49 protein-coding genes (2 of these 49 running past the window's edge) are annotated in these 56115 nt (G+C 73.5%); 25 read left to right on the top strand and 24 right to left on the bottom strand.

Translation table 11 applies throughout. The annotated features are described in order from the left end of the window. Window positions 1–405: the beginning of a MerR family transcriptional regulator gene (locus ACZ6BG_RS15465; protein WP_469000925.1), read on the bottom strand. 588 nt of this gene lie to the left of the window's left edge; 405 of the gene's 993 nt are visible here — the first part of the coding sequence; it begins with the start codon at window positions 403–405; the stop codon falls past the left edge of the window. A gap of 152 nt (window positions 406–557) precedes the next feature. Between ACZ6BG_RS15465 and ACZ6BG_RS15460 the strand changes: the two genes are divergently transcribed. The 3 genes from ACZ6BG_RS15460 to ACZ6BG_RS15450 are packed head-to-tail and all read left to right on the top strand — an operon-like array spanning window position 558 to window position 3689. Further along, window positions 558–1154 (top strand): RNA polymerase sigma factor, encoded by a 597-nt coding sequence (locus tag ACZ6BG_RS15460; protein ID WP_469000922.1) that lies wholly within the window; start codon window positions 558–560, stop codon window positions 1152–1154. Then, window positions 1154–2059 (top strand): AfsA-related hotdog domain-containing protein, encoded by a 906-nt coding sequence (locus tag ACZ6BG_RS15455; RefSeq protein WP_469000918.1) that lies wholly within the window; start codon window positions 1154–1156, stop codon window positions 2057–2059. The genes ACZ6BG_RS15460 and ACZ6BG_RS15455 overlap by 1 nt, the downstream gene beginning before the upstream one ends. Window positions 2060–2117: 58 nt before the next feature. Beyond that, window positions 2118–3689: an SDR family oxidoreductase gene (locus ACZ6BG_RS15450; protein WP_469000914.1), complete on the top strand. Its 1572-nt coding sequence runs from the start codon at window positions 2118–2120 to the stop codon at window positions 3687–3689. Window positions 3690–3774: 85 nt separating this feature from the next. On the opposite strand, the gene ACZ6BG_RS15445 is transcribed toward ACZ6BG_RS15450, so the two are convergent. Both ACZ6BG_RS15445 and ACZ6BG_RS15440 read right to left on the bottom strand, forming a co-directional pair. Beyond that, window positions 3775–5190 carry an ABC transporter ATP-binding protein gene (locus ACZ6BG_RS15445; RefSeq protein WP_469000912.1) on the bottom strand — a complete coding sequence of 472 codons (1416 nt, stop codon included), beginning with the start codon at window positions 5188–5190 and terminating at the stop codon, window positions 3775–3777. A 71-nt stretch (window positions 5191–5261) separates the two neighbouring features. Then, window positions 5262–7016 (bottom strand): ABC transporter permease, encoded by a 1755-nt coding sequence (locus ACZ6BG_RS15440; RefSeq protein ID WP_469000909.1) that lies wholly within the window; start codon window positions 7014–7016, stop codon window positions 5262–5264. 449 nt (window positions 7017–7465) lie between these two features. Between ACZ6BG_RS15440 and ACZ6BG_RS15435 the strand changes: the two genes are divergently transcribed. Next, window positions 7466–8200 (top strand): MgtC/SapB family protein, encoded by a 735-nt coding sequence (locus ACZ6BG_RS15435; protein WP_469000907.1) that lies wholly within the window; start codon window positions 7466–7468, stop codon window positions 8198–8200. Window positions 8201–8231: 31 nt separating this feature from the next. On the opposite strand, the gene ACZ6BG_RS15430 is transcribed toward ACZ6BG_RS15435, so the two are convergent. Next, a complete protein-coding gene (locus ACZ6BG_RS15430) occupies window positions 8232–8690 on the bottom strand; it encodes a MarR family winged helix-turn-helix transcriptional regulator (RefSeq protein ID WP_469000905.1) in 459 nt (152 codons plus the stop codon). Window positions 8691–8792: 102 nt separating this feature from the next. On the opposite strand from ACZ6BG_RS15430, the gene ACZ6BG_RS15425 reads away from it, so the two are divergent. Beyond that, window positions 8793–9587, top strand: a complete 795-nt coding sequence (locus ACZ6BG_RS15425; RefSeq protein WP_469000903.1) for a dioxygenase family protein — start codon at window positions 8793–8795, stop codon at window positions 9585–9587. A 36-nt stretch (window positions 9588–9623) separates the two neighbouring features. On the opposite strand, the gene ACZ6BG_RS15420 is transcribed toward ACZ6BG_RS15425, so the two are convergent. Beyond that, window positions 9624–10535 (bottom strand): GNAT family N-acetyltransferase, encoded by a 912-nt coding sequence (locus tag ACZ6BG_RS15420; RefSeq protein WP_469000899.1) that lies wholly within the window; start codon window positions 10533–10535, stop codon window positions 9624–9626. Window positions 10536–10752: 217 nt separating this feature from the next. Here ACZ6BG_RS15420 and ACZ6BG_RS15415 point away from each other — a divergent pair, with 217 nt between their 5' ends. After that, window positions 10753–11781, top strand: coding sequence for a hydroxyacid dehydrogenase (locus ACZ6BG_RS15415; protein ID WP_469000897.1), 1029 nt, complete (start codon window positions 10753–10755; stop codon window positions 11779–11781). A gap of 54 nt (window positions 11782–11835) precedes the next feature. Here the strand turns inward: ACZ6BG_RS15415 and ACZ6BG_RS15410 are convergent, their stop codons facing one another. The 4 genes from ACZ6BG_RS15410 to ACZ6BG_RS15395 form a co-directional block, all read right to left on the bottom strand. Then, complete coding sequence (locus tag ACZ6BG_RS15410) at window positions 11836–12189, bottom strand: DUF1036 domain-containing protein (protein ID WP_469000894.1); 354 nt, start codon at window positions 12187–12189, stop codon at window positions 11836–11838. Between the two features lie 4 nt (window positions 12190–12193). After that, complete coding sequence (locus ACZ6BG_RS15405) at window positions 12194–12433, bottom strand: hypothetical protein (protein WP_468459297.1); 240 nt, start codon at window positions 12431–12433, stop codon at window positions 12194–12196. 95 nt (window positions 12434–12528) lie between these two features. Continuing rightward, window positions 12529–13074, bottom strand: a complete 546-nt coding sequence (locus tag ACZ6BG_RS15400) for a hypothetical protein (protein ID WP_469000891.1) — start codon at window positions 13072–13074, stop codon at window positions 12529–12531. Between the two features lie 104 nt (window positions 13075–13178). Continuing rightward, the gene (locus ACZ6BG_RS15395; protein WP_469000888.1) at window positions 13179–13832 is read right to left on the bottom strand and encodes a DJ-1/PfpI family protein; all 654 of its coding nucleotides are present in this window, start codon (window positions 13830–13832) and stop codon (window positions 13179–13181) included. 277 nt (window positions 13833–14109) lie between these two features. Here ACZ6BG_RS15395 and ACZ6BG_RS15390 point away from each other — a divergent pair, with 277 nt between their 5' ends. Next, window positions 14110–15060 (top strand): GlxA family transcriptional regulator, encoded by a 951-nt coding sequence (locus ACZ6BG_RS15390; RefSeq protein ID WP_469000884.1) that lies wholly within the window; start codon window positions 14110–14112, stop codon window positions 15058–15060. A 55-nt stretch (window positions 15061–15115) separates the two neighbouring features. On the opposite strand, the gene ACZ6BG_RS15385 is transcribed toward ACZ6BG_RS15390, so the two are convergent. After that, the gene (locus tag ACZ6BG_RS15385; RefSeq protein WP_469000880.1) at window positions 15116–15859 is read right to left on the bottom strand and encodes a class I SAM-dependent methyltransferase; all 744 of its coding nucleotides are present in this window, start codon (window positions 15857–15859) and stop codon (window positions 15116–15118) included. Window positions 15860–15993: 134 nt separating this feature from the next. Between ACZ6BG_RS15385 and ACZ6BG_RS15380 the strand changes: the two genes are divergently transcribed. Then, a complete protein-coding gene (locus ACZ6BG_RS15380; protein WP_469000878.1) occupies window positions 15994–16920 on the top strand; it encodes a slipin family protein in 927 nt (308 codons plus the stop codon). Between the two features lie 257 nt (window positions 16921–17177). Further along, window positions 17178–19637 (top strand): polysaccharide lyase 8 family protein, encoded by a 2460-nt coding sequence (locus ACZ6BG_RS15375; RefSeq protein WP_469000875.1) that lies wholly within the window; start codon window positions 17178–17180, stop codon window positions 19635–19637. A 73-nt stretch (window positions 19638–19710) separates the two neighbouring features. Here the strand turns inward: ACZ6BG_RS15375 and ACZ6BG_RS15370 are convergent, their stop codons facing one another. Next, the gene (locus ACZ6BG_RS15370; RefSeq protein WP_469000873.1) at window positions 19711–20289 is read right to left on the bottom strand and encodes a TetR/AcrR family transcriptional regulator; all 579 of its coding nucleotides are present in this window, start codon (window positions 20287–20289) and stop codon (window positions 19711–19713) included. A gap of 376 nt (window positions 20290–20665) precedes the next feature. Between ACZ6BG_RS15370 and ACZ6BG_RS15365 the strand changes: the two genes are divergently transcribed. After that, window positions 20666–21607 carry an alpha/beta hydrolase family protein gene (locus ACZ6BG_RS15365; RefSeq protein WP_469002918.1) on the top strand — a complete coding sequence of 314 codons (942 nt, stop codon included), beginning with the start codon at window positions 20666–20668 and terminating at the stop codon, window positions 21605–21607. A 43-nt stretch (window positions 21608–21650) separates the two neighbouring features. Here the strand turns inward: ACZ6BG_RS15365 and ACZ6BG_RS15360 are convergent, their stop codons facing one another. The 4 genes from ACZ6BG_RS15360 to kdpF form a co-directional block, all read right to left on the bottom strand. Continuing rightward, window positions 21651–22529 carry a trimeric intracellular cation channel family protein gene (locus tag ACZ6BG_RS15360; RefSeq protein WP_469000869.1) on the bottom strand — a complete coding sequence of 293 codons (879 nt, stop codon included), beginning with the start codon at window positions 22527–22529 and terminating at the stop codon, window positions 21651–21653. A gap of 110 nt (window positions 22530–22639) precedes the next feature. Beyond that, window positions 22640–25195, bottom strand: a complete 2556-nt coding sequence (locus ACZ6BG_RS15355) for an ATP-binding protein (RefSeq protein WP_469000866.1) — start codon at window positions 25193–25195, stop codon at window positions 22640–22642. A gap of 44 nt (window positions 25196–25239) precedes the next feature. Beyond that, window positions 25240–27783: a sensor histidine kinase gene (locus tag ACZ6BG_RS15350; RefSeq protein ID WP_469000862.1), complete on the bottom strand. Its 2544-nt coding sequence runs from the start codon at window positions 27781–27783 to the stop codon at window positions 25240–25242. A 10-nt stretch (window positions 27784–27793) separates the two neighbouring features. Continuing rightward, window positions 27794–27883: a K(+)-transporting ATPase subunit F gene (kdpF, locus tag ACZ6BG_RS15345; protein ID WP_033263837.1), complete on the bottom strand. Its 90-nt coding sequence runs from the start codon at window positions 27881–27883 to the stop codon at window positions 27794–27796. A 484-nt stretch (window positions 27884–28367) separates the two neighbouring features. Between kdpF and ACZ6BG_RS15340 the strand changes: the two genes are divergently transcribed. Then, window positions 28368–28598, top strand: coding sequence for a hypothetical protein (locus ACZ6BG_RS15340; RefSeq protein ID WP_469000857.1), 231 nt, complete (start codon window positions 28368–28370; stop codon window positions 28596–28598). A gap of 84 nt (window positions 28599–28682) precedes the next feature. Here the strand turns inward: ACZ6BG_RS15340 and ACZ6BG_RS15335 are convergent, their stop codons facing one another. Continuing rightward, on the bottom strand, window positions 28683–29585 hold the full coding sequence (locus ACZ6BG_RS15335) for an NAD(P)-dependent oxidoreductase (protein ID WP_469000855.1): 903 nt from the start codon (window positions 29583–29585) through the stop codon (window positions 28683–28685). Window positions 29586–29759: 174 nt separating this feature from the next. Between ACZ6BG_RS15335 and ACZ6BG_RS15330 the strand changes: the two genes are divergently transcribed. From ACZ6BG_RS15330 to ACZ6BG_RS15310, 5 genes are all read left to right on the top strand, one after another. Beyond that, window positions 29760–33485, top strand: a complete 3726-nt coding sequence (locus tag ACZ6BG_RS15330) for an AfsR/SARP family transcriptional regulator (RefSeq protein ID WP_469000852.1) — start codon at window positions 29760–29762, stop codon at window positions 33483–33485. Between the two features lie 390 nt (window positions 33486–33875). Further along, window positions 33876–34325 (top strand): SSI family serine proteinase inhibitor, encoded by a 450-nt coding sequence (locus ACZ6BG_RS15325; RefSeq protein WP_469000850.1) that lies wholly within the window; start codon window positions 33876–33878, stop codon window positions 34323–34325. 293 nt (window positions 34326–34618) lie between these two features. Continuing rightward, the gene (locus ACZ6BG_RS15320) at window positions 34619–35386 is read left to right on the top strand and encodes a cupin domain-containing protein (RefSeq protein ID WP_469002916.1); all 768 of its coding nucleotides are present in this window, start codon (window positions 34619–34621) and stop codon (window positions 35384–35386) included. 128 nt (window positions 35387–35514) lie between these two features. Next, entirely contained in the window at window positions 35515–35976 is a 462-nt protein-coding gene (locus ACZ6BG_RS15315; protein WP_469000847.1) for a nitroreductase family deazaflavin-dependent oxidoreductase, read from the top strand. Window positions 35977–36094: 118 nt separating this feature from the next. Beyond that, window positions 36095–36628: a GNAT family N-acetyltransferase gene (locus ACZ6BG_RS15310; RefSeq protein WP_469000843.1), complete on the top strand. Its 534-nt coding sequence runs from the start codon at window positions 36095–36097 to the stop codon at window positions 36626–36628. 45 nt (window positions 36629–36673) lie between these two features. Here the strand turns inward: ACZ6BG_RS15310 and ACZ6BG_RS15305 are convergent, their stop codons facing one another. Continuing rightward, complete coding sequence (locus tag ACZ6BG_RS15305) at window positions 36674–37549, bottom strand: TauD/TfdA dioxygenase family protein (protein ID WP_469002914.1); 876 nt, start codon at window positions 37547–37549, stop codon at window positions 36674–36676. Window positions 37550–38104: 555 nt separating this feature from the next. On the opposite strand from ACZ6BG_RS15305, the gene lpdA reads away from it, so the two are divergent. Then, on the top strand, window positions 38105–39508 hold the full coding sequence (lpdA, locus tag ACZ6BG_RS15300; protein WP_468459333.1) for a dihydrolipoyl dehydrogenase: 1404 nt from the start codon (window positions 38105–38107) through the stop codon (window positions 39506–39508). Between the two features lie 252 nt (window positions 39509–39760). Continuing rightward, window positions 39761–41968: an MMPL family transporter gene (locus tag ACZ6BG_RS15295; RefSeq protein WP_469000839.1), complete on the top strand. Its 2208-nt coding sequence runs from the start codon at window positions 39761–39763 to the stop codon at window positions 41966–41968. 131 nt (window positions 41969–42099) lie between these two features. On the opposite strand, the gene ACZ6BG_RS15290 is transcribed toward ACZ6BG_RS15295, so the two are convergent. After that, window positions 42100–43443: an MFS transporter gene (locus ACZ6BG_RS15290; protein WP_469000837.1), complete on the bottom strand. Its 1344-nt coding sequence runs from the start codon at window positions 43441–43443 to the stop codon at window positions 42100–42102. 46 nt (window positions 43444–43489) lie between these two features. Beyond that, window positions 43490–44332, bottom strand: coding sequence for an isocitrate lyase/PEP mutase family protein (locus tag ACZ6BG_RS15285; RefSeq protein WP_469000834.1), 843 nt, complete (start codon window positions 44330–44332; stop codon window positions 43490–43492). Window positions 44333–44719: 387 nt separating this feature from the next. On the opposite strand from ACZ6BG_RS15285, the gene ACZ6BG_RS15280 reads away from it, so the two are divergent. Both ACZ6BG_RS15280 and ACZ6BG_RS15275 read left to right on the top strand, forming a co-directional pair. After that, complete coding sequence (locus ACZ6BG_RS15280; RefSeq protein ID WP_469000831.1) at window positions 44720–45202, top strand: hypothetical protein; 483 nt, start codon at window positions 44720–44722, stop codon at window positions 45200–45202. A gap of 222 nt (window positions 45203–45424) precedes the next feature. Next, on the top strand, window positions 45425–46123 hold the full coding sequence (locus tag ACZ6BG_RS15275; protein WP_469000828.1) for a class F sortase: 699 nt from the start codon (window positions 45425–45427) through the stop codon (window positions 46121–46123). 61 nt (window positions 46124–46184) lie between these two features. On the opposite strand, the gene ACZ6BG_RS15270 is transcribed toward ACZ6BG_RS15275, so the two are convergent. Further along, the gene (locus ACZ6BG_RS15270; RefSeq protein ID WP_469000824.1) at window positions 46185–47006 is read right to left on the bottom strand and encodes a peptidoglycan recognition protein family protein; all 822 of its coding nucleotides are present in this window, start codon (window positions 47004–47006) and stop codon (window positions 46185–46187) included. A gap of 240 nt (window positions 47007–47246) precedes the next feature. On the opposite strand from ACZ6BG_RS15270, the gene ACZ6BG_RS15265 reads away from it, so the two are divergent. Beyond that, complete coding sequence (locus tag ACZ6BG_RS15265) at window positions 47247–47669, top strand: YciI family protein (protein ID WP_469000820.1); 423 nt, start codon at window positions 47247–47249, stop codon at window positions 47667–47669. A 73-nt stretch (window positions 47670–47742) separates the two neighbouring features. Then, on the top strand, window positions 47743–49023 hold the full coding sequence (locus ACZ6BG_RS15260; RefSeq protein ID WP_469000818.1) for an RNA polymerase sigma factor: 1281 nt from the start codon (window positions 47743–47745) through the stop codon (window positions 49021–49023). A 135-nt stretch (window positions 49024–49158) separates the two neighbouring features. On the opposite strand, the gene ACZ6BG_RS15255 is transcribed toward ACZ6BG_RS15260, so the two are convergent. Continuing rightward, window positions 49159–50043, bottom strand: a complete 885-nt coding sequence (locus tag ACZ6BG_RS15255) for a LysR family transcriptional regulator (protein WP_469000815.1) — start codon at window positions 50041–50043, stop codon at window positions 49159–49161. A gap of 350 nt (window positions 50044–50393) precedes the next feature. On the opposite strand from ACZ6BG_RS15255, the gene ACZ6BG_RS15250 reads away from it, so the two are divergent. Continuing rightward, window positions 50394–50705 carry a ribbon-helix-helix domain-containing protein gene (locus ACZ6BG_RS15250; RefSeq protein WP_469000812.1) on the top strand — a complete coding sequence of 104 codons (312 nt, stop codon included), beginning with the start codon at window positions 50394–50396 and terminating at the stop codon, window positions 50703–50705. A gap of 73 nt (window positions 50706–50778) precedes the next feature. Here ACZ6BG_RS15250 and asnB read toward each other — a convergent pair whose 3' ends face one another. Beyond that, window positions 50779–52620, bottom strand: coding sequence for an asparagine synthase (glutamine-hydrolyzing) (asnB, locus tag ACZ6BG_RS15245; protein ID WP_469000810.1), 1842 nt, complete (start codon window positions 52618–52620; stop codon window positions 50779–50781). A gap of 335 nt (window positions 52621–52955) precedes the next feature. Then, the gene (locus ACZ6BG_RS15240) at window positions 52956–53597 is read right to left on the bottom strand and encodes a TetR/AcrR family transcriptional regulator (protein WP_469000808.1); all 642 of its coding nucleotides are present in this window, start codon (window positions 53595–53597) and stop codon (window positions 52956–52958) included. 108 nt (window positions 53598–53705) lie between these two features. Between ACZ6BG_RS15240 and ACZ6BG_RS15235 the strand changes: the two genes are divergently transcribed. Beyond that, window positions 53706–54638: a DMT family transporter gene (locus ACZ6BG_RS15235; protein WP_469000805.1), complete on the top strand. Its 933-nt coding sequence runs from the start codon at window positions 53706–53708 to the stop codon at window positions 54636–54638. Here the strand turns inward: ACZ6BG_RS15235 and ACZ6BG_RS15230 are convergent. Beyond that, entirely contained in the window at window positions 54599–55192 is a 594-nt protein-coding gene (locus ACZ6BG_RS15230; RefSeq protein WP_469000803.1) for a TetR/AcrR family transcriptional regulator, read from the bottom strand. The genes ACZ6BG_RS15235 and ACZ6BG_RS15230 overlap by 40 nt on opposite strands. A gap of 617 nt (window positions 55193–55809) precedes the next feature. Between ACZ6BG_RS15230 and ACZ6BG_RS15225 the strand changes: the two genes are divergently transcribed. Beyond that, a protein-coding gene (locus ACZ6BG_RS15225; RefSeq protein WP_469000801.1) for a Gfo/Idh/MocA family protein crosses the window boundary here: on the top strand, window positions 55810–56115 show its start. It continues 639 nt past the right edge of the window; only the first 306 of its 945 coding nucleotides appear in the window; its start codon is at window positions 55810–55812; the stop codon falls past the right edge of the window.

Here is a 56115-nt window from a genome sequence, read left to right as displayed (position 1 = left end):
CAGCAGGTCGTCCACGGAGGCGGCGTCCAGCCGCAGCGATGCACGGGCGAGACCTTTGCACTCCCGGCGCGCGTTCCCCAGTTGGAGACCGCTGCCCGACCGGCTGCGGGCAGGGCTCGGCCGCGGCGGCGCGTCGGCGGCGGGCGCCGTTGCCGGGGGCCGGCCTTCGCGTGCGGCGCGCGCGGCCTCGGCCGGCGGCACCCCCGCCATGGTCAGGGCGCTCATCCGCTCCAACCGTGCGATGTCCGCGGCGGTCCAGCGGCGGTGTTTGCCGGGCGTGTGGACATCGGGCCCCAGGCCGTAGCGCTGGTCCCACGTACGCACCGTCGTGGGTGCGACGCCCAGGCGCCTGGCCACCGCACCGGTCGACAGTCCCGCGGGCTGGTCGTGCTCGCTTGAGCTCACCGCCCCATCGTACGACGCAGAACCGACGCGTGTTGCTTGCGTCGTTTCTGCGTCCAAGACTCGGAACCGGCGCAGGCGGGCGTCGACCTGTGGCTGTGCGTCCGCACGTGAACGCCTACTCCTAACTGCCGCTCTGCAGGAGGAACAAGACCATGAGTTCGATCACGCGAACCTCGGAACGTCTGTTCCCGCCCATCGAGGAAACGGCGCTGGAGGAGGACCTTGCCCGAGGGCTCGTCGATTCCGACGAGCAGGCGTTCGCCGCGATCTACCGGCGCTGGAGCTCCCTCGTCCACACCATGGCCGCCCGCTCGCTCGGCGACGCGCGGGAGGCGGAGGACGTGACCCAGCAGGTGTTCCTGGCGGCTTGGCGGGGCCGGTCCGGATTCCACCCCGAACGCGGACCGCTGGGCGCCTGGCTCGTCGGCATCACCCGGCGCAAGACCGTCGACGCGCTGGCAGCCCGCACGCGCCGCCTCCGTCTGGTCGAGGCGGCGGGCCGCGCCGCGGACGCCGCCGCACCGCACCCGCAACCCACGGTCACCGACCAGGTGTTGGACCGGGTCCTGCTCTCCGCGGAACTCTCCAGCCTGCCTCGGCGGCAGCAGGAGGTGCTGCGTCTCGCGTTCTTCGACGACCTGACCCAGGCGCAGATCTCCGAGCGCACCGGCCTGCCCCTGGGCACGGTCAAGAGTCACGCGCGCCGGGGCCTGTTCCAGCTGCGCCGCAAGATCGAGGAGGGCCGCTGATGTGCGCGCCGCACCCCGCCGGGCGGCTCGCCCAAGGCGACGGCCCGGCGGGGTGCGAACCCGGCACCCCGCTGACGTGGCGCACGCTCGGACTGGACACGATGGCGTCGCTGCTCGTCGTGTCGTTGAGGCGCCTGGGCGGCAGTGGCTATCGCGCCCAGTGCCAGTGGCCTCGCCTGCATCCGCTCAACGAGCGCGGGATCGCCGTGTCCCACCATCCGCTGATCATGGCGGAGTCCACCCGCCAGCTCGCCATCGCCTGGGAGCGCCGGCACGCACCCGCGGACGACGTCGCCCCGCTCGAACCCGTATCGGTGAACCTCGGGCTGCGTCCGGGTGTCCGGCCGACGGAACGGGGCAGTTCTACGGATGTGGCCGTCCGGGTGAGCGTGAGCGACCTCGCCACCCACGCCGGCAGACCCACCGCCTGTCGAATCACCGCGGAGTACGCACATGAGGGAACGCCGTTCGGGTCGTGCACCATGCGGTGTGCTCGTCCGGCGGACGCGGGTGCGCCTCCCGAGTCCGCTCCGCCCCTGCCGGCGTGTCTGCATCCCCCGGCGGCCGCGGTGGGAGCCGCAGCCGACAGCGACGTGATGGTGGCGCGGGCACCGCAGGGTCGCCTGGTCATCGTCCCGCGCGACCCGGGACATCCGGTCCTGCTCGCCGGCCGTCCACCCCGGCTGCCCGCCCTCGCGGTGCTGGAAGCCGCTCGGCAGGCGGTGCTGCTGACCTCCGGGATGACCGCTGGGGCCGTGGCTGGACTGCGGGTGGACCTGCGTGCACCGGTGCCGCCGAGCGGGGCCCTGGCCGAAGTGACGGCGGAGCCGGGAGGAGCCCGCGTTCTCGTCACCGCCGCCGGCCACGTCGTCGCGCTGGGGACGGTGGCGCTGCGGGGTCCGTGAACGGGCAAGGACAACGGCCGACACGTGGGTGTCCGAGCTGGCACACGGAGGAGCGATCATGGGAACGGACGGACAGCGAGCCGCACAGCCGCTGCACTGCCTGGTCACCGGCGCGTCCGGCTACATCGGCGGACGCCTGGTGCCGGAGCTTCTGGACGCGGGGCATCGCGTGCGGTGTCTGGCCCGCTCACCGGCCAAGCTCCGCGACCACCCGTGGGCGGCGGACGCCGAGGTGGCCCGGGGCGACGTCACGGACGCCGCTTCCGTCGCGGAGGCCATGCGCGGGATCGACGTCGCGTACTACCTGGTGCACGCTCTGGGCTCCGGCTCCGGTTTCGAGGAGACCGACCGCCGCGGGGCCCGGATCTTCGCCGAGCAGGCCCACGCCGCCGGTGTGCGGCGCATCGTCTATCTGGGCGGTCTCACGTCGCGGGGCGTCCCCGTGGCGCAGCTCTCCCCGCATCTGCGGTCGCGCGCCGAGGTCGGACAGATCTTCCTGGACGGACCAGTCCCGGCCACCGTGCTGCGGGCCGCCGTCGTCATCGGTTCGGGATCGGCTTCGTTCGAGATGCTGCGCTATCTGACCGAGCGGTTGCCGGTCATGGTCACCCCCAGCTGGGTGCACACGCGCACGCAACCCATCGGCGTCCGCGATGTGCTCCGCTATCTCGTCGGTTCGGCCACCATGCCGGCCGACCTCGACCGGGCGTTCGACATCGGGGGCCCGGACGTACTCACCTACAGGGAGATGATGCGGGCGTATGCGAGAGTCGCCGGGCTGCGCCAGCGGCTCATCGTGCCGGTGCCCGTGCTCACGCCGGGGCTCTCCAGCCACTGGGTCGGCCTGGTCACCCCGGTGCCCGCCGCCATCGCCCGGCCGCTGACGGAGTCGCTGCGCCACGAGGTCGTCTGCCACGAACACGACATCGCCCGGTACGTGCCCGACCTCCCGGGCCGCCCGCTGCCGTTCGACGAGGCGCTGGCCCTGGCGCTGCGCAGGGTGCGGGAGGCCCAGGTCACGACCCGCTGGTCGTCCGCCTCCGTGCCCGGGGCGCCGAGCGATCCGCTTCCCACCGACCCCGACTGGGCCGGCGGCAGCCTCTATGAGGACGAACGGCACCTGCCGGTCCAGGTGTCGCGGCAGGCCCTGTGGAAGGTGATCGAAGGCGTCGGAGGCGACAACGGCTGGTACTCCCTCCCGCTCGCCTGGGCGGTCAGGGGCTGGCTGGACCGGTTCGTCGGCGGAGTGGGCCTGCGCCGCGGACGACGCGACGCCGAACGGCTGAGGGTCGGCGACTCGCTGGACTTCTGGCGGGTCGAGGAGATCGAGCCGGGACGGCTGCTGCGGCTGCGGGCGGAGATGCGGCTGCCGGGGCTCGCCTGGCTGGAGATGCACGCCGAGACGGACGACTCGGGCCGCACCCGCTACCGGCAGCGCGCCCTGTTCCACCCGCGCGGTCTGCTCGGCCACGCCTACTGGTGGTCCGTCGCGCCGTTCCACGCTCTCGTCTTCGGCGGCATGGCCCGCAACATCGCACGGGCAGCCGCCGAAGGCACGCGTGAGAGCGGGACCGCGCCGCACCCCGAACCTGCTCGACGCCGCCGCGTCGGGCGGCGTGCGCGGCGCTGACCCGCACACCGCCGTCAGCCCGCAGTGCCCCCGGCAGCGCGCCCCGTCTTGGACCGCCGCTCGCCGATGCCGCCGACGCGCCCCGTCACCCGCGCCCCGGCTCCCCCTCCGGCCCCTCGTCGAGGCGGTACTCCCGCGCATTGGCGTCGTAGGAGTACAGCTCCGCGTACCGGCCCCAGTCGGTGGCCGTCTCCAGTTGCCGCTCCACCTGCTCGCTCGTGAAGTGGTGGGCGAGCAGGTCGCGGAAGAACCCGGCCCGGACGGCGCCGTCCGGCCGCCGGTGCAGGCTGTTGGTGATCAGCTTCACCAGCGGGATCCCGGTGGCGGCGGCTGCGAAGATCGTCTTGGACGTCTGTACGTCGGCCTCCGCGAAGGCCGTGCCCGGCTCGGTGAGGACCAGGTCGTCCCCGCTGACCGAGGCGAGGCCGAGCAGTTCGAGGGCGTCGACCTGCGGGAGCAGATCGTCGACGTCCAGGCCGAGTTCGTGGGCGAGGTCGGCGAGGTCGCAGCGGCCGCCCCGGTGGGCGACCAGCTCCGCGAGGCCGGACAGGCCGTCGACGGAGGCGGCTGGCAGCGGCGTGCCCGCGACCGTGCGCCTGTCCAGGTCGGCGGGGTCGGTGGCGTGGTCCGCGCGGCCGGAGAGCCGGGTCTCCTCGGGGCGTCCGGTCATGATGCGGTACACCCGGTCGATGAGTTCCTGGAAGGCGGGCGCGTCCCGGTCCCGGGGACGGTCGAGGCCGACCTCGACGGTCTCCCGGATGGTGCCGTAGGGGCGGGCGCCGAGCACGACGATGCGGTCGGCCATCAGGACGGCCTCCTCGATGTTGTGGGTCACCAGGACCACGGCCCGGGTGGGGAACTGCCCCGACTCCCACAGCTCCATCAGCTCGCCGCGCAGGTTCTCGGCGGTCAGTACGTCCAGCGCGGAGAACGGCTCGTCCATCATCAGGACGTCGGGCTCCACGACGAGGGCGCGCGCGAAGCCGACGCGCTGGCGCATGCCGCCCGACAGCTCCTTCGGGTACGCCGATTCGAAGCCGTCGAGGCCGATCAGGTCGATGGCCTGCCCGGCGGCGCGGGCGCGCTCGTCGGCGGGCACGCCCCGCGCCTCCAGGCCGAGTTCGACGTTCTGCCGCACGGTCAGCCAGGGCAGCAGGGCGAAGGTCTGGAAGACCATGGCCGTGCCGGGGTTGACGCCGGTCAGCGGCTGGCCGCGGTAGGCGACGGTGCCGGAGCTGGCCGGGATGAGCCCGGCGAGGCAGCGCAGCAGGGTGGACTTGCCGGAGCCGGACTTGCCGAGCAGCGCGACGATCTCCCCGGCGCGGACGGTGAGGTCGATGCCGGAGAGGACGGGCAGGTCGCCGTCGGCGCCCGTGTAGGACTTGGTCAGGCCGACGGCCTCCAGGAGGGCGTCGCCGTCGGCTGCGGGCGGCGGGGCGGCGGCCGGGCCGGTGGTGGGGGCGGAGGTGGGGCGCAGCTTGCGGAGTGCCTTGAGTGCCATGAGAGGGGCTCCAGTTCGGCGGAGGGAGAGGGAAGTCTGGGGGTGGGCCACGGCCTCGGCCCGGGCGCGGGTCACAGCGCGTACCGGGTGTCGGCGAGGCGGTAGAGGCGGCGCCACAGCAGGCGGTTGAGGCCCACGACGTACACGCTCATCACCGCGACGCCCGCGATCAGGCGTGGGAAGTCGCCGTCGGCGGTGGCCTCGGCGATGTACGCGCCGAGGCCGGTCGCGGTCAGCGTGGTGCCGCCGAACGTGACGACCTCGGAGACGATCGAGGCGTTCCAGGCGCCGCCGGACGCGGTGATGCCGCCGGTGACGTACGCGGGGAAGACACCGGGCAGGATCAGCCGCCGCCAGCGCTGCCAGCCGGTCACGCCCAGGTCGTCCATCGCCTCGCGCAGGTCCGTCGGGATCGACATGGCACCGGCGATGGCGTTGAAGAGGATGTACCACTGGGCGCCGAGCGCCATCAGGAGGATGCCGCCGACGTCGATGGACAGGCCGGTCTTCAGGAAGAACCAGACGGCGACGGGGAAGAGGAAGTTGGCGGGGAAGCTCGCGAGCACCTGGACGATCGGCTGGGCGATCCGGGTCAGGCGCGGCGAGAAACCGATCCGTACGCCGATGGGCACCCATACGACGGTGGCGACGGCGACGAGCACGACGACGCGGGCGAAGGTGACCAGGCCGAGGAGCAGCGGCTCCCCGAACACGCCGAGGCCGGTGCGGTCGTCGAGGTAGCGGCCGAGGTCGACCAGGCCCCACGCGATGAGGCCGCCCGCGACGAGCCCGAAGGCGAGGTCGCCGGTGCGCCTGCGGGCCGGGTCGACGGTCAGGGGGCGGTCGTCGGTGCCGAACACGCGGGCGGCGCGGCCGAGCGCGCGGCCCACGGGGCGCAGCAACGTACCGAGGAGGTGCGGCCAGTGGGAGCGGCGCAGGAAGTTCAGGACGACGGAGCGCTGCACCTCGTCGGCCTCGGACTGCTCGTTCTTGAAGCGTTCCGCCCAGGCCGTGAGCGGGCGCCAGAACAGGAAGTTCACGCCGATGACCATGACGGCCATGGTGAGGACGGCCCAGCCGACCTTGCCGAGGTCGCCGTCGGCGACGGCGGCTCCGGCGTAGGAGCCGACGCCGGGCAGGGCGTAGTCCTTGTTGTTGACGCTGATCGCTTCGGAGGCGACGAGGAAGAACCAGCCGCCGCCGAAGCTCATCATGCCGTTCCAGACCAGGCCGATCGTCCCGGCGGGGACCTCGACCTTCCAGAACCGCATCCACTTGGTGAAGCGGAACGAGCGTGACAGCTCGTCGAGTTCACGGGGCAGCGAGGTCAGCGAGTGGTAGAAGCCGAACGTCATGTTCCAGGCCTGGGAGGTGAAGATCGCGAAGATCGACGCGCATTCGAGGCCGAGCAGGGAGCCGGGGAACAGGGCGATGAACCCGGTCACGGCGACGGTGAGGAAGCCGAGGACCGGCACGGACTGGAGGATGTCCAGGGCCGGGATGAGGATCCGTTCGAGGCGGCGGCTCCTGGCGGCCGCGTAGGCGTACCCGAACGTGAAGGCGACCGAGGCGGCCAGGGCGACGAACATCCGCAGCAGGGAGCGGGCCGCGTCGTACGGCAGCCGCGCCGGATCGGTGTCGACCGTGACCGACTGGTCGGTGGAGAAGCGGACGGTGGTGCCCTGGCCGACCCGCAGGACGAGGTAGAGCAGGACCAGGACGGCCGCGGCGACCACGACGTCCACCCAGGACATCCGGGACAGACGGCCCCCGAACCGGGAGGAGAGCGGGGCGCGCGGCGGGGCGCCGTCGGCCTTGAACGACATCACAGGAACCTCCGACCACACTCTGGGCACAGCGGTCCCCGGCCCGCGACCGCAGCCGCGGCCGGGCAGGCGAGGGTCACACCGTGACGGGAGTGCGCACGTGAGCTGGCAAAGGGGGGAGACGGCCGCGGGCGTGGTGCCGCGCGGGCCGGGTCACGCCGGTCCCGTGCGGTGCTGACGCGGGGAGCGGCGGATCAGGGGCTGCCGGAGAGGCAGCGGCTACTGGGTGGGTCGGCGCCCATGGCTGCCTCCTTCCGTGATGCCGGTGTGCCGGGATGTGCCGGATGTGCCTCCGGAAGTGTGCGCCTCTTTGCGTCAATACGCAAATAAGGAGGCCGAGGCGCCCTCCGAGCGGGTACTATTTTTGCGTACTTGCGCAACTACGCAAGCACCGGAAAGCGAAAGAAGTACCGGCGACAGCGGTACGGGAGCCACCTGGAGGTGCCGCCATGCAGTCCCTGACCACATTCGACTTCGCCCTGCGCCTGGCCACCGGCGTCGGCTGCGGCGCCCTCATCGGCGTGGAGCGGCAGTGGCGCGCCCGCATGGCGGGGCTGCGCACCAACGCCCTGGTCGCCGCCGGGGCCACGCTGTTCGTGCTCTACAGCGAGGCGATGCACGACCCGACGAGCCCGACGCGCGTCGCCTCGTACGTCGTCTCCGGCGTCGGATTCCTCGGCGGTGGCGTCATCATGCGCGAGGGCGCCTCGATCCGGGGCCTCAACACCGCGGCCACGCTGTGGTGTTCGGCGGCGGTCGGGGTCCTCGCGGCCTCCGGGCGGCTGACCCTCGCCCTGCTCGGCGCCGCCACCGTCGTCGCCGTCCATCTGACCCTGCGGCCCACCAGCCGCCTGATCGACCGGGCCCCGCAGGGCAACTCCGACAACCCGACGCAGGTCGCCTTCCACGTCACCTGCGACCGCCGCGACGAGGCCCATGTCCGGGCGCTGCTCATCCAGTTGCTCAGCAGCTCCGATCCGCGCCTCGCGGGGCTGCGCATCCGGCGCGGCGAGGACGACGACAGCACCGCCCTGGAGGCCGCGGTCGTCCTGGACGGCGCCCCCGGCGCGGACATGGAGCAGTTGGTGACGCGCCTCTCGCTGGAGCCGGGCGTCCGCGATCTGCACTGGCACCTCGCGGACGAGGACGAGCAGGCCCGCGCCGAACGCGAGGCACTGGTCTGACCCGACCCCGCCCCGCCCCGCCCCCAGGGGCTCACCCCCCGCCCAGCCTCCGCGCGACCTCCCCGAGCCCGTCCTTCAGGGCCCGCGCCTGGTCCTCGCTGAGCACGTCGATCAGATGGGCGCGGACGACCTCGACATGGCCGGGCGCCGCCCGCTCCAGGCGGGCGCGGCCCGCGTCGGTGAGGACGGCGTAGACACCGCGCACATCCGCGGCGCACGAGCGGCGGCGTACCAGGCCCGCCTTCTCCAACTGCGTGATCTGGTACGTCAGTCCGCTCTTGGTGGTGAGCACGTCGGCGGCGAGTTCGCTCATGCGCAGCTCACCGCCCTCGGCGGCGGACAGCCGCACCAGCACCTCGTACTGGACGTGGGACAGCCCCGACTCGGCCTTCAGCTGCTCCTCGATGCGCCGGTCGAGCAGCGCCCCCGCCGTGAGGAAGGCCTGCCAGAGGGCCATCTCGTCGTCGTTCAGCCACTTCGTGTCGCCCATGGGAGCAGCGTACGCCTGTTGTTCAAATTCAAACCATCGAGTACGGTCGACCGCGTATATGTGATTCAAATTTGAACCACTCTGCTGAGGAGGCGACCGACCATGACCACCGCACCCCTGGATCACCCGGTGTCGCGGATGCCCGCGCTCTTCATGAGCCACGGTGCCCCGACCCTCGCCGAGGACGCCGTCTGGCCCGGCCAGCTCGCCCGGTGGGGCGCGGAGCTGCCGCGCCCGAAGGCGATCCTGATGGTCTCCGCGCACTGGGAGGAGGCCCCGCTCGCGCTCGGCGCGACCACCGTCGTGCCGTTGGTCTACGACTTCTGGGGCTTCCCCGAGCACTACTACGGCGTCCAGTACGCGGCGCCCGGCGCGCCCGAGCTCGCCGAGCAGGTCCGGGGACTGCTGCGGGCCCCGGGCATGCCGGTGCAGGACCTGCCCGAACGCGGCCTCGACCACGGTGCGTACGTGCCGCTCCTCCAGATGTACCCCGAAGCGGACATCCCCGTGCTCCAGATGTCCCTGCCGACGCTGGACCCGCAACAGCTGATGGGCATCGGCCGCAGGCTCGCGCCGCTGCGCGACGAGGGCGTGCTGATCGTCGGCAGCGGCCACTTCACGCACAACCTGCGGGCCATCAACCCCCAGAACGAAGTCCCCTCCCCCTTGGCCGAGTTCGACGACTGGGGGCGGCGGGCCCTGGAGGCCGGTGACGTCGACGCGCTGCTCGACTTCGCGCGCAAGGCCCCGGCCGCCCGGTACGCCCACCCCCGCGAGGAGCACTTCGTGCCGCTCGCGGTCACGCTCGGCACGGCGGCGGACGACCTGGGCAGTCAGCGGAGCGTCATCGAGGGCTCGTGGCTCGGCCTTTCGAAGCGGTCGGTGCAGTTCGGCTGAGCGACCGCTGCGAACGGCCCTCGGGGCCGCGCCACGTCAGGCGTGGTACCAACCCCGGTCGGTCCGCACCAGCTCCCGGAACCCGAGCGCGGTGAGCCGCTCGATCGCTTCGGGCTCGTCGGCCCCCTCGTACGCGAGCAGCCGGTCGGCCCCGGCGAGGCGCAGCCACTCGGCGGCCTCGCCCAGGAGCCAGGCGTCCAGGCCTTCGACGCCGCGGCCGGGCTCGGTGTGGAAGTCGCCGATGTCGGCCAGCGTGCCGTTGCGGGCCTGGCGTTCGGCGCGGCCGAGGGCACTGTCGACCTCGATGAAGCCCAGGTCACGGCCGCCGAGATGCGCGGTCAGACGTGTGCCGCAGGCGCCGAGAGTGCGGCGGACGGCCAGGCCCGGCAGCGGCGGCTCGGTCCGGGGCAGGGCCGACAGGGGGGCGATCAGGACGACCTCGGTGTGTCCGGTGTGCCGGAATCCGGCCCGTTCGTAGGCGGCACGGACGTGCGGCCAGACGCTCGGCAGGCCGTAGACGGCCGGGGCGGGCAGCGAGCCGTCGGCCGCGCGGGCGCGCACGCCCCAGCGGGCCAGTTGGGCCAGGCAGGCGCTCATGAGCAGGTCGGCGGCCTCCTCCGAGTCCGGCCAGAACGACGCGGGCGGGTGGCAGACGAACCAGTTGATCTCGCCGATGCCGCGGTGGTCCGGGGAGACGTCGGCGTCGGAGCGGTAGCGCAGCAGATGCGCGGCGGCCACGACGAACGCACGCTGCTCGGCGACAAGGGTGACGCGCTCGGCCACCCACGGGTCGGTGATGAACTCGTCCGGCTGGCGCGTCAGTTGCCCGAGGACGGTGTTCACGGAGACGGAGACTCCCGGCACGACGGCGGCCACATGACTGTTCACCAGCTCGGTGAGCTGATCGCGGTCGTCTCGGTGGAAGGGGCGTACCTTGAGCGCGGACATGCGGGGACCTCCCGGTCGGGTTGCGTGTGCTTCAGGAGGCCGCCATGCGATGCGGTACGCGATCGATCCTACGACAGGTGCCGCCGCCGCACCGGAGCGGGCGTACCGATGTGGCCACGCGGGCCCGGCGCCACGGCTGCGACACGTGCGAAAGCGGCGCGGCCCGACGAGACTCGTACGGATCCCGCGCCGCCGGAAGGATGGAGTCCCGCCCCGCATGCCCACCCCACCGCACGCGACCCGCCGGCCGACCGCCGCGCTCGCCATGTCGCCCGGCGCCGCCCGGGCGCTGCTCGGGCCCGACGTGCTCGCCGCCTTCGCCGGAGTCTGCGCGCTCCGGCACCCGCCCGTCCTCGACGACTTCTCCGGCGAGCGGGCCCGGGACGTGCTCGCGCGGGCCGAGGTGCTGATCACCGGCTGGGGCTGTCCGCCGCTCGACGAGGCCGCCCTCGCCGCGGCGCCGGGGCTGCGGGCCGTCGTGCACACCGCCGGATCCGTACGCGGCCATCTCACGCCCGCCTGCTGGGAGCGCGGCATCGAGGTGTCGTCGGCGGCCGCCGCGAACGCGCTGCCGGTCGCCGAGTACACCGTCGCGATGATCCTCCTCGCCGGGAAGCACGTCCTGGAGCGCGCCCGTGCCTTCAAGGCCGCGCGCGACCGCGACGACCCGCTGACCACACCGCACTCGATCGGCAACTACCGCCGCACCGTGGGGATCCTGTCCGCCTCCCACGTCGGACGGCGCGTCATCGAGCTGCTGCGCCCGTACGACATCGAGGTACTGCTGCACGACCCGTACGTCGACGGAGCCGAGGCGGCCGCGCTGGGCGTGCGGGCCGTCGGGCTCGACGAGCTGTTCCGGCGGAGCGACATCGTGAGCGTGCACGCCCCGCTCCTGCCCGCCACGCGCGGACTCGTCGGCCGCCGCCAGCTCGCCGCCCTGCGCCCCGACGGCGTGCTCATCAACACCGCGCGCGGCGCCGTGGTCGACCAGGACGCGCTCACCGAAGCGGTCCTCGCGGGCCGCATGCGGGTGGTGCTCGACGTCACCGAACCCGAAGTCCTGCCGCCGGGGCACCCGTTGTGGGACTGCGAGAACGCGCTGATCACCCCGCACCTCGCGGGCTCGCAGGGCAACGAGTGGCGGCGCCTGACCGATGTCGCGGTGAGCGAGGTCGCGCGCTGGGCGGCGGGCGAGGGCTTCGCGCACCCCGTGCGGGCGGACCGGGTGGCGTTCCTGGCGTGAGCGGGGCGCCCGGACGCCGGGTGTCCGGACCGGTCCGGCGTGGCCCGGTGGGCGCTAGCCGGTGAGGTTCAGGGTGAAGTTCTCGTTGTCGCCCACGTCGAACAGCCGGAAGCCGCGCGGGTGGCCGCCCGAGACCGAGGGCCGCCAGCAGCGGTTGAACGCCTGGTCCGGCACCTGTGTGACGTACTCCCCCGCCCAGACCGGGCCGTTGTTCACGGCCTCGCCGACGAAGAACCACATGCGGCTGTACTGGTTGACGCGGTTGGCGTACACGAGCGCGCAGCGGCCCGGGTCCAGGTTCCACCAGCCCATGATGTGCGGGCCCGTGTTGTACAGGCAGGTGTTGTCGTAGAAGCCGATCGAGACGTGGACGCGGGTGTGGAAGCGGTTGCAGATCGTCAGGCCCATGGCGTCAGTCCTCCGGGGTCCGCGGCCGCGCCGTCGGCCCGGGTGCGGGCGGCGGGTCGAGCGGGGCCGACAGGTCCGGTGCGCCCGGGGCCTGCCACGCCTCCGCGTGCGGCGCCGCCGGGTCCCGTGCCAGCGCGCACTCGTTCGGCGTCCTGCCCACCGGCGGATCCCCGATCGCGCCGCGCGGATCGGCGCCCGCGGGCTCGGCCGGAGCGGGCGCCGTGCTGTCGTCCTCGGACCCCATCTCGTACCCCCTGCCGGGAAGTTGACGGACCGCCGTCGCTTCGAGCATGAGGCACGGGGGCCGTCTCCGGCCAGCCTCACGGGGCATGTGCGGGGTCAGCCTCCGGTCGTGGAGCCCGGCCGCACGATCATCAGGATGGTGACGGTGGCCCAGAGGAGGTTGAAGACGCCGGTGAACATGGCGAGTTGGGCGCTGGTGCGCGTGTCGAGGCGCACCGCGCCCACACCACCGGTCGCGCCCGCGTCATCGGCCTCACCCCCGGCGGCACCGGCGCCCTCACCGGCAGCCGCGGCCTTCACCCCGGCCACCGCCTCCAACGCCGTCTCCTGACGCGGCAGCACCAGCAGGATGAGGATCACCGCCGCGACGAACGTCAGGGCGATCGACGTGATCAGCCAGGCACTGCCGAGCACGCCCATGCTGCTCGCCGTCAGGAAGCCGAAGACCACCACGGCGATGGCGGCGCCCGCGTAGACGCGGCAGATGCGGTGCAGTGTCCGCAGCGTCGTGACGGGGGCCGCGTCGCCGGGTCCGGCCAGGGCGTCGCGCAGCACCTTGGGGAACATGCTGGCCGCGACGGCGACCGGGCCGACGGCGAGGATGGCCGCGAGGACGTGGAGGATGAGGAACAGCTTCGTCATGGGAGGGCTTTCGCTTCGGGGAGGGCGGGCGGGGCGCCGGACGGGGAGAGCGCGTTTCCGGCGGGCGGGACACCGGACGGCGGAGCGCGTCCACGGCGGCAGGATCAGATGCGAGCGGGCTCGGCGCCGGTCGCGCGCCACACCACCCCGCGCCGCTCGTGCGCGAACACCTCCTCGACCACATGCGCCACGCGCGGCCCGAACTCACGCTCCAGGAGGTGCAGTCCGAGGTCGAGACCGGACGTCACCCCGGCGGCGCTGACCAGGTCGCCGTCGTCCACGACCCGGGCCCGCACCACGGTCGCCCCGAGGCCCCACAGGACGTCGAGGGCGTCGTGGTGGCCGGTGGCGCGCCTGCCCTTGAGGAGCCCGGACATCGCGAGGAGCAGGGAGCCGCCGCACACCGACGTCATGGTCACGCCGGGGCGCGCCATGGCGGCCGACAGGAGCGCGGGCAGGTCGGTGCGCTGGGTGCGGGCCAGGCGGGAGGGGATGCTGTCGTCCTCGGGGTCGCCCTGCTCGGTGGCTCCGGCGGCGCCCGGCACCAGGATCAGGCCGTCGCGCTCCGGGTCGAGTCGCGCCGTGGCTCTGAGGGTGACGAGGTCCAGGCCGCTCGGGACGTCGCGGGCGCCCTCCGCCGAGACCAGTTCGACGGTGATCGCGCCGTTCGTGGCGATGCCCCCGGCGTACAGGATCTCCAGCGGGCCGAGGACGTCGAGGGGGTCGAAGCCGTCGAAGAGAACTGCCTGAACATGCATGCGAGGTTCCGTTTCCTGGCGGGGACCGCGGCCCCGGCGGGGCTCCGGCGCTGTTCCCGTGCTGTTCCCGGCGTCGAGGCTAGTCAGCGCCGCGCCTCCGCCGACAGTGGCTGCAATGACAGCTTTCAACGGGATATCGCCAGGGCGGCGCGGGGCCGTCGCCGCCCGCTGGATGCCCGTTCCCCCAGTTCGTCGGCGCGCGGCGCGGGCGATCTGGGCCGGGCGGGAGCCGCGAGCGGCGTTTGGCGGGAGTCCGGTGGTGTCGTACGTTGCCGCCATGCACACCGTCGCTTTCCTCGCCCTCGACGACGTCATCCCCTCCGACCTCGCGATGCCCCTGGACGTGTTCAGCAGGACGCGGCTGCCCGGTGAGCGGCAGGCCTACCGGGTGCGGGTGTGCGCGGCCGGGCCCGAGGTCGACGCGGGCGCGTTCTCGCTGCGGGCGCACCACGACCTGAGCGGGCTCGTGGACGCGGACACCATCGTCGTACCGGGCACCCACGACCCGACCGCGCCGGTGCCGGAGAAGACCCTGGCGGCGCTGCGCGATGCGGCCGCCGCGGGCACCCGCATCGCGTCCATCTGCGTGGGCACGTTCGTCCTCGCGCAGGCGGGGCTGCTCGACGGGCTGCGGGCCACCACGCACTGGTTCGCGACGGACCACCTCGCCGCGGCCTACCCGGACATCGACGTCGACCCGGATGTGCTGTACGTCGACAACGGCCAGATCCTCACGTCCGCGGGCGCCGCCGCCGGGATGGACCTGAGCCTGCACATGGTGCGGCGCGACTACGGCTCCGCGGTCGCCGCGGACTCGGCGCGCCTCTCGGTGATGCCGCTCGAACGGGAGGGCGGCCAGGCCCAGTTCATCGTCAACCAGCCCCCGGCGATGCCCCGCGGCCGCGCCCTGGAGCCACTGCTGCGCTGGCTGGACGAGAACGCGGCGCGCGACCTGACCCTGGACGACATCGCCGGGCACGCCGGCCTCAGCAGCCGCACGCTGCTGCGCCGGTTCCGCGAGCAGACCGGCACGACACCGCTGCAGTGGCTGCACCGGGCGCGGGTCCGCCAGGCCCAGCACCTCCTGGAGACCACGGAGCACCCGGTGGAACGGATCGCCGCGCAGGTCGGCTTCGGCTCGCCGACCGCGTTCCGTGACCGCTTCAAGCGGGTCGCGGGGGTCAGCCCGCAGGCCTACCGGCGGGCGTTCAGCAGCGCGCCCCGCTGAAGAGCCCGTCCTGGAACCCCGTCCCCCACGACGGCCGACCCGACCGGGCCGGAGGTCACACCGCCTTGCGTGCCACCACCATCCGCCAGTGCGGGCTCCCGTCGTCCCGGCGGCCGAACTCCTCCAGCGGCCGCAGCCCCACCGTGAACCCGGCCCCCTCCAGGTCGGCCCGCACCCCGGGCAGCGGGAACGTGCGGTAGTACATGACGAAGGGCGGCTGCCGCAGCGCGTTGCGGGCCCGCATCGCCAGGTCGAAGCCGAGCATGCCCCAGTACCACGGTGACGTGAGTGGCTGTGGCGCGCCGATGGGGAAAGCGAACAGGCCGCCGGGGCGCAGCGCCCGGTGCACCTGGGCGAACAGACCCGGCCGCTCGGCGGGCAGGAAGTGCCCGAACGCCCCGAAGCTGACGGCCACGTCGAAGCCCTCGACGAAGGGCAGCGCGCGGGCGTCGGTCCGCACCCAGTGGACCGCCGGACCCTGCTCCCCCGGCCCGTCCTCGGCGCCGAGCGCCGCACGCGCCCGCGCCAGCATCCCGGAGCTGAAGTCCACGCCGGTCACCTGCTCCCGGCACAGGGGCCGCAGGAGTTCCACACCGGCCCCGGTGCCGCAGCACACGTCGAGCCCCGCGGCGAACGGGCCGAGTGGCCGCAGCGCCTCGGCACACGCGTCGAGGATGCGCTCGGGCGTACGGAAGGGCGTGTGATCGAACTTGGGAGCCAGCAAGTCGTAGCCGTGCTCCGTGGAGGACAGCGCCTGGACGGCCAGTTCGCGGAGCGAGGGGCCCTGGGAGGTGAACACCGGCACAGCTTAGTGAGCGCGTGTGGCCAGGAACCGCCTTGTGGCCTTCCGGGCCCGTGCCCAGGGGCTCGCCCCGGCGCACCTTCCGGGCGTATCGTTGATTGACGGACGGCTCGGAGCGACAGGGGGTCGTCATGGTGCAAGAACTCCTCACGGCCGGCGTGGTGACACTCTCCGCCGGTCTCGTGTACGTGATGTCGGCGGCCCGCGTCGTCAAGCAGTACGAACGCGGTGTCGTGTTCCGTCTCGGCCGGCTGTCCGGGGCGCCGCGCACGCCCGGGTTCACCATGATCCTTCCGGGTGTCGACCGGATGCGTAAGGTCAACATGCAGATCGTGACGATGCCCGTGCCCGCGCAGGAGGGCATCACGCGCGACAACGTCACGGTGCGCGTCGACGCGGTCGTGTACTTCAAGGTGGTCGAGGCGTCGGACGCGATCGTGCGGGTCGAGGACTACCGCTTCGCGGTCTCACAGATGGCGCAGACCTCGCTGCGGTCCATCATCGGCAAGAGCGACCTGGACGATCTGCTGTCCAACCGCGAGAAGCTCAACCAGGGCCTGGAGCTGATGCTCGACAGCCCGGCCATCGGCTGGGGCGTGCAGATCGACCGCGTGGAGATCAAGGACGTGTCCCTGCCGGAGACGATGAAGCGGTCGATGGCCCGGCAGGCCGAGGCCGACCGGGAGCGGCGCGCCCGCGTCATCAACGCCGACGCCGAGCTGCAGGCCTCCAAGAAGCTCGCCGAGGCCGCCAAGGAGATGTCCGAACAGCCCGCCGCCCTCCAACTGCGGCTCCTGCAGACCGTCGTGGCCGTCGCCGCCGAGAAGAACTCGACCCTGGTCCTGCCCTTCCCCGTCGAACTCCTGCGCTTCCTGGAACGGGCCGCGAACCAGCAGCCGCAGGCCGTGGCGACCCCGCCCGCGGGCGCGGAACCGCAGACCGCTGCCGCCGCGTCGGCCGACGCGGCGCCGCGCGAAGTCACCGCGTCGGCGGTGGAGTCGGTCCCCCGGGTCGCCGGCAGCACGGCGCCGCCCGTGGAGGCCGAGGCGGCGCCCTGAGCCCGGCCCGGGCGCCGGGCGGACCCGGCCTCACCCCGGGTCCGCCCGGTCGAGTCCTGCGGCACACCCATTGAGCCCGTCGGCGCCCGCATGCTAGAAAGCGCTTACTGACGCCGGTCCGGCCGCGCCCCGGCCGCCCGTACCGCCCGGCACCTCCCCGCGCCCCTCGACGCCCGCGCCCTTCCGCTCCTCCCCTCCCTCTGGCCTCTCCGTCTCTCCGTCTCTCCGGTCTCTCTGGCCCCCCCTGGAGCCCCCGCATGCCCACTCCTTGGCCCCGCCGCGCCTTCCTCCTGACCACCGGCACCTCGGCGCTCTCCCTCGCCGCGCCCGCCACACTCGCGGCGGCCGCCGACGGCACCGCGAGCTCCACCGCGACCCCAAGCACCGCCGACGCGTTCGCCGCCCTGCGTGCCAGGTGGCGCACCCTGATCCTCGGTGAGGGATTCAGCCCGACCGCCGAGCCGTTCAAGAGCCGCCTGGCCCAACTGGGCACGTCCGCCGGGCAGTTCCGGGACTCCATGGACCCGGCGACCGGCTCGCTGTGGCCCGACGCCTCCTACGCCGACCCCGAACCCGACACCGATCAGGAGTCGTTCGGCTACTCCGCGAACCTCGTCACCAGTTGCACACGGCTCGCCACCATGGCCCAGGCGTACAGCCAGCAGGGCACCGGGCTCACCGGGGACGCCACACTCAGGACAGCGATCGTGACCGGCCTCGACCACCTCTACGCGCAGGTCTACAACGAGCGGCAGGCGCGCTTCGGCAACTGGTGGAGCTGGCAGATCGGCGCCCCGCAGGCGCTGCTCGACACCTGCGTCCTGATGTACGACGCGCTGTCCGCCGACCGGATCTCCCGCTACTGCGCGGCCGTCGACCACTTCGTCCCGGACTCCGCGGTCGACCGGTACACCGGCACCAGCACCGGGGCCAACCGCGTGGACCTGTGCCGGGTCCTCGCGCTGCGCGGCGTCGTCGGCGCGAACGAGGCGAAGGTCGCACTGGCCCGGGACGCCCTCTCACCCGTCTTCCCGTACGTGACCAGCGGCGACGGCCTGTACGCGGACGGCTCGTTCATCCAGCACACCACCGTGCCGTACACCGGCTCGTACGGGTCGGTGCTGCTCGGCGGGCTCGGCCTGCTGTTCGCGCTGCTCGACGGGTCGCCGTGGGAAGTGACGGACGGGGGCAGGCAGATCGTCTTCGACGCCGTGGAGAAGGCGTGGGCGCCGTTCCTCTACAACGGCCTGGTCATGGACTGCGTCGCGGGCCGCGCCATCAGCCGCGGCATCGCCGCCTCCGACACGAAGCAGACGCAGGCCGACGACCACCTGCGCGGCCACCCGATCCTGGCGTCGATCGCGCTGCTCGGCCAGGGCGCGTCGGCGGCCGAGAACGCCCGGTGGCGGGGCCTGGTGAAGGGCTGGATGCGCCGCGACTACTACAGCCCGCCGCTCAGCGACCCCCAGTTGGGCCTCGCCCACCTGGCCCGGCTCAAGGCCGTCCAGGACGACACCGCCGTCACGCCCGTGCCCGAGCCCACCGGGCACCGCCTGTTCACCAACATGGCGCGGGCCACGCACCGCCGCCCCGGCTGGGCCGCGTCGATCAGCATGGCCGACGCCCGCATCACGTACTACGAGACCGGCAACGGCGAGAACCTGCGTGGCTGGCACACGGGCTCGGGCATGCTCGCCTGGTGGGGCGACAGCTACGCCAACGGTCAGTACAGCGACGCCTTCTGGCCCACCGTCGACCCCTACCGGCTGCCCGGCGTCACGGCGTCACGCAAGGCCCTCGCGGACGGGGCGGGCGGCGACTGGGGCGCGGCGCGGCCGGACGTGAGCTGGGTGGGCGGGGCCACCGATGGCCAACGGGCCGTCATCGGACAGCACTTGAAGGGGCTCCAGAGCACGCTGTCGGCCCGCAAGGCGTGGTTCTGCCTGGACGACGCGATCGTGTGCCTGGGCGCGGGCATCAGCTGCGCGGACGGCGCGGTCGTGGAGTCCACCGTGGAGAACCGCAACCTCGGCCCGGCCGGAGGCGCCCCGTTCCAGGCCGACGGCGTCACCAAGCCCACCACCACGCCCTGGTCGCAGACCCTCACGGGCGCCCGGTGGGCGCACATCGGCGGCCACGGCGGCTACGTCTTCCCGGGCGGCGCCACCGTCCGGGCCCGCCGCGAGCGGCGCACCGGCAAGTGGAGCGACATCAACAAGGGCGGCGCCACCACCCCGTTGACCCGCACCTACCTCACGCTGCACGTCGACCACGGCACCGACCCCACGGACGCGACGTACGCGTACGTCCTGCTGCCCGGCGCGAGCGCGGCCCGCACGGCCGAGCGGGCCGCGGCCACCGGCTGGCTGCGGATCCTCGCCAACTCCGAGGCACGGCAGGGCATCAGCGTGCCCTCGCTCGGCTTCACCGGCGTGACGTTCTGGTCGGGCGGCACGGCCGGGGCGCTCACCGCGAGCGCCGCCTGCGCGGTACTGGTCGGCGAGCGGCCGGACGGGACGGCGGTGGTGTGCGTGAGCGACCCGACCCGGGCGGCGCGCGCGGGCCTGACGGTCACGTGGGACCGGCCGGTCGCCGCGGTCACCTCGAAGCCCGCCACCGTCACGTCGGTCAGCACGGGCGCGGCCCTGAAGCTCACGTTCGCAGACCTCGGCCCCGCGAAGGGCGCCACCCAGAAGATCACCGTGCGCCTCGGATGAACCGCGCGCCTCGGATGAACCCTGCGCCTCGGGTGAACCCTGCGCTTCAGGTGACCGGCCCGCGCCGCCGCCGTCAGGCCTTGCGCAGTCCCGCGACGAGGAGCGCGACCAGGCGGCGCGCGTCGTAGCGGGAGTCGCTCTCGGCGCCGATGCAGAGGTTCCCGATGCCGCGCATGAGTTGGTACGCGGTGAGGTCGGCGCGGATCTCGCCCGCGGCGGCCGCGGCTTCCAGGAGCTGGGCGCACACGGGCAGGAGGCGGTCGAGGAAGTAGGCGTGCAGCGTCTCGAAGCCCGCGCTGTCGGACTGCATCGCGGCGGCCAGGCCGTGCTTGGTGACCAGGAAGTCGACGAAGAGGTCGGCCCACCGTTCGAGGGCGGCGTGCGGTGTCGCCTCGCTCGCGAGGAGGGCGGGACCGGCCTCGGCACAGGCGTCGACCTGGTGGCGGTAGACGGCGATGACGAGGTCGGCGCGGGTGGGGAAGTGGCGGTAGACCGTGCCGACGCCGACGCCCGCCTCGGCCGCGATGTCCCGTACCGGCACCTCCACGCCCGAGGTGACGAAGACCGCCGCGGCCGCGTCGAGCAGGGTCTGTTGGTTGCGCCGGACGTCCTTGCGCTTGGATCCGGCGGCGCTGCCCGCGCTTTCGTTCACCGCGACGTTCCTTTCGTGAGGGGGCGCCCCGAGCCGCGCGGCGGGCGCCCCGAGTCATGGAGCGGATGCCCCGAGTCGTGGAGCCGATGCCCCGAGTCATGAGGCGGATGCCCCGAACCATGCGGGGCGGATGCCCGAAGACGCGCGACGGGCACCCCGGGCCACGGGACGGTCACCGCGGGGGTTGTGAAACGGAACCACGTTCCGTATCGTTGGCGGAGCAACGTTCCGTTTTGCTCATGATGGCAGACCCGGGGGCCCGGCGACCAGCTCGTCCGTGCTGCCCGCCGCCCACCCGGCCCTGCCCGCGACGCCCCCGGCCGACCGCCGGGCCCGCCGCGCCGAGACCCGCAGCATCCCCACGGAAGGCACCTCCATGTCCGAACCCGCCGTCACGCCCCCGCAGCAGCCCGCGGACGCGCCCGCCCCGGTCGTCTCCGCGAAGCCCGTCGTCCTGCCCGCCCCGGGCCGGGGCACGGATCTCCAGGTCCGCGTGTCCGCCCCCGCGACCGGCACCGACCTGCCCGTCGTCGTCTTCTCGCACGGCTTCGGCTGGTCGATGGACGGCTACGCCCCGCTGGCGGACCACTGGGCCGCGCACGGCTTCGTGGTCGTCCAGCCCACCCACCTGGACTCCCGGACGCTCGCCGTCCCCGCCGACGACCCGCGTACGCCCAGGATCTGGCGCATCCGCGTCGACGACCTCACCCGTGTCCTCGACGGGCTCGACGTGCTGGCGGCCGCCGTGCCGGGCCTCGGCGGGCGGGTCGACCGCGACCGCGTCGCCGTGGCCGGGCACTCCTGGGGAGCCCAGACGGCGAGCACGCTGCTCGGCGCGCGGGTCCTCGACGCCGACGGCGTGCCCGGCGAGGACCTGTCCGACCCCCGCGTCACGGCGGGCGTGCTGTTCGCCCTGACCGGCCTGGGCGACGACCTCACCCCGTTCGCCGTCGAACACCTCCCGTTCCTGCGGCCGTCCTTCGACGCCATGACGACCCCGGCCCTCATCGTCGCCGGGGACAACGACCGGTCCCACCTGTCCACCCGCGGACCGGACTGGTTCACCGACCCCTATGTCCACGGCCCCGGAGCCAAAAGCCTGCTCACGCTGTTCGGCGCGGAGCACTCGCTCGGCGGGATCCCCGGGTACGAGGTCGCCGAGACGACGGACGAGTCCCCCGCGCGCGTCGCCCTGATCCAGCGGCTCAGCACGGCCTACCTGCGCAGCGCCCTCACCGGCGACGACACCGCGTGGAAGACGGCGGCCACCGCCCTGGAGGAGGACCCCGAGCCGCTCGGGAAGCTGCGGAGCAAGTAACGCCCGGCCGAGCAGGACCGACGCCGCACCCGTGCGCGCGAACTCATCGGCCGATCCGCGAACCGAAGGTGTCGTCGCCGTCCGTGTCGTCCCTGGCGTCGGGGCCGGGCGGGTGCGGCGGTGCGGGCCTGCGGCGCAGGGTGCCTGGCGCGGGGTGGGCGCCGCGGAACCGCAGCCGCCGGGCGGCACTCGCCCCCCGCCCGCTCCCCCGGCCCCGGCCCTCCGCCGTCCGGGACTCGCGCCGCCACCCCCGGCGCAGCGCACTCGCCAGGCGCGACCGGGGCTGCCACTCCAGGCCGCTGGGCAGCCCCCAGCCGCGCTTGTACGCGGTGAGCCGCAGGACGAGTGCCACGGTCACGCCGAGCACGATGCCGAGGGTGGGCTGCTCGGCGTAACTGCACACGACCGTGATCGCGGCGGCGACCACCGCGACGGACGCGTACAGCGCGTTCCCGCCGAGCACCGCGGGAACGCGGCGCAGCATCATGTCGCGCAGTGCCCCGCCGCCGACGGCCGTGATCGTGCCGAGCAGCAGCGCGGGCAGCCAGCCGAGCCCGGCGGCCAGGGTCTTCTGCGCCCCGGCGACGGCCCAGAAGCCGATCACCGCCGCGTCGAGCGCGGTGAAGAGCCGGTCCCAGGCCTCCTGGCTGATGCTGATGAGGAAGGCGACGAAGGCCCCGGCGAGCGCGGTCGGCAGGTAGAAGACGTCGGTGAGCGCGACCGGCGTCCCGTGCTGGAGCAGGGTGTCGCGGATGAGCCCGCCGCCGAGCCCGGACACCACGCCGACCGCGACGAAGCCGAACAGGTCGAGCCGTTCGGTGCGGGCGATCGCGCCGCCCTGCAGCGCGGCGGCGAACACCCCGGCGAGGTCGAGCCCGCGCGTGGCCACGTCCACGCCGTGCGGCGTGAGGAGTCCGGCCATCGCCGCCCGCCTCCCTGCTCCGTTCCGCGCCCGGTGCGTCCCGTACGTCTCCTACGTTTCGTACGTCACCCGGCGGCGGACGGCGACCGGAGGCGGGCCGGACGCCGGTCTCAGGACGTGGCGGCCGCGGGCAGATCGGGGCTGATCTGCGGGCGTCCGGGCACAAGGCGCAGCGCGAGCACCATGGTGAGCCCGCCACCCGGGGTGTCCTCGGCGCTGAGGGTGCCACCCATGGCCTCGGTGAAGCCGCGGGCGACGGCGAGGCCGAGGCCCACACCGGCGCCGCGCGGGGAGTCGCCGTACCGCTGGAAGGGCTCGAAGATGCGCTCCTTGGCGTCGTCGGGCACACCCGGGCCGCGGTCCACCACGCGCAACTGCACCTGGTCGGCCATGGTGCTCGCGGCGACCAGGACGCTCTCCCCGGCGGGGCTGTACTTCAGGGCGTTCTCTATGACGTTGGCGACGGCCCGCTCCAGAAGGCCCTTGTCGGCGGCGACCATGGGCAGGTCCTCGGGGATGTCGAGCGCCACGTGCTCGGCGGACGAGGACATCCCTTCGAGGGCGAGCGGGACGACCTCGTCGAGGTCGATCTCGCGGACCATCGGCATGACGGTGTCGGTCTGGAGCCGGGACATGTCCAGGAGGTTGCCGACGAGGTGGTCGAGGCGGTCGGCGCCCGCCTCGATGGCGGCGAGGAGTTCCGCCTGGTCCTCCTCGGACCACTCGATGTCGTCCGAGCGGAGGCTGGAGACGGATGCCTTGATGCCGGCGAGGGGGGTGCGCAGGTCATGACTGACGGCGGCGAGCAGGGCGGTGCGGATGCGGTTGCCCTCGGCGAGGGTGCGGGCCTCCTGCGCCTGGGACTGCAGGCGCTGGCGGTCCAGGACCACGGCGGCCTGCGCGGCGAAGGCGCCGAGGACGCGGCGGTCCTCGGCGGGCAGGACGCGGCCGATGAGGGCGAGGGACATGTAGTCGCCGACGGGCATGTCGACGTCGGCGTCCTCGGGGCGGCCGACGTGCGGGCGGGGGCCGACACTGGCCGCGCAGGTCCACAGGGCGATGTCGCTCTCCCGCTCCAGGAGCGCCACGGACTCCATCGCGAAGGTCTCGCGCACGGTCTCCAGGAGCGACTCGAGGCTGTTCTCGCCGCGCAGGACGCTGCCCGCCAGGTACGACAGGATCTCCGACTCGGCGCGCAGCCGCGCCGCCTGGTGGGTGCGGCGCGCGGCGAGGTCCACGACCGACGCCACGGACACCGCCACCGCCACGAAGATCACGAGGGCGACGATGTTCTTCGGGTTGGAGATCAGGATGTGATGGACGGGTGGCGTGAAGAAGTAGTTGAGCAGCAGGGAGCCGAACGCCGCCGACGCGAGCGCCGGCACCAGACCGCCGAGCAGGGCCGCCGCCACGGTGAGCGTCAGGAACAGCAGCATGTCGTTGGCGAGGCCCAGGTCGGGCGCCACGCCGCGCAGCAGCAGGGCCAGCAGTATCGGCCCGCCGATGCCGACCAGCCAGCCCCAGGTGGTCCGGTTGCGGCCGAGGCGGGCGGCGCGCGGGGTGGCCGACAGGCTGCGTCCCTTGCCCGCCTCGTTGTGGGTGACCAGGTGCACGTCGAGGTCGGGCCCGGACTCGCGGGCGACGGTGGCGCTGACGCCGGGCCCGAAGACGTACTGCCAGGACCTGCGGCGGGAGACGCCGAGGACGATCTGGGTGGCGTTGACACCGCGCGCGAACTCAAGGAGCGCCGCCGTGATGTCCTCCCCTATGACCTGGTGGAAGGAGCCGCCCAGGTCCTCCACGAGGGTGCGCTGGATCGCGAGTTCCTTCGGGGATGCGGCGGTGAGGCCGTCGCTGCGGGCGATGTAGACGGCGAGGACCTCGCCGCCCGCGCCCTTCTCGGCGAGCCGCGCGGCACGGCGCAGCAGGAAGCGGCCCTCGGGTCCGCCGCTGAGGCCGACGACGATGCGTTCGCGGGCCTGCCAGGTGGAGCGGATGTTGTGCTCGCCCCGGTACTGCTGGAGGTATTCGTCGACCCGGTCCGCCACCCACAGCAGCGCCAGCTCGCGCAGGGCCGTGAGGTTCCCGGGGCGGAAGTAGTTGGACAGGGCCGCGTCGACCTTGTCGGCCTTGTAGATGTTGCCGTGCGCCATCCGGCGGCGCAGCGCCTGGGGCGACATGTCGACCAGCTCGATCTGGTCGGCGCGGCGCACCACCTCGTCGGGGATCGACTCGCGCTGGCGGACACCGGTGATCCGCTCGACGACGTCGCCCAGGGACTCCAGGTGCTGGATGTTGACGGTGGAGACCACGTCGATCCCGGCCGCGAGCAGCTCTTCGACGTCCTGCCAGCGCTTGGTGTTGCGCGAGCCGGGGATGTTGGTGTGCGCCAGTTCGTCGACGAGGGCGACGGTCGGGGCACGCTCCAGGACGGCGTCGACGTCCATCTCCGTGAAGGTCGCGCCCCGGTACTCCAGGTCCTTGCGCGGCAGCAGTTCGAGGCCGTGCAGCATCACTTCCGTACGTGGACGGCTGTGGTGCTCCACGAAGGCCACGACACAGTCGGTGCCGCGTTCGATACGACGGTGGGCCTCGGACAGCATCGCGTACGTCTTGCCGACGCCCGGTGCCGCCCCCAGATAGATCCGAAGCTTGCCGCGTGCCATGTAACTCGTCTCTGCGCTCGGGGGGTGATTGATACGTTCATCAATCAAAGGCGCTCAGAATGCCAGACGCCAGGGGCCCGCGCACCGTTGACTTCACGCACCCGTTCCGCGAACGGCAGGGACAGGACCATGGTGAGCCCGCCGCCGGGAGTGTCCTCCGGGGTGAGCGTGCCGTCCATCGCCTCGGCGAGCCCCCGCGACAGGGCGAGGCCGAGCCCGAGACCTGTGGTGTTGTCGGTGTCGCCGAGCCGCTGGAAGGGCTCGAAGACCCGGTCGCGGTCGGCCGGAGGGAGGCCGGGGCCGCGGTCGACGACGCGCAGTTCCACGCGGCCCGCCAGGGCGCTCGCGGTGATCAGGACCTTGCCGCCGGCCGGGGTGTGGCGGGCGGCGTTGCCGACGAGATTGGCTATCACCCGTTCCAGGAGCGGCGGGTCGGCGAGGACGGCCGGGATCTCCTCCAGGCTGCCCGTCTCGACCGGGCAGTGGTCGGGCAGCGAGTCGAGGGCGGGCGGCAGGACCTCTTCGAGCGCGGTGTCGCGCAGTTCCAGCTTGAGGGCGCCCGCCTGGAGGCGGCTCATGTCGAGGAGGTTGTCGACGAGGCGGTTCAGCTTGGCCATGGACTCGTCGGCGGTGGCGAGCAGTTCCTCCCGGTCGTGCTCGGAGAAGTCCAGGTCGCGGCTGCGCAGCGAGCCGATCGCGGCGAGGGCGGCGGCCAGCGGGGTGCGCAGGTCGTGGCCGACGGCGCGCAGGAGCGCGGTGCGCATCCGGTCGGCGGCCTTGACGGGCTCCACCTCGGCGGCGGCCTCGGCGAGCCGGGCCCGCTCCACGGCGGCGCCGACGTGCGCGGCGAACGCGGCGAGGACGCGCCGGTCGGCGGAGGGCAGCGGGCGGCCGCGCAGCACGAGGTAGGCGTCGGCGCCCGCGGGCACGACGGTGACCTGGGTGTCCGAGGCGTCGGGCGGCTCCGCCACGAGTTCGGCGGCGTCCACGCCGAAGGCCTCCCGGGCGCGTTCGAGCAGGGCGGGAATGGGCTGCCCGCCCCGCACGATGGTGCCCGCGAGCGACGACATCGTCTCGGCCTCGGCGGTGGCGCGTGCCGAGCGCCGGGACAGGCGCAGCGACCGGTCGACGACGGCGGCGACGGTGGCGGCGACGATCGCGAACACCACCAGCGCCAGCATGCTGTTCGGGTCCCCCAGCGTGAAGTGCCCGACGGGTGGCATGAACCAGTAGTTGAGCAGCAGCGACGCGGTCACCGACGCCACCACCGCGGACAGCACCCCGCCGATGCAGGCCACACCCACGACGGCCAGCAGGAACAGCAGCGCCTCACTGGTGAGGTTCAGGTGTTCGCGGGCCACGTCCAGGTCGAGGAGGAGGGTGAGCATGCCCGGCAGGAGCAGCCCGGCGACGGGTCCGCCGACGCGGCGCGGGCGCGACAGCGTGCGTCTGCGGGAGGGCAGCAGGGTGCCCGCGCCCGCGCGTTCGTGCGTGACGGTGTGGACATCGATGTCGCCGGACGCCTCGACGACGGACTCGCCGGTGCCACGGCCGGTGAGGAACCGCTCGACGCGGCCGCGGCGGCTGGAGCCGAGGACGAGCTGGGTGGCGTTCTCGGCGCGGGCGAACTCCACCAGGGCGGTCGCGACGTCGTCGCCGACGACCGAGTGGTAGCTGCCGCCCAGGTCCTCCACGAGCCGCCGCTGCCGGGTCAGGGACGCGTGCGAGGTGCCCGCGGCGAGGCCGTCGCTGCGCGCGATGTGCACGGCGAGCAGCTCACCGCCGACGGAGCGGTCGGCTATGCGGGCGGCGCGGCGGATCAGGGTGTCGCCCTCGGGGCCGCCGGTGAGGCCGACGACGACGCGTTCGCGGGTCTCCCACACGCCGCCTATGCCGTGCTCGGTGCGGTACGCCTGCAGGGCCTCGTCGACGCGGTCGGCGACCCACAGCAGGGCGAGCTGGCGCAGGGCGGTCAGATTGCCGGTGCGGAAGTAGTTGGCGAGGGCCGCGTCGACCTTCTCCGGGGCGTGGATGTTGCCGTGCGCCATGCGGCGGCGCAGCGACTCCGGGGCGACGTCGACGAGCTCGATCTGGTGGGCGCGGCGCACGACGTCGTCGGGGACCGTCTCGGCCTGCGGCACCTTGGTGATCTTCTCCACGACGTCCTTGAGGGACTCCATGTGCTGGATGTTGATCGTCGTGACGACGTCGATGCCGGCCGTGAGCAGCCGGTCGACGTCCTGCCAGCGCTTGGGGTTGCGGCCGTCACCGGGGACGTTGGTGTGGGCGAGGTCGTCGACGAGCACGACCTCCGGGCCGCGGGCGAGCACCGCGTCCAGGTCGAGCTCGGTGAACTCCCCGCCGCGGTAGGAGACGCGGGCACGCTCCACGATGTCGAGCCCGGCCGCCCTCGCCTCCATGAGCAGGGATTCCGTGTGCGGGCGTCGATGGCACTCCACGAGGCCCACGACGACGTCGGCGCCGCGTGCGGCCCGTCGCCGTCCTTCGTCGAGCATGCGGCAGGTCTTGCCGACCCCCGGTGCCGCGCCGAGGTAGATCTTCAGCTGTCCGGGTCGTACGTGCGTCATCGCGCCGGTGTCAGAACCTCTCCGGGAAGAGCCGCGCGAGGACGAGATATCCGACCAGGCTGACGGCGATGACGAGTCCCACCACATTCTCAGCGCTCACGGTCCTCAACTCCTTGGCGTGCTGGGTGACTTCCCCACCGAAGCCGCTCGTGGGACCGGCGGATACGCCCCTTGACACATCCTTGGCAGCTCTCACCAGGACGTTGACACGGCCTTGACATCCGGGGGCCGACAGGGTGAGGGCGGTGTGCCGGGAAGTCCGGTCGGCGTGATGGGCCCTCGTTCGAGGCGGCCCGCACACGACCAGGGGGCGCGGTTCGTGGTCCTCGCGGGCGGCGGCACCCTGATCGGCGGGATGGTGGCCGGGGGGCGCGGCGACCGGCCGGCCAACGCCCGGACAAGGCTCCGGCTGCACGCCGTGTACGGCACGGTGGTGTTCCTCCTGGAGAGCGTCGTCTTCAGCCTCATCGGCCCGGCGTTGCCCGCGCAGGTGCGTGCGCCGAGCGCGGACGCCCGGGCGTGGCCGCTGTACGCGCTGACGGTCGCGGGCACGCTCGCCCTCCAGGGCTTCACGCTCGCCCCCCTTGTACGCCTTGTACGCCGCTCCGGCGATCGCGCTGGAACCGGACCACACCGAGCGCGAGGAGGCCACCGCGCGCTGCCGCCTCCCCGACGCGGGCATCCGCCGCGACCTGATCGCCGTGGAGGCGGCGGAGCCGCAGCGGCTGTACGACCAGCACCACCTCAGCGACACGACGCGGCGGCGGCTGCTGCGGTCCCTGGGCCTGGAGGAGGCGCGGCTCGCGGACGTGTGAGCGCGGGGCGGCGGGGCCGCGCGGCGTGGGACCGGGCGGCGGGGCCGGTGCGGTGGCGCACCGGCCCGGCGGGCCCTGCGGGTACTAGCGCAGCGATTCGATCGTGCGGGACATGCTCTCGGCGCCGTGGCCCTCGGACAGCTGCCGCTGGAACAGGGTGTGCAGCGGGGCGAGCAGGTCGACGCCGACGCCCAGGTCCTTGGTCGCGGTGAGGATGTGGGCGAGGCCCACGGCGTTGATGTCCAGGTTGGACGTCTCGGTCCGGTAGTCCCCGGCGTCGATCTCGGCGGCGAAGCCGGGCAGCGCGGCGATGGCCTCCTTGAGCCAGCGCACGAGCAGCTCGGTGGCCTTCCCCGCCTCGATCCCGGCGGAGCCGGCGACGGCCACCGTCTGGAAGAACCCGGCGAACATCCCGTACATGCCGCTGAGCAGCGCCACGTCGTACACCGGCGCGAGCCCCGAGTCGGTGCCGACGAACACCGCCGAGCCCAGCGTCTCCAGGAGCGGCCGGTACCGCGCGAAGGCCTCGTCGTCGCCGCTGTACAGGACGAACGCCTCCGGCGTGCCGACGGTCTGCGGAATCGCGTACACCGCGCCGTCCACGTACGCGGCGCCGTGCCCGGTGACCCAGGCGCCGAGCTCGCGGGCCGGGTCGGGGGTCCCGGAGGTGAGGTTGACGACCACGCGGCCCGCGAGGGCGGCCGCGGTCGGCGTGAGCAGGGCGCGGACGGTCGTGTAGTCCAGTACGCAGATGACGACCAGGTCGCTCGCAGCGACGGCGTCGGCCGGGGTGGCCGCCAAGGTGGCGCCCCTGGCGACCAGTTCGTCCGCCTTGTCCTGCGAGCGGTTCCAGACGGTGACCTTGTGGCCCTGGTCGAGGAAGGTGCGGGCGAGGACCTGCCCGAGGTTGCCGAGCCCGATGACGGTGACGGTCGTGGGCTCGGGGGTGACGGCGTTCTCGCCGGTGGTGATGCGGGTGTCGCTCATGCTGTGCCTCCGTGGGACCGCGGCCGGGGCGGTGCGCCCGGCCTGTGGTCATCACCTTCCGGGCGGGCGCTGTCCGTTCACTGCCGCTTGGCTGCCGGTCCGCTGTCACCGCGCTCCCGCCGCCCTGTCGGTGCGGGCGACAGGGCGCTCACCTGCCGGGTTATCGTCGTCGGCATGCGATTCGGGGTGCTCGGTCCGCTGGCCGTGTGGACGACAGACGGTGCGGAGGTCGCCGTCCCCGGCGCCAAGGTCCGTGCGCTTCTCGCCCACTTGCTGGTGCACCCGGGTCACCCGGTGTCGGCGGACCGGCTGATCGACGCGCTGTGGGGCGAGGAGCTGCCCGACCACCCGTCGAACGCCCTCCAGGGCAAGGTGTCGCAGCTGCGCCGCGCCCTGGAGCGGGCCGAGCCGGGCGGCAGGGCCCTGGTCGGGTCGGGGCCCGCCGGTTACACGCTGCGGGTGGCGGCGGAGGCGGTCGACGCGGGCCGGTTCGCCGGGCTGCTCGAACGGGCCAGGGCGGCGGACGTGTCCAGCGAGCGGGTCCGGTTCCTGGACGAGGCGCTGGGGCTGTGGCGGGGCGGGGCGTTCGCCGACTTCACCGACGACGCGTTCGCGCGGGGGGCGATCGGCCGCCTGGAGGAGGACCGGCTCACCGCGTGGGAGGACCAGGCCGAGGCCCGCCTGGAGTCCGGGGAGCACGGTCCGCTCGCCGCGGATCTGGCCGACCTGGTCGTGCGGCACCCGTTGCGGGAGCGGCTGCGCTCCGCTCAGTTGCGGGCCTTGTACCGCGCGGGCCGGCAGACGGAGGCCCTGGCCGCGTACGAGGAGCTGCGACGGCGCCTGGACGAGGAGCTCGGCCTGGTGCCCGGGGCCGAACTGGCGGCGCTGCACGGGGCGATACTGCGGCAGGACCCGGTGCTGGACGCGGTGGCGGGTGCGGTGAGGGGCGAGGGGGCCGGCTCGCCGGTGGCCCAGTCGGCGACAACCGCACCACCGACTGCGGCGACCAAGCCACCGGCCGCGCCGTCGCCCCCGACCACCCCGGCATCGGCACTGGTGCCCCCGGCCATCACGGACCTTCCCCATGGACCCTCGCCCACCACGGATCTCCGCTCCGGGCCCCCACACACCTCGAACCTCCACTCCGCGCCCCCGCGCGCCACGGACCTCCCCTCCGGGCTCTCACCCGCCACGGGTCTCCACTCCGCGCCCGCACCCTCGCCCACCACGAACCTCCCCTCCCCCACCACCTCCCCCACCCCAGAATCCACCGCGCCCACCGCGACCCCCCGCACCAACCTCCCCGCCCCCGTCGCCCCGCTCATCGGCCGCGACGACGCCGTGGCCGGGATACGCCAACTCCTCACCGCCACCCGGCTGGTGACGTTGACCGGGCCCGGCGGCGTCGGCAAGACGCGGCTGGCCTGCGCGGCGGCGCGCGGGGGCGCGGACGGGTTCCCGGACGGGGTGTGGCTGGTCGAGCTCGCGGGTCTTGAGGCCGGGGCGAGGCCCGGCCCGGCGGCCGGGGCGGGCGCGGGACCGGACGCGGGGACCGACCGTGTGGCCGAGGCCGTGGCCCGGGTGATCGGGCTGCACGAGGAGCCGGGGGCGCCGACGGCGGCGGTCGCGCGGCTCACGGGGGCGCTGCGCGGGCGGCGGCTGCTGCTCGTGCTCGACAACTGCGAGCATCTGGTGGACGCCGTGGCCGAGTTGGCCGACGGCCTGCTGCGCGAGGTGCCAGGGCTCACCGTCCTCGCCACCAGCCAGGAGCCCCTCGACGTGAGCGGTGAGCGGGTCCGGGCGGTGCCGCCGCTCGAACTCGCGGGCGCCATGGAGCTGTTCCGGCAGCGGGCCGGGCTCGGCCCCGGGGCCGACCTCGGCGCGGACGACTCGGAGGCCGTCGCCGAGTTGTGCGTGCGGCTCGACGGACTTCCGCTGGCACTGGAACTCGCGGCCGCGCGGGTGCGCACGATGGGCGTGCACGGGCTGCTGTCCCGCATCGACGACCGGTTCGCCCTGCTCGGCCGCGGCTTTCGTGGGGCGCCCGCCCGGCAGCGTACGCTCCGCGCGGTCATCGACTGGAGCTGGTCACTGCTTTCGGAGCCGGAGCGCACGGTGCTGCGCCGCCTCGCCGTGCACGACGGCTGCACGCTCGACGCCGCCCGGGCCGTGAGCGCGGGCGGGGCCGTGGACGGCGCCGATGTGCTCGACCTGCTCGCCCGTCTCGTGGACCGCTCGCTGGTGGTGGCCTCCGACCGGCGGGACGGGCCTCGGTACTGCGTTCTTGAGTCCGTCCGGGAGTACGGTGTCGAGCAGCTGCGGGAGGCGGGCGAGTCCGGCGACGTGCGCGAGCGGCACAGCGTCCACTACGCCGGACTCGCCGTCATGGCGGGCCGCTCGCTGCACGGCCCCGAGCAGCGCCGGTGGCTGGATCGCCTCGATGAGGAAAGCGCCAATCTGCGCCGCGCCCTGGAGACGGCGGTCGAACGCGGCGCGGTGGAGCGCGCGTTGGCCATGGTGAACGCGTTGGCCTGGTACTGGGTGCTGCGGGGGCGGATCGCCGAGGCGCGCAGGTCGCTGGACGCGGCCCTCGCGCTGGTGCCGGACGCCGCGCGCGGCCCCGAGCTTCCTGCGGCCGAGTCCACCGCGGCCGCCCGGGCCCTCGCCCTCGCCTGGCGCACCGGCATCTCGCTGCGGGAGGGCGGCGACGACGCGGGCGTGGACGCGTACGCGGACGTCTGCACGGGCACGGACGCCGGACCGGCCGCCGACGCGGGCGCAGAAGCGGAACCCACCGCCACCGGCACCGGCATGAGCGCCCCCGACGAACCCACCCGCCTCCTCCAAGCAACCCTCGCCGCCTACAAGGACCTCGACGACCCCTCAGGCCACGCCACCGCCCTGTGGATCCTCGGCTCCGCACAGTTGGGCGCGGGCGCCGTGCGGACCGGGGAGCGGCTGGTGAACGAGGCGCTCGACGCGTTCTCCGCCCTCGGCGACACCTGGGGCACCGCCGCCGCGCTGAGCGTGCGGGCCCGGCACGCCCTCGCGCACGGCGACCTCGCCGCCGTACGCCGTGACAGTGAGCGCAGCGCCCACCTCTTCCGCCAACTGAACGACGACTGGGGGCAGTTGCAGACCGTCTTCCCGCTGGCCACGCTCAGCGAGATCGCGGGCGACTACGCCGAGGCGGCCCGGCTGCACCGCGAGGGGCTGGCCATCGCCGAGCGCCTCGGGCTCTGGACGGAGGCGTCCAAGCGGCTGTCCGGACTTGGCCGGATCGCGCTCCTGACGGGCGACTTCGACGAGGCCCGCGCCGCGCACGGGCGCGCCCTGCGGCTCGCGCGCGACCACAGCTTCCGCTCCGGCGAGCTGGACGCGCGGATCGGCCTCGGCCTCGGGGCGCGCAGGGAGGGCGACCTGGCGGGCGCGCAGCGGCACATGCGTGACCTCCTCGCCCGGTTCCGCGGGGCCGACTACGGGCCGGGCGTCACCCTCGCACTCGCCGAGCTGGGCTTCGTGGCGGAGCTTCGTGGCGACGCGGCGCAGGCGCACGCGCTGCACGCCGAGGGCTTCGACGTCGCCGTCGGCCTCGGGGACGCGCGGGCGCTCGCTCTGGCCCTGGAGGGCCTCGCGGGGGCGTCGGGCGCGGACGGGGAGCACCGCGCGGCCGCGACGCTGCTCGGCGCCGCTGCCGCCGCCCGCGCCTCCGTGGGCGCCCCGCTCCCGGCGGGCGAGCGCCGCGATGTGGACCGGGTGGCGGCCGCCGCCCTGGCGCGGCTGGGCGAGGAGGCGTACACCACCGCGTTCGACGAGGGCGGGCACATGACCCCTGAGCAGGCCCGACGCCTCACGGCCGGGACACCCGAGCGGCCCGGGACTCCACTCCCGTCACACTGAGCCCACCAGCCACAGCGACCCCGTAACTCCTGCGCACCCCCGCGGTCAAGCACCGGTTTCCGGTCGAACGCCGCGCCGAGAAAAACGACCAACCGCTCATTTTCCCAGGTCAGCGTGTTGTTCTTGGTTATACCACCTGACAGAGTCCACATTCTGGACGGTCGCGGCGCACCACGCCCGGCCGCCCTGAGCTGCCCGAACGGTCATTCGGCCCTCGGTCAACAGACGCCCTCATCTGGAAATCGACCATCCGCTTGCCGCTCACTCAGCGCACTTGCAAGACTCCCGACCGCAACCAAGAACGACACACGCAATCTCCACGTAACACCTGGCTTCACCCACAAGAAACACAACCCTCGTACTTCCCACCCGCATCGAAGGAGCGTCAAAGTGCGTCACCTCCCGAAGACCGTGAGCGCGGCCGTCGCCGTGGCCGCAGGCGTCCTGACCGTCACGGCGGTCTCGACGGGCGCGGCCGGCGCTTCGACCCCGGCACCGACGGGCCTGTTCGCGCCGTCGGACCTCGTGCTCACCGTCGGCCAGGGCGACGACGCCGCGACGGCCACGGTGCAGCGCGCGGTCACCCTCAGCTGCGCACCGAAGGCCACCGGCACCCACCCGGCACCGCGCGCCGCGTGCGCTGAACTCTTCGCCGTCGAGGCACAGTTCGAGAAGCTCGTCGACCAGGCTTCGCAGGTCAAGTGCACCAAGGAGTGGAACCCGGTCGTGGTCTCCGCGGCCGGCGTCTGGCAGGGCAAGCACGTGGCATGGACGACCACCTTCGGCAACCCGTGCGCCATGAACGCGGCCCTCACGGGCGGCGCCCTGCTCAACTTCTGACGGATCATCCGTCCACCCCCAGACCCCTCGGCAACCTTTCGTGGGGGGAGGAAGCCGAGGTACGCGGCCCCCGATGTCCCGAGCATCGGGGGCCGCACAATTTTTCCCGCCCGCGCGCCGAGGGCGGGCGGCGAGCAGGCCCGCGCCGGAACCCGCGGCCTCCCGCCCGGGTCGTTCCGGTGGAACCTGCCCGATCCTGTCCGGGAACCGGATCCCGTCCGGCCCGAGGAGGCCCCGCCGTGCACACCCCCGAGACGCCCCCACGCCCCGCGCCCGCGCCCACCCCGGGGCCCGTGCCCCCCGTCCCCCGCGATCCCGCCGTATACGAGGGCCTGCCGGGCGGCATCGGCGTGTCACGGCTGCGCGTGTACGACTGGCCGGCCGCCGACGGCCTGCGCGGCGGCACCCCCCACCTCCACCTCACCTGCACCGAGGGCTACGCGGTCGTCAGCGGCCGGGGCGCCGTGCAGACCCTGACGCCCGCAGGTCTCCGGCAGACCCCGCTGGCGCCGGGCACCCTCGTGTGGTTCACGCCCGGGACGATCCACCGGCTCGTCAACGAGGGCGACCTGACCCTCCACGTCCTGATGCAGAACAGCGGCCTGCCCGAGGCGGGCGACGCCGTCCTCACCCTGCCGCCGCACCTGCTCACCGACCCCGTGACGTACCGCGCCGCCACGGCCCTGCCGCCCCGCGCAGCGCGCGACCAGGACGCGGCGGGCGACGCGGCCGTGGAGCGTGCGGCACGGCGCCGCCGCGACCTCGCCGTCGAGGGGTTCACCGCGCTGCGCGCCGCCACGGAAGCGGGCGACCCCGAACCTCTCGCCACCTTCCACCGGGCCGCCGCCGCGCTCGTCGCGCCTTTGACCGCCGCGTGGCGCGAGCGCTGGCGCACGGGCGCCGCAGCGGCGGCCGCCGCCACCGGCGCGCAGCTAGACGCGCTGGCGAAGGGCGACGCGAGCCACCTCGCGGAGGCCGGGCTGCGTGCCGAACAGCCCGCCGAGCGCGGCCGGTTCGGGATGTGCGGACGGCTCGACGTATACGAGGCGGGCGCCGCCTGAGCCAGTCCCGACAATCTGAGCCGGCCCCGGGAAGGGTTCGCGGCCGCAGGCGGTTGACGAGCACCAGGGCGACACCCCGGCCGTGCCCGCCGCCCTCGCTCAACTCCCCCGACCTGAGGAGCCCGCACATGAGCACCGCACACGACGCCCTGGACGGCGAGTACGAGCCCAGCGCCTGGGACTGGGTGGCCGAGCACGTCGCCCGCTACGAGGGCAGCGGCGGCACCGAGGGCCTGGAGATGCGCGGCTGTCCGACCGTCGTCCTCACCACCAGGGGCGCCAGGTCCGGCAAGATCCGCAAGACCCCGGTGATCCGTGTCAGCGACGGCACGCGTTACATTGCCGTCGGCTCCGTGGGCGGCGCGCCCAAGCACCCGGCCTGGTACCACAACGTGCTCGCGCACCCGCGCGTCCGGCTCCAGGACGGTCCCGTGGTCAAGGAGTACGAGGCACACGTGGCCGAGGGCGAGGAGCGTGCCGCGTGGTGGGCGCGCGCGGTGGAGACCTTCCCCCGGTACGCCGAGTACCAGGAGCAGACGGAGCGCGTCCTGCCCGTCGTGGTCCTGGAACCGGTCGCCGGGGAGGCCTGACGAACGGATGAGACACGGATGAGTACGACGACGGGGGACGGCGGATGAGCGGCATGAGGACAGTGGGGTGCCCTCGACGGGCGGCACGTGGGCGCGCGCAGGCCCCGGGGAGCGACGCGTGAGCCGGGCAGGGCGCACCGTCGAGGCCGAGCCCTTCGCCACCGCGCGCCTCACCCTGGAGCCCCTGCGCGTCACGCACGCCGAGGAGCTGGCCCCCGTGCTCGCCGACCCGGCGCTGCACACGTTCATCGGGGGTGCCCCGGACGACCTGGCGACGCTGCGGGCCCGCTACGCGCGCATGGTCGCCGGGTCGCCCGACCCGCGGGTCTCCTGGTGCAACTGGGTGATCAGGGTGTCCGCCGACGGCCGTCCCGCGGGCACCGTGCAGGCGACCGTGGGGCCCGGCGCCGACGGGCTCGCGGCCGAGATCGCCTGGGTGGTGGGCACGCCGTGGCAGGGCCGGGGCATCGCGTCCGAGGCGGCACGGGCCCTCGTGGCCTGGCTGCGCGGCCTGCCGGAGGTGGCGTGCGTCCTCGCGCACATCCACCCCGACCACGGGGCGTCGGCGGCCGTGGCCCGCGCCGCCGGGCTCGCGCCCACCGAGGAGTGGCACGACGGCGAGGTCAAGTGGCTGCTCGCGTTCGACCGTTGAGGCGGGCCCACCCGGCCCGTGTCCCGGGCCGCGCCCCGCCCGTCCTCAGTAGGGCCGGTCCCCCGCGATCGCGACGCGCTCCGCCACCCGCCGGTGCGGCGCGTAGTCGTCGACGGCGTAGTGCTGCGTCGCGCGGTTGTCCCAGAACGCGATGTCGCCCGGCTGCCACTGCCAGCGCACCTGGTACTCCGGCACATGGGCCTGGCGGACCAGGTGGCCGAGGAGACGGTCGCTCTCGGCGCGGTCCATGCCGACGATGTGCGTGGTGAAGGACGTGTTCACGAACAGCGTCCGGCGCCCGGTCTCCGGGTGCGTGCGCACCACGGGATGCGTGACGGGCGGGAACGCGTCCTGGAACGGGACCAGTTGCTCGAAGCCGTAGAACCGCGAGAAGCCCGGGATGAAGTCGTGGACGGCCCGCGCCCCGTCGACGCGCGCCTTGATGTCGTCCGGGAGGTTGTCGTACGCGGCGGCCATGTCCGCCCACAGGGTGTCGCCGCCGACGGGCGGGACCTCGCGGAGCTGCAACACCGCGCCGAGCGCGGGCCGTTCGCGGAAGGTGACGTCGGCGTGCCACACGTTCTCGAAGGTGGGCGCCGCGGTGCCGCCCTTCTCGAAGCGCACGATGTCCTCGGCGGCGCCGCGCGCGAGCAGCGGGTTGGTCTCCAACTCGCCCCAGCCCCGGGCGAAGGCGCGCTGCTGCTCGGAGGTCAGGTGCGCGCCGCGGAAGAACAGCACCTTCCACTCCAGGAGGGCGCGGTGCAGTTCGGCGCGGACCGCCGGGTCGAGCGTCCCGGTGAGGTCGGCGCCCCGGATCTCGGCGCCGATGACGCGGCCCCGGGGCACGACGTCGACGTGCTCGTAGGGCCGCTCCGACCAGCCGTCGGGAAGGCGGCGCAGGGTGCGGCGGCCCTCGTACATGCCGTCGGCGGGGACGCGGGCCTCGCGGAGCGCGGCGGGGGTGCCATGGGGCGGGTTCGGGACGTCGTGGGGTGCGAAGGGGGACGTGGGCAGGGCCGTCATGGTGATGATCCTCGCGTCGGGCGAAGGCCTGGACCGGGCCGGACACAGGCCGGGCGAACGGGGCTTCGGCGCACGGCCCGACGCGTACACGAGACGTACGGTCACAGGGGCGCGGCGCCGCTGGGTCGCGGTGGTCGCGTCAACAGCCCGATCGCTCGCACCCGCGCCGCCACGGGACGTTGAAACGTCCGAGGCCGGTGGTCAGGTGCTGGATCATGTCGGCCATTGTGGGTGGCGGTTCCCCTTACGTCAACAGGTGTTGACGGGAGCGGGCGGACCTCCCCCTCGCCCCGGGAAAGCCCCGCCGACCTGCGTGGAAGATCCGAGGACGCCGGTGAGTTGTACGGGCGGCGCTCCCGCGCAAGGCTGACCCGGCCGACATCGCGATGCCCGGATGACGGATGATCGACCCATCCGTACCAGGCAACTGTGCAACGCAGAGAGGACCACCCCATGGATGACCGCTTCGACGTCGTCGTGCTCGGAGCAGGACCCGGCGGATATGTCGCCGCCATCCGCGCCGCCCAGCTGGGCAAGCGGGTAGCGGTCGTCGAGGAGAAGTACTGGGGCGGGGTCTGCCTCAACGTCGGCTGCATCCCGACGAAGGCGCTGCTGCGCAACGCCGAGCTGGCGCATCTGTTCACGCACGAGGCGAAGACGTACGGCATCAAGGTCGACGGCGAGGTCTCCTTCGACTACGGCGAGGCGTTCCGGCGCAGCCGCACGGTCGCGGACGGCCGCGTCAAGGGCGTCCACTTCCTGATGAAGAAGAACAAGATCACGGAGTTCGACGGCCGCGGCACCTTCCTCGACGCGAACACCCTCCAGGTCGCGAAGTCCGACGGCACGACCACCACGATCGGCTTCGACAACTGCATCATCGCCACCGGCGCCACCCCGAAGCTGCTGCCCGGCACCCGCCGCAGCGAGCGCGTGGTGACGTACGAGGAGCAGATCCTCGCCGACGAGCTGCCGCGCTCCGTCGTGATCGCGGGCGCGGGCGCGATCGGCATCGAGTTCGCCTACGTCCTGCACAACTACGGCGTGAAGGTCACGATCGTCGAGTTCCTGGACCGGATGGCGCCCCTCGAGGACGCGGACGTCTCCAAGGAGCTGGCCAAGCAGTACCGCAAGCTCGGCATCGACGTGCTGACGTCGACCCGGGTGGAGAGCATCGACGAGTCGGGCGAGCAGGTCCGCGTCACCGTCACCGCCAAGGACGGCAAGCAGCAGGTCCTGGAGGCCGACAAGGTCCTCCAGGCCATCGGCTTCGCCCCGAACGTCACCGGCTACGGCCTGGAGGCCACGGGCGTGACGGTCACCGAGCGCGGCGCCATCGACGTCGACGGCCGCTGCCGCACGTCCGTGCCGCACATCTACGCCATCGGTGACGTGACCGCGAAGCTGATGCTCGCGCACACCGCCGAGTCCATGGGCGTCATCGCCGCCGAGACCCTCGCGGACGCCGAGACCATGGAGCTCGACTACCCGATGATCCCGCGCGCCACCTACTCGCAGCCGCAGATCGCGAGCTTCGGCTGGACGGAGGCGCAGGCCCGGGAGAAGGGCTTCGACGTCCAGGTCGCCAAGTTCCCGTTCCAGGCGAACGGCAAGGCGCACGGCCTCGGCGACACCGTCGGCTTCGTCAAGATCATCAGCGATGGGACGCACGGCGAGATCATCGGCGCCCACCTGATCGGCCCCGACGTCACCGAGCTTCTCCCCGAGCTGACCCTGGCCCAGCAGTGGGACCTCACGGTGCACGAGGTGGCCCGCAACGTCCACGCCCACCCGACGCTGGGCGAGGCCGTCAAGGAGGCCGTGCACGGACTGGCCGGACACATGATCAACTTCTGACGGGTTCCGCCCCGCCGTCCGTCTGACGGGTTCCGCCCCGCCGTCTGTGCGTGACGAAGGCCCCGCCGCCCCCGTACGCGGGCGGCGGGGCCTTCGCGCGCGTGGAGGGCGTCTCACGCGCGCGGGCAGGGCCATCCGGGCGGGCGCACCGCAGACGCCTCCCCCGCCCCCCCCAAGTGGCGGAGTCGGGCTCCTCGGAAGATCCTGGGCAGGATGTGACGTGCCTCGGGGGCCGAGGAGAGGCAGCTGCCGATGTTCTCTGGCCTGGGCCGATTCGTGGTCCGCCGCCCGTGGTGGATCATCCTCGCGTGGGTGATCGCCGCGGGAGCCGTGATCTCGCTGGCACCGAAGCTCACCTCCAGTTCGGACGAGGCGAGCTTCCTGCCCGACCACTACGAATCCATCCGCGCTTCGGACCTGCAGGAACGCGACTTCCCACAGCAGCAGAACATCGGCGCGATCATCGTCTTCCAGCGCTCCGACGGCGCGAAGATCACCGCCGCCGACTCCGCGGACGTCGACCGCGTCGCCAGGGAACTGGCGGCGAAGAAGGTCAAGGAAGTCCAGGCCATCGACCCCGGCGAGGTCTCGCCGAACAAGCTCGTGCAGACGGCGATCGTCGCCATGCCGAAGGTCACCAATCCGGAGGACACCTCCCAGCAGGACGCGGTCGAGCAGCTCCGCAAGGACCTCAAGCCGGAGCTGAAGGGCACCGACCTCAAGGCCGGCATCACCGGCTCCGCCGCGCAGGCCCTGGACGAGAGCGACGCCTCCGAGCGGGCCGGGATCCTCGTCGGCGTCGGCACGATCGTGATCATCATCGTGCTGCTGCTGGTGATCTTCCGCAGCCCCATCATCGCGCTGCTGCCCGTCGTCCTCATCGGCCTGATCTCGCCGATGGCGACGGGCCTGATCGCCTCGGCCAACAAGGCCTTCGACATGAAGGCCGACTCCTCCATCCAGGAACTCCTCACCGTCGTCCTGTTCGGCGTCGGCACGGACTACATCCTGTTCCTGCTCTTCCGCTACCGGGAGGCGCTGCGCGCGGGAGAGGACCCCAAGGGCGCCATGGTGCACGCCGTGGAGCGCGTCGGCGAGGCCATCACCTCGGCGGCGGGCGCTGTGATCGTCGCGTTCGCCGCCCTGACGCTGTCCTCGCTCGGCATGCTCCGCTCGATGGGCCCGGCCCTCGCGATCGCCGTGTTCCTGACGCTGCTCGCGGGCCTCACGCTCGTGCCCGCCGTGGTGTCGCTGCTCGGTACGAAGGTGTTCTGGCCGTCGAAGTCCTGGCAGCGCGAGCCGCACGGCACGGGCTTCGCCAAGCTCGGGACGTCGATCGCCCGCAAGCCGGCCGTATGGACAGTCGTCTCGGGGCTCTTCATGGCCGCCCTGGCGCTCGGCGCGCTCGGCTACAAGGCGAACTTCGACCTCGCGGGTTCCTCGCTGCCCAAGGACAAGGAGTCCATCGTCTGGCAGGACAACCTGGAGAAGGGCTTCCCCGCGGGCAGCACCGACCCGACCTTCGTGTATCTGACGTCGAAGGGCGACCGGCCGCTGGCGGAGGGGCAACCCGCCGCGTTCCGCGAGCAGTTGCAGTCGGTGAAGGGCGTCGGCGAGGTGGCTGCGCCACGCGTCAGCGAGGACGGTACGACGGCCGCGTACTCGGTCGTCCTGTCCGATCCGCCCGCCTCCGAGAAGGCGCTCTCGACGGTGAAGGACCGGCTGCGGCCCGCGGCCCACGACGACGCGCCCACGGGCACGGAGGCCCTCGTGGGCGGCACGACGGCCGTGTACGTCGACATCAACAAGGCCGTGGACCGGGACTACTCGGTCGTCTTCCCGGTGGCCGCCATCGCCATCATGGTGATCCTGGGCCTGCTCCTGCGCAGCCTGGTGGCGCCCTGGTACCTGATGCTGTCGGTCGCGCTCGGCTTCGGCGCGACGCTCGGCGCGACCTCGATCCTGTTCCAGCAGATCGGCAGCCAGCCGGGCCTGATGTTCATGCTGCCCGTGATCATGTACTTGTTCGTGGTCGCGCTCGGCACGGACTACAACATCCTGATGGTCTCGCGGCTGCGCGAGGAGGCCCGCGAGGGCCGCGACCCGCACGACGCGGCGGGCACGGCGGTGCGTCACTCGGGGCCGACGATCGGCTCGGCGGGCGTGATCCTCGCGGGTACGTTCGCGACGCTGATGCTCGCGGGCAACTCCACGCTGTCCCAGATGGGCTTCTCGCTCTCCTTCGGCATCGTGATCGCCGCGTTCGTCATGGCGATGGTGTTCACACCCGCGCTGACGGCCCTGATCGGGCATGCCGCGTGGTGGCCGGGGCACGGCGACGAGAAGCGGAACGGCGGGAGCGGGAGTTCCGGCGGCGGTGCGGGCGGCAGCGGTACGGAGGGCGGTGCGGGAGAGCCCGCCGCGCCGGGGCCCGGGGTGGGCTCGGGTCCGCCGCGCTGAGCGGGGGCTCGGTGCCGCTGGGGCAGCGAACGGTCAGAGGCGGCACCGTGGGGCGGGAGCGGGCCGGACGGGCCCGACGGCCTGACGGGTTGGGCGGGCCTGACGGGTTGGGCGGGGCGGCAGGCGGTAGCTCAGGGAGCGGCCCCGTCGCCCTCCACCCGTCCGGCCCGGGTCCGCCCGATCCCCGTCAGCGTCCCGGCGAGCGCGATGACCACTGCGCACAGGCCGACGACCAGACACACCGGCCGCACGCCCCACGCCCCGGCGGCCAGGGTCACGACGGCCGCGCCGACCGGGCCGAGGGCGTTGTGGATCGTCCAGAACGCCGAGGTGACCCGACCCAGGAGATGACTGGGCGTCACCTCCTGGCGCAGCGACATGGAGTTGATCCCGCCGACGCCGGTGCAGAAGAGCATGCCTGCCGCGATGAACGCCACCACCGGCACACTGCCCGACAGGCCGAGGCAGGCCACGGCGACCCCGCCGAGCGCGTGCGCGCCGATCCAGCTGACGCCGAAGCCGAGCCGTCCGCGCAGCCGGGCGACCACGAACGTCGCGGCGAGCGTGCCGAGCGTCCCGGCGGTCAGGACATAGCCGACGGTGCTGTCGCCGTGGCCGAGGTCGTCCTTCACGCGGTAGATGAGGACGTCGGTCACGCCGTAGGTGAGGAAGATGAGCAGCGTGAGCAGGACGGTCAGGGGCCGCAGGACGGGGTGCCGCCACAGGAACCGGGCTCCGGCGAGGAACTCCTCGCGTACGCCGCCGCGTTCGGCTTCCGCCGGGGCGGGCTCGCCCGAAGGTCCGGGGACGTCCTGGGCGCCCTCGGCCTCCCCCTCCGGAGGCGGGGCGGCCGCGCGGATCCGCACGAAGAGGATGCCCACGGCCGACACCGCGAAGGTCGCCGCGTCGATGCCGATGGCGGCCGCGGGCCCGAACGCGGCCGCGACCAGGCCCGCGAGCATCGGCCCGCCCGCGCCCGCGACGGCGTACGTGCCGTACAGATGGCTGTTGGCCTTCAGTATCTGCCCGGGCGCGACGATGCCGGGCACCACGGTCACGTACGTCACCTGGAAGAGCATCGCGAAGACACCGGCGACGGGCACGACGGCGTACACCAGCCAGACCGGCGTCGCGAACAGCCACACCAGCGGGATGAGTCCGTAGAGCAGACACCGCGCGACGTCGGTGACCACGATCAGGCGGCGCCGGTCCACACGGTCCGCGACGACCCCGGCGAACAGGCCCGTGACGATCGAGGCGACGCCGGTCAGCCCGGTGACGAGCCCCATCTGCGCGAGGGAGCCGGTCTCGTGCAGGACGAGCAGCGGGATCGCCACGTGCGAGAAGGAGTCACCGAGCGCGGAGAGGCCCTGCAGGGCCAGGAACAGACGGTAGTTGGAGTCGGCCCACAGCGACTGCCCCGGTGCGGGTCCCGCCGCTGTCCGCGTACGCCGCGACGTGCCGCGTCGGGCCATATCTGTCCCCCGTCCCCGTGACCGCCCCCCTGAATCCCCCATCCCCCTAAGGAACTTCGGCCTCATCGTCCCCGAAGGCCACAGAGAGCTCCTGCGCCTCAGCGTACGTCGGCAGCCCCTCCGGTCCCACAGCGCCTCGCGTGAACGCCCGCGCGACCTCGACCGCGTGCCCCACCGCCGCCCGGAACAGCAGCGACCCACTGCTGACGCGGCGCACACCGAGGGCGGCCAGACGGTGGGGCGTGAGGCCGCCCGGCGCGTAGAGGATGTTCAGCGGTACGTCGAGGGCGTCGACGAGTCCCGCGATGGCGGCCTCGTCCTGGACGCCGGGCACGAACACGCCGTCCGCACCGGCCAGTTGGTAGGCGGCGGCGCGCTCGCGGGCCTCCTTCTCGCCCCCGGCGTTCAGCCAGTACGCGTCCGTGCGCGCGTTCAGGAACAGCGCGGGCACGGCCTCCTTCACGGCACGGATCAGCTCGCACTGCGGGCCGACGGCGGTGAGCGTCCCGTCCGGCCTGCCGTCTTCGAGGTTCACGCCGACCACGCCCGCGGCGGCGAGTTCGCGGGCGAGCAGGGCGACGTCGTCGGGCCGTTCGCTGAAGCCGCCCTCGATGTCGACGGTGATGAGCACGGGCAGACGGGCGATGCCGAGGGCGAGGCGCAGCGTGTCCGTGCGCGCGGCACCGGTGGCGTCCGGCTTGCCCGCGGCCGCGGCGACGCCGAGGCTCGTGGTGCCGATGGCGGGGAACCCGGCGCGGGCGAGCGCGGCGGCGGAGGCGTGGTCCCAGGCGTTGGGCAGGAGCAGGGGGTCGTTGGTGCGGTGCAGGGCGCGGAAGGCCTCGTACCGGTCGGTCCGTTCGGTCTTGGGATCGATCGTGTGCTCGGTCATGGGCGCACTGTGCCAGAAGCCGCGGTCGGGGCCGCGGGCCGGTCGGGACTCCGGCCGTCAGGACCCCAGCCGTCAGGACCCCAGCCGTCGAGCCTGCCAGAGGAACGCGGCGGCGCGGCACTCCGGGCAGGCCCTGGGCACCCCGACTCCCGGTCCCGCGCCCGCACCCCTTTTCCCGATTCCCCCGATTCCCCCGATTCCCCCGATTCCCCCGATTCCCCCCGATCTCTGGCTGCGCGCCCCTTCCCCGATTTCCCGGTCCCTGATCGGACCCCAACAGGAACCTGACAGCTTCCTCATAACTTCACGCCAGCCTGTGCGACAGGCCCGGCGCCGCTTGACCAACGGCGCCGGGCCCTTCCGAGTCAGAGCTGGAATGGAGCCCCTATGTCCCACCGTGCCCGTCGTCCCCAGCGCAGCACGTCCCTGCGTGCCGCCGTCTTCGCCACCGCCGTGGCGGGCGGTGTACTCGCCGCTCCGTCGGCCACGGCCTTCGCGAGCGACACGCCGCCCAAGCCGAAGCCGACCGTCAGCAAGCCCGCCCCCGAGGACGTGGCGAAGAAGCGGGCCGCCGCCGCCGAGGACGCGAAGCAGAAGGCACCGGGAGCCCTTCCGCGCGGCGGAGTGGCCGCCGGTGACAAGCCCGTCGTACGGGAGGAGGCCCCCAAGCCGACGCCGAAGCCCGTCAGCGACGAGGCGCGGAAGCGGGCCGGTCAGCCGCCCAAGGGCGGTGTCGCGGCGGGCGAGCGCCCGGAGTCCGGCAGCGACAGCTCGGCCACGCTGATCGGTTCGGCGGCGGGCCTCACGCTGCTCGCGGGCGCAGGCACCATGGTCCTGCGCCGCCGCGCCACGGTGCGCCGGCAGGGCTGACGCCGCACCGTCCGACCGACCTGACGCGCGCCGCCCGGCCCGGCACCTGCCCGGCGACCCGAGGCACGCCGTCGGGCCGGCCGACACCCGCCCTCGTCCAGCCCGCCCGCCCCTCCCTCGGGCCGACGGCCAGCCCCCGTCCGGCTCGACCCACATCTCGGCGGTGCCGCCCCGGTCCCCCTTCACATGTCCCGGGGCGGCGCCACCGTTCACGGAGCTCTCATGTCCCCTGCGCAGCACCGGACGTCCCGTTCGCACGACGCCTCGCCCCGCACGTCCGCTCGGCGCCCGTACGGCACCCTCGTGTCCGTCGCGGGCGGCCTCGCCCTCGTGTGCGCCGCCGTGAGCGGCTGCTCGTCCGGGGGCGGTGCGCGGGCCGAGTCCTCGTCCACGTACACGGTGCGGTCGGACGACTCCCGTACCGAGGGCACCGCGGGTGGCTCCGGGCGGACGGCCGAACGCGGCACGCCCGTGGGGGCCGCCGCGCCCGTGCGTGTCGCGGTGCCGTCCATCGGCGTCAGCAGTTCCCTGATGCGGCTCGGCCTGAACGCGGACCGTACGGTCGAGGTCCCGCCGCCGGACAAGGGGATGACCGCGGGCTGGTACACCGGCGGGGCCGTGCCGGGGCAGCGCGGCGCGGCCGTCATCATCGGCCACAACGACACGCGCTTCGGCGAGGCCGTCTTCCACGACCTCAAGAAGGTGCGCACGGGCGCGGACATCGCGGTCCGCGACGCCCGCGGCAGGACGACGCACTTCAAGGTGACCCGCACCGAGACCGTCGACAAGAAGGCCTTCCCGACCGACAGGGTCTACGGCGAGACCAACTCCCGCGCCCTGCGCCTGATCACCTGCGACGGCGCCTTCGACGCGCAAGGCCATCCCGTGGACAACCTCATCGTGTACGCCACCGCCCGCTGACCGGAACCGGCACGGCGCCCCACCGGTGATCAGGGACCGGCCGGGGCAGGAGCCGCCCCGGTCAGTGCCCCCGTGCCACGGTCGTCCGCGCCGACGTCCGCCCCTGGAGCACCGCCGCCCGCTCCCTGATCGCGGGCAGCTCGGCCCGCAGCGCGGCCCCCGGGCAGTCCGTGGTGTAGCCGTCGGTGTGCCCGGCCACCGCGTGGAAGGCGGCGTGGCCGCCCGCCGGGACGCGGCTCAGGCTGTTGCTGGAGACCAGGCGGGCCGTCTGCCGCGGGTCGGTCTCGGCGAGGCCCAGCTTCCACGCGGCGAGCGCGGCGATCGCCTCCGCCATCGGCGCCGGGACCTGGCTGCCCGCCGTGAACGTACCGATCGCGGCGACGCCCGCCGTCCGGTGGTTGAACCCTTGTGTGTGGGCGCCGACGACGGGCTGGTCGACGCCGCCCCCGCGTCCCTCGTAGATCGTGCCGCAGCGGTCGACGAGGAAGTTGTAGCCGATGTCGTCGAACAGCCGGGCGCTGGTCTGGCCCTCCGCGAGGGCGCGGATGATGCGCGGCGCGTCGGCGCAGTCGTACCCGTTGGGCGAGTCGGTGTGGTGGACGAAGACCACGACGACGGGCCCGCTGTAGTGCGCGGGCGGCGTGGTGGGCCGGGTGTCGCCGAGCCACCGCTCGCGCGGCACGATGGCGGGCCTGGCCGCCCGGTGCGCCACGGCCCTGGCCTCGGTGTGCCGCCCGCCACCGCCGACCGCGTCCTCCACCCCGGCCACGCACAGCACGAGGGCGGTCACGGCCAGCAGCCCCGGCAGGCACGCGAGCGCCCAGCGCCCGCCACGGGGCAGCCGCCCCGCCACCGTCTTCCCCAGGGCCCGCAAGGCACGCATGGCCCCACTCTCGCCGCGCCCCCCGCGCCCCGCCCCGCGGATTGCTCCAGTCGAGCGACCCGGGGCGCGAGCGGACGCGGAATCCCCGGCTCCGAAGCCCCTCGAAAACCCCTCGCCGTCCCCGCGCCACATCCCGCGGAAAAAAACTCTGCCGGAGTTGTCGAGATCGAGTCGCCCGCTCCGACGTCCCCTGTGAGAGTTGCCCATGAGGGGCGACGACACGGCCAAGGAGTGGCAGTCATGAAGTATCTGGTGATGGTGCAGGGGGCCCAGGCCGACTACGACGCCATGAGCGGCAAGGCCTCGGAGCACAGCCCGGCGTGGAGCGAGAAGGAACTCCAGGCGATGTTCGCCTTCATGGGGAACCTCAACAACGATCTGTCCGAGTCCGGCGAGCTCATCGACGGCCAGGGCCTGACCGATCCCGCGCAGACCCGCCTCGTCGGCCTCGACGACAACGGCCGCCCGGTGATCACGGACGGGCCCTACAGCGAGACCAAGGAGGTCCTCGCGGGCTACTGGGTCCTGGAGTGCGAAAGCCTGGAGCGGGTCACGGAGATCGCCAAGCGCATCAACGAGTGCCCGGCCCCCGCGGGCGCCCCGACCCCGCCGGTGGTGATCCGGCCCATCCAGGAGGGCGGCGACGGCGGCTCGGGGTGCTGATCACCGCAGGGACCGGAGTGCCGATCGCCGCACCGATCGACATGCCCGCCCCCCGCGAGGACCACGGTCGGCGATGAGCGCGACCGCTGACGTCGAGGACCTGCTGCGCCTGCACGCGCCGCAGGTCCTCGGCGCGCTGGTGCGACGGTACGGCCACTTCGACGAGGCCGAGGACGCCGTACAGGAGTCCCTGCTCGCCGCCGCCCACGAGTGGCCCGGGCGGGGTGTGCCGGACAATCCGCGCGGCTGGCTGATCAGGGTGGCGTCGCGCCGCCTGACGGACCAGTTGCGCAGCGACGCGGCCCGGCGGCGGCGCGAGGAGAACGCCGCGGCGATGACGCCGCGCGACGCGTTCACCGCGCCCGCGCCCGGCGAGAGCCGCGCCCCGTCGGACGACGACACGCTCACCCTGCTGTTCCTGTGCTGCGACCCTTCGCTGACGCCCGCCGCGCAGATCGCCCTGACGCTACGGGCCGTCGGCGGTCTCACGACGGCCGAGATCGCCCGCGCGCACCTGGTGCCGGAGACGACGATGGCCCAGCGCATCAGCCGCGCCAAGCAGAAGATACGGGGCGCGCCGTTCACGCAGCCGGGGCCCGCGGACCGCGACCGGCGGCTGACCGTCGTCCTGCAAGTCCTGTACCTGATCTTCAACGAGGGCTACACGGCGACGTCGGGCGCCGCTCTGCACCGCGCCGACCTGGCCCGCGAGGCGATCCGCCTGACCCGCGCGGTGCGCAGGCTGCTGCCCCAGGAGGGCGCGGTGACGGGCCTGTTGGCGCTGATGCTGCTCACCGACGCGCGCAGCGCCGCCCGTACGGGTCCGCACGGCGAGCTGATTCCGCTGGACGAGCAGGACCGCACCCGCTGGGACGGCGAGGCGATCACCGAAGGCACCGCCCTGGTGGAGCAGGCGCTGAGTCAAGGACCCGCGGGCGTCTACCAGTTGCAGGCGGCCATCGCCGCGCTGCACGACGAGGCGGCACGCGCCGAGGACACCGACTGGCCGCAGATCCTCGCCCTGTACGACATCCTGGTGCGCCGCACACCGGAGCCGATGGCCGAGCTGGGGCGCGCCGTCGCGGTCGCCATGGTGCGCGGCCCGCGGGCCGGGCTCGGTGAACTGGCCGCACTGGAGGAGCGGTTGGCGGGACACCACCGCCTCGATGCGGTCCGCGGCCACCTGCTCGAACGCGCGGGAGATCCCGAAGCCGCCCGCGCCGCCTACCAGTTGGCGGCCCAGCGCACACTCAGCCGACCGGAGGCCCGCTACCTCCAGATGCGGGCGGCCCGGCTCTCTCCCCCCAAGCGCACCAACCCCGACGCCCCGTCGGCAGACGAGCGAGCCCCGTAGGGGGCGCGGGGAACTGCGCGCTCAGCCACAGCAGCCCCGCAGACGCACCCGTCGAGCACCAAGCAGACGCGCCAGCGGCTTTTCGCGCGCCGAGCGCGCAGTCCCCCGCGCCCCGGACGGGCCCGAGCCCACCGCTCAAGGCGCCCCGCCCGAAACCGTGTCCGCGAAGGCGCGGGCCAGCGGGCTGAGGGCGTCCCAGCGGCGCACCGCCCAGCCGACGGACAGCGGCGGCAGACCGGGCACCGGAAGCAGGCGCAGGCCGGGCGGGCCCTGGGCGCGCCACCCCGGCAGGTCGGGGACGAGCGCCTGGCCGACGCCGAGTTCGGTGAGCAGCAGCGCGGTGTCCCAGTCGGCGACGCTGGTGTGCCCGTCGGGCCCGAGGTCGAGGTCGGCCAGGGCCGCGTCGAGCCGGGCCCGGGAGGTGGACGCCTGCGGTGGCCTGATGAGCCGGGCGGCCGCGAGATCGGCGAGGTCGGCGTGCGGCTTGGCCGCGAGCGGGTCGCCGGACTGCACCGCGAGCACCCAGGGCAGCTCGGCGACGGGCCGCTGCTCGACGCCGCGCACGGGGGTGCCGATGGTGACCCAGGCGAGGTCCAGGTCGTCGGCGGCCAGCGCGTCGAAGCACGCCCGGCTCGAACTCGCCGTCTGGAACTCCAGTGTGACCTGCGGGAAGCGCTGCCGGAAACCGACGACGGCCTTGGCCATGAAGTGCCGCACGGTCGTCGCGCCGGTGGTGACGCGCACCGCGCCGCTCTCACCTCGCGCCAGGTCGCGCAGGCGGCGCAGGGCGACATCGATGCCGCCGAGGCCGTCGGCCGCGGCGGCGTGCAGGATGCGTCCCGCCGACGTCGGCACGACACCGCGCGCGTGCCGTTCGAGGAGGCTGACGGCCAGTTCCTTCTCCAGGCGTTTGACGTGCTGGCTCACCGCCGACTGCGTACAGGAGAGGTCGCGCGCCACGGCGCTGAGACTGCCGGCGCGGCAGACGGCGAGGAAGACACGGAGGTCGTCGAGCGTCACGGCCCCCAAGCTATCGCTAGGGGTCGCGGCGGCAGCCGCCCGGAGCCGGACTACGGCACGGCGGCCAGGTCCCCGCACGTCCGGCCGCCGGAATCCGGCCATGTAACGCGGATCACACACATCTGACCCGACCCATGGGAACGCCCACCCCTATTTCACCGTTGAACTAGATGAGAGCCCCGACCGCGATTCCCCCGTCCGGTCGGGGCTCTCACCGTGCCCGCGGCCCTCTCGGCGACAGCGGTCACCTCGGAGCCGACTCCGCCACCGCTTCGCGGTCCCGCCACCCCTTCGAGGGCGAATATGCCAACCGCGCCGCACGCGGCCGGTTCGGGCGGCATCATGCGTCCATGGACGGTCCAAAGACTGTGCAGGTCCTGTTCCCACCCGACGAGTACGCCGCCGTGCTCCGGCACGCCGACCGCCTCGGGATCACGCCCGCGGAGTTCATACGCCGAGCGGCGGCCGTCCACGCCGGACAGGAACCCGACACCTGCGGCTCCGGCGGCGCCCGGCGCACCGTGGTCGTGCCCCCGGTGCGCCGCAGCCTCGACGCCCGCGGCGCACCCGCGCTGCAGCGGTTCCTCGACACCCTCGCGACCGCCGACCCCACCCGGGTCCCGCCCCAGCAGCCGACGGTCCGCAACTGCTCCGGCCCCTGAAACCACGGCCCCCCGGCCGCCCTCAGCCGCGACGTCGCCGACCGACGGCGGACCTCAAGCGACACGGCAGGCCTCAGCCCACCGACACCTCGGGCCGGTACAGGTCGAACCACAGCGCGAGATCGAGCGCCCGCTCCAAACCCCGCCGCGAGGCCGGCCGCACCTGCGGAGTGTCGCGGTGCGCGAGGCGGCGCAGCACCTCGCGGTCGACGAGGCCGAAGACGGGATGCCCGGGCCTCGCGAGCAGATCCTTGGCGTGCTCCTGGAGCGCGAAGGCGTACTTGGGGTCCTGCGTCGACGGATAGGGGCTCTTGACCCGGTTGCAGACGGAGCGCGGCAGGCTGTCCCTGGCGGCCTCCCGCAGCAGCGACTTCTCCCGGCCGTCGAAGGACTTCAGCGCCCAGGGCGCGTTGTAGACGTACTCCACGAGCCGGTGGTCGCAGAACGGCACCCGCACCTCCAGGCCCACGGCCATGCTCGCGCGGTCCTTGCGGTCGAGCAGCGTGCGCACGAACCGGGTCAGATAGAGGTGACTGACGGTGCGCATGCGGTACTCGAAGTCGCTCTCCCCGTCCAGGCGCTGAACGGCACCGGCCGCCGTGGCGTAGCTGTCGCCGACGTACGTCCGCAGGTCGAGCGCGTCCAGGACGTCCTGGCGCAGCACACCCGTCTCGTCGCCGAGGGTCTCCGCGTGCCGCACCAGCCAGGGGAAGGTGCCACCCCGCCGGGCCCCCTCGTCGAAGAACTGGAGGTAGCCGCCGAACACCTCGTCCGCCGACTCGCCGGACAGGGCGACCGTCGAATGCTCACGGATCGCCTGGAAGAGCAGATACAGCGAGGCGTCCATGTCCCCGAAGCCGACCGGCATGTCACGGGCCGTCAGCATCTTCGCGCGCACCTCGGGGTCGGCGAGCGCCTGCGCGTCCAGGACGATGTCACGGTGATCGGTGCCCGCGAGGCGCGCCACGTCATGGGCGTACGGGGCGTCCGGTGTGCCGCGCAGCTCGTCCGCCACGAAGTTCTCGCTCAGGCCCGCGAAGTCGACGGAGAAGCTCCGCAGGGTCTCCCCCGAACCCGCGAGCTGTCCGGCGGCGAGGGCCGCCATGGCGGAGGAGTCGAGGCCGCCGGAGAGCAGCACGCAGCGCGGTACGTCGGCGACGAGCTGGCGACGCACGATGTCGTCGAGCAGCGAGCGCACCGCGGCGACGGTCTCATCGCGGCCGTGCGGGTGCGGGCGGGTCTCCAGACGCCAGTAGACGCGGCTGCGCAGCCCCTCGCGGTCGACGGTGACGACGGTGCCGGGCTCGACCTCGCGCATGCCGTCCCACACGGCGTGCCCCGGGGTCTTCACGAAGGCGAAGACCTCGCGCAGTCCGTCCACGCCGACGCGGGGGCGCGCCAGCGGGTTGGCGAGGATCGCCTTGGGCTCGGAGCCGAACAGGACGCCGTCGGACGTCGGGTGGAAGTAGAACGGCTTGACGCCCATGCGGTCGCGGACCATGACGAGGCGCTGCCTGCGGCCGTCCCACACGGCGAACGCGTACATCCCGTTCAGCCGCTCGGCGACGCCCTCACCCCACTGGAGATAGCCGCGCAGGACGACCTCGGTGTCCGAGTCGGTACGGAACTCGTGCCCGTGCCCGGCCAGTTCGGCGCGCAGCTCGGTGAAGTTGTACGTCTCGCCGGAGTACACCAGGGCGACGGTCCCCTCGGGCGTCGTCGCGGTCATGGGCTGCCGCCCGCCCGGCAGGTCGATGACGGCGAGCCGCCGGTGCCCCAGCGCCGCGGGCCCCTCGGCCCAGGTGCCGCGGTCGTCCGGGCCGCGGCACGCCATCGTCTCCGTCATGGCGCCCAGGGTTCGCGCGTGCTCCCGCAGTTCACGGTCGAATGAGATCCAGCCGGTGATGCCACACATGGGGTTTCCTCCTGCCGTCCGGCTGCCTTCCCGGTCGTACACCCTGAACGGCCGAACTAGATGTAATAGGCAGCTATCTCTCCAGGCTCCGCCCTCCCTCGCCCGCGGTCAACGCCTCCACGACCCGGCGAACCCGCACCAACCCAGGAATTCCGGCCGCAAGGAAGCTCGGGTCAAGGAACCACCAGGAAGCCCCACCGGGCCCTATCGCGCCGAAGCCCGCCGCGAGGCCGCACGGAACATCACCTTCCGGCCATGGGTAAAGACTTGCTCAACACATGTGCAAATACGGGAGCATCACCGCACGACAGGGACGGTCCGCCGCCGGTCCGCCGTCAGCCCGCCGGAGCGGCCGCCCGCAGCAGCGCCTGGGCGTCCTGGCGGGCGTGCTCGATCGCGTCGGGAAAGATCCCCATGCCGTACGCGACGAGCCCGCCCTCGTGCAGCAGCATCAGGGACCTGCCCAGCGACGCCGCCCGGCGCGGCGCGAACGGCCGCGCCAGGTCGGTGAAGAGCCCGAGCATCCACGCCTTCTGGCCGGCGATCACCACATACGCGGGGTGCGCGGGGTCGGTGATCTCCGCGTGGGCGTTGATCATGCTGCAGCCCCGGGGCAGGCTGCGCTCGGCCCAGTCGCGGGAGGCGTCGAAGACGGCCAGGGCACGGGAGCGGGGCGAGCGGGCGCGCTCCAGACGTCCGGCGAGGAAGGCCCGCCAGCGCTCGTCGCGGTCCGCCAGGTACTCGACGACGATCTGATCCTTGGAGCCGAACCGGTCGTACAGCGTCTTCTTCGTCACGCCGGCCTCGGCCGCGATCAGGTCGACGCCGACGGCGTGGATGCCGCGCTCGTAGAACAGCCGCCCGGCCGCCTCGAGGACCTTGCGCGCGCCGGGCGTCAGAGGAACGCGGCGCGGCCCCTGCCCGGGGGCGTCCGGCGCCCGCACCGCGTCCGGTTCGCGCTTCCCGTGCTCACTCATGCACCCACCTCACCACATCGACCCCGCCCCCATAGTAGACCGATCTGTATACTCATTCTCCTGAAGTAAACAGATCGGTCTACTTCGCTCGGCCACAGGAGGCACGCCGTGAACGTCCTGCTCTCCCTCGGATTCGTGCTGACCTGGAGCTCCGGCTTCATCGGCGCCAAGCTCGGCGCGGGCAGCGCGGACGCGGTGACCGTCCTGATGTGGCGGTTCCTGCCGCTCGCCGCGGTCCTCGCGCTGCTGGCCGCGACCGTGACCAGGGCGTCCTGGCACGGCCTCACGGCCCGCGACGTGGGGCGCCAGGCGGTCGTGGGCGCCCTGTCCCAGAGCGGCTATCTCCTGACCGTGTACTACGCGATCCAGCTCGGCGTCTCCAGCGGTACGACAGCGCTGATCGACGGGACCCAGCCGCTGGTCGCGGGCGCGCTCGCCGGACCGCTGCTCGGCCAGTACGTGTCACGCACCCAGTGGCTCGGCCTCGCGCTCGGCCTCGCCGGCGTGGTGATCGTCACGGCCGGCGACGCGGCGGCGGGCACCGGCGCGCCCTGGTGGGCCTATCTGGTGCCGTTCCTCGGCATGCTGTCGCTGGTCGCGGCGACCTTCCTGGACCGCCGCGCACGCACCCCCGTCGCGCCCTCGGCCGCGATGACCGTGCACTGCGTGACCAGCGCCGTCATCTTCACGGTGCTCGCCCTCGCCCTGGGCGCGGCGGCGCCCGTCGCCGAGACGTCGTTCTGGGCGGCGATCGGCTGGCTCGTGGTCCTGTCGACGTTCGGCGGGTACGGCCTGTACTGGCTGATCCTGCGCCGGGGTGGCGTCACCCGCGTCAACACGCTGATGTTCCTGATGGCGCCGGTGACGGCGCTGTGGGGCGCGGCGATGTTCGGGGAGCCGTTCGGCGTCCAGACGGTTGCAGGCCTCGCCGTCGGGCTCGCCGCGGTCGCGGTGGTGCACCGGGGCGGGACCGGGCCGCGGCGCCGGGGGCCCGGCCGGGATCACTCGGGGGTCAAGCAGGCCTGCACGGCGGGGGCGTAGCGGTCGGTGATGTCGGCTATCGCCGTCGCCCGCAGGTGCGGGCCGCGCGCGATGCCGTACATCACGCCGAGCCCGAGCAGCATCCCGACGGCCAGCTCGGCACGCAGCCCCGCGTCGGGGCCCGTCAGGCGATCGCCGAGCCTGCGCACCACCTGCGTGCGGAAATTGGCGCGCAGGACGTAGCCGTGCTCGCGGTGCAGCGGCGCGTACACGATGCGCAGGATGGGGTCGGCGCCCCGCTCGGCCTGGCTGGTCAGGAGGTGGTGGACCATATGGCGGCCGAGGCGCTCCACGGGCGCGTCGAGCACCTCCTCCGCGTCGGCCTCGAAGGACATGATCCCGGCGAACAGCGCGTCCTTGCTGCCGAAGTACTTCAGGACCAACGGCGGGCTCACCCCGGCGCGTTCGGCCACCGCCTTGAGCGTGATGTCGGTGTGCGCGTGCCGGGCGAGCAGATGGCGGGCGGCACGCACGATCGCGGCCTTCGTCGCCTCGGCGTCGCGGCGCGCGGGGCTCGGCGCGCACGGCGCCGGGTGTGAGGTCGAGCTGGTCATGGTGTCACTTTCCGTCGCTGGCCGCCTTTTTGGGCGGCCGGGTCCGAGCGTATGGCGCCGGGCGCCGCGAGGACCACGAATCGGGCGGACGTGACACGGAGACGCCGATCACGGTCAGGCCCGGTGGCCGCGCCATAACGCTCCCCATACCCCCCGGGGCACACCGACCGGTGCGCACCCGCCGGAATGCCGGATGTCGGGAACTCCCGGACAGTCAGGACAGGTTGCCCGCCCCCTTTCGGACAGCGGCAATCAGCCACAAGTGAATGCGAATTCACCCCGCACCCACCCTTGGCCACGAATTGCCATTCACCGACCGAGAGTTGACGGTACGTCGAGAATGGAGGCACAGCCCGGCGAACAGTGTGAGCCGTTCCACGCCTTCTTCACCGGATACACGCGAACGCGCGCCCAGGAAGCACGCGAACGCACGAGAGGGAGCGGCGCGCACACGCGAGAGGGGGCATACGAAGAAAAGGTCCAGACCTTCGGCGCCGCGCCGGTTCCTCTCTTCTCACCGGACGCGTCAGAAGGCCTCGCCGGTATCAGCCGCACCCCGCCCCGCATCCCGGCCGCACCCGTACTGCAGCCACAGCGGGCTCCGCCATACTGCGCGCATGGAGAGACTTCGAGTGGGCTTGATCGGCACGGGTCCCTGGGCAACACGGACGCACGCGCCGGTACTCGCCGGGCACCCCGGTGCGACGCTGTCGGGAATATGGGGCCGCCGTCCGAAAGCGGCGGCCGAGCTGGCGGCCGCACACGCCGCCACCGCGTACGAGGACGTCGACGAACTGTTCGCCGCGAGCGACGCGGTCGCCTTCGCCGTGCCGCCGGACGTCCAGGCGCCGCTGGCCGAGCGGGCCGCGGCGGCGGGCTGCCATCTGCTGCTGGACAAGCCGGTGGCCACCTCGCCGGCGGTG

Source organism: Streptomyces sp. NPDC041205 (genome assembly GCF_055591765.1).
The sequence above is the reverse complement of the archived record's forward strand: the minus strand, read 5'-3'. Positions and strand labels throughout refer to the sequence as shown.

Excerpts from the sequence above, each read along its gene's own strand:
- ACZ6BG_RS15460 (WP_469000922.1), top strand. The coding sequence starts at position 558 with ATGAGTTCGATCACGCGAACCTCGGAACGTCTGTTCCCGCCCATCGAG.
- ACZ6BG_RS15455 (WP_469000918.1), top strand. The coding sequence starts at position 1,154 with ATGTGCGCGCCGCACCCCGCCGGGCGGCTCGCCCAAGGCGACGGCCCG.
- ACZ6BG_RS15450 (WP_469000914.1), top strand. The coding sequence starts at position 2,118 with ATGGGAACGGACGGACAGCGAGCCGCACAGCCGCTGCACTGCCTGGTC.
- ACZ6BG_RS15445 (WP_469000912.1), bottom strand. The coding sequence starts at position 5,190 with ATGGCACTCAAGGCACTCCGCAAGCTGCGCCCCACCTCCGCCCCCACC.
- ACZ6BG_RS15440 (WP_469000909.1), bottom strand. The coding sequence starts at position 7,016 with ATGTCGTTCAAGGCCGACGGCGCCCCGCCGCGCGCCCCGCTCTCCTCC.
- ACZ6BG_RS15435 (WP_469000907.1), top strand. The coding sequence starts at position 7,466 with ATGCAGTCCCTGACCACATTCGACTTCGCCCTGCGCCTGGCCACCGGC.
- ACZ6BG_RS15430 (WP_469000905.1), bottom strand. The coding sequence starts at position 8,690 with ATGGGCGACACGAAGTGGCTGAACGACGACGAGATGGCCCTCTGGCAG.
- ACZ6BG_RS15425 (WP_469000903.1), top strand. The coding sequence starts at position 8,793 with ATGACCACCGCACCCCTGGATCACCCGGTGTCGCGGATGCCCGCGCTC.
- ACZ6BG_RS15420 (WP_469000899.1), bottom strand. The coding sequence starts at position 10,535 with ATGTCCGCGCTCAAGGTACGCCCCTTCCACCGAGACGACCGCGATCAG.
- ACZ6BG_RS15415 (WP_469000897.1), top strand. The coding sequence starts at position 10,753 with ATGCCCACCCCACCGCACGCGACCCGCCGGCCGACCGCCGCGCTCGCC.
- ACZ6BG_RS15410 (WP_469000894.1), bottom strand. The coding sequence starts at position 12,189 with ATGGGCCTGACGATCTGCAACCGCTTCCACACCCGCGTCCACGTCTCG.
- ACZ6BG_RS15405 (WP_468459297.1), bottom strand. The coding sequence starts at position 12,433 with ATGGGGTCCGAGGACGACAGCACGGCGCCCGCTCCGGCCGAGCCCGCG.
- ACZ6BG_RS15400 (WP_469000891.1), bottom strand. The coding sequence starts at position 13,074 with ATGACGAAGCTGTTCCTCATCCTCCACGTCCTCGCGGCCATCCTCGCC.
- ACZ6BG_RS15395 (WP_469000888.1), bottom strand. The coding sequence starts at position 13,832 with ATGCATGTTCAGGCAGTTCTCTTCGACGGCTTCGACCCCCTCGACGTC.
- ACZ6BG_RS15390 (WP_469000884.1), top strand. The coding sequence starts at position 14,110 with ATGCACACCGTCGCTTTCCTCGCCCTCGACGACGTCATCCCCTCCGAC.
- ACZ6BG_RS15380 (WP_469000878.1), top strand. The coding sequence starts at position 15,994 with ATGGTGCAAGAACTCCTCACGGCCGGCGTGGTGACACTCTCCGCCGGT.
- ACZ6BG_RS15375 (WP_469000875.1), top strand. The coding sequence starts at position 17,178 with ATGCCCACTCCTTGGCCCCGCCGCGCCTTCCTCCTGACCACCGGCACC.
- ACZ6BG_RS15365 (WP_469002918.1), top strand. The coding sequence starts at position 20,666 with ATGTCCGAACCCGCCGTCACGCCCCCGCAGCAGCCCGCGGACGCGCCC.
- ACZ6BG_RS15360 (WP_469000869.1), bottom strand. The coding sequence starts at position 22,529 with ATGGCCGGACTCCTCACGCCGCACGGCGTGGACGTGGCCACGCGCGGG.
- ACZ6BG_RS15355 (WP_469000866.1), bottom strand. The coding sequence starts at position 25,195 with ATGGCACGCGGCAAGCTTCGGATCTATCTGGGGGCGGCACCGGGCGTC.
- ACZ6BG_RS15350 (WP_469000862.1), bottom strand. The coding sequence starts at position 27,783 with ATGACGCACGTACGACCCGGACAGCTGAAGATCTACCTCGGCGCGGCA.
- ACZ6BG_RS15335 (WP_469000855.1), bottom strand. The coding sequence starts at position 29,585 with ATGAGCGACACCCGCATCACCACCGGCGAGAACGCCGTCACCCCCGAG.
- ACZ6BG_RS15330 (WP_469000852.1), top strand. The coding sequence starts at position 29,760 with ATGCGATTCGGGGTGCTCGGTCCGCTGGCCGTGTGGACGACAGACGGT.
- ACZ6BG_RS15315 (WP_469000847.1), top strand. The coding sequence starts at position 35,515 with ATGAGCACCGCACACGACGCCCTGGACGGCGAGTACGAGCCCAGCGCC.
- ACZ6BG_RS15305 (WP_469002914.1), bottom strand. The coding sequence starts at position 37,549 with ATGTACGAGGGCCGCCGCACCCTGCGCCGCCTTCCCGACGGCTGGTCG.
- lpdA (WP_468459333.1), top strand. The coding sequence starts at position 38,105 with ATGGATGACCGCTTCGACGTCGTCGTGCTCGGAGCAGGACCCGGCGGA.
- ACZ6BG_RS15295 (WP_469000839.1), top strand. The coding sequence starts at position 39,761 with ATGTTCTCTGGCCTGGGCCGATTCGTGGTCCGCCGCCCGTGGTGGATC.
- ACZ6BG_RS15290 (WP_469000837.1), bottom strand. The coding sequence starts at position 43,443 with ATGGCCCGACGCGGCACGTCGCGGCGTACGCGGACAGCGGCGGGACCC.
- ACZ6BG_RS15285 (WP_469000834.1), bottom strand. The coding sequence starts at position 44,332 with ATGACCGAGCACACGATCGATCCCAAGACCGAACGGACCGACCGGTAC.
- ACZ6BG_RS15280 (WP_469000831.1), top strand. The coding sequence starts at position 44,720 with ATGTCCCACCGTGCCCGTCGTCCCCAGCGCAGCACGTCCCTGCGTGCC.
- ACZ6BG_RS15275 (WP_469000828.1), top strand. The coding sequence starts at position 45,425 with ATGTCCCCTGCGCAGCACCGGACGTCCCGTTCGCACGACGCCTCGCCC.
- ACZ6BG_RS15270 (WP_469000824.1), bottom strand. The coding sequence starts at position 47,006 with ATGCGTGCCTTGCGGGCCCTGGGGAAGACGGTGGCGGGGCGGCTGCCC.
- ACZ6BG_RS15265 (WP_469000820.1), top strand. The coding sequence starts at position 47,247 with ATGAAGTATCTGGTGATGGTGCAGGGGGCCCAGGCCGACTACGACGCC.
- ACZ6BG_RS15260 (WP_469000818.1), top strand. The coding sequence starts at position 47,743 with ATGAGCGCGACCGCTGACGTCGAGGACCTGCTGCGCCTGCACGCGCCG.
- ACZ6BG_RS15250 (WP_469000812.1), top strand. The coding sequence starts at position 50,394 with ATGGACGGTCCAAAGACTGTGCAGGTCCTGTTCCCACCCGACGAGTAC.
- asnB (WP_469000810.1), bottom strand. The coding sequence starts at position 52,620 with ATGTGTGGCATCACCGGCTGGATCTCATTCGACCGTGAACTGCGGGAG.
- ACZ6BG_RS15240 (WP_469000808.1), bottom strand. The coding sequence starts at position 53,597 with ATGAGTGAGCACGGGAAGCGCGAACCGGACGCGGTGCGGGCGCCGGAC.
- ACZ6BG_RS15230 (WP_469000803.1), bottom strand. The coding sequence starts at position 55,192 with ATGACCAGCTCGACCTCACACCCGGCGCCGTGCGCGCCGAGCCCCGCG.